The organism is Micromonospora sp. NPDC049101 (assembly GCF_040648675.1).
Classification (GTDB): domain Bacteria; phylum Actinomycetota; class Actinomycetes; order Mycobacteriales; family Micromonosporaceae; genus Micromonospora.
The window spans coordinates 342087-398601 of record NZ_JBEZED010000004.1 but is presented as its reverse complement, the minus strand read 5'-3'; the positions used below and the strand labels follow the sequence as shown (position 1 = coordinate 398601).

The 56515-nt window shown below is 71.6% G+C and carries 55 protein-coding genes and 2 pseudogenes (1 of these 57 running past the window's edge); 23 read left to right on the top strand and 34 right to left on the bottom strand.

The genetic code is table 11. The annotated features are described in order from the left end of the window. The first annotated feature begins 13 nt into the window (after window positions 1–13). A complete protein-coding gene (locus AB0B57_RS07935; RefSeq protein WP_357066521.1) occupies window positions 14–1072 on the top strand; it encodes a diacylglycerol kinase family protein in 1059 nt (352 codons plus the stop codon). Between the two features lie 375 nt (window positions 1073–1447). On the opposite strand, the gene AB0B57_RS07930 is transcribed toward AB0B57_RS07935, so the two are convergent. Then, window positions 1448–1738: a hypothetical protein gene (locus AB0B57_RS07930; RefSeq protein WP_357066519.1), complete on the bottom strand. Its 291-nt coding sequence runs from the start codon at window positions 1736–1738 to the stop codon at window positions 1448–1450. A gap of 973 nt (window positions 1739–2711) precedes the next feature. Here AB0B57_RS07930 and AB0B57_RS07925 point away from each other — a divergent pair. Beyond that, window positions 2712–3800, top strand: a pseudogene (locus tag AB0B57_RS07925) (ParA family protein); the annotation flags it as partial. A gap of 43 nt (window positions 3801–3843) precedes the next feature. On the opposite strand, the gene AB0B57_RS07920 reads toward AB0B57_RS07925, so the two are convergent. After that, a complete protein-coding gene (locus AB0B57_RS07920; RefSeq protein WP_357066517.1) occupies window positions 3844–4272 on the bottom strand; it encodes a DUF3151 domain-containing protein in 429 nt (142 codons plus the stop codon). Window positions 4273–4521: 249 nt separating this feature from the next. Here AB0B57_RS07920 and AB0B57_RS07915 point away from each other — a divergent pair, with 249 nt between their 5' ends. Then, complete coding sequence (locus AB0B57_RS07915; RefSeq protein WP_357066515.1) at window positions 4522–5715, top strand: hypothetical protein; 1194 nt, start codon at window positions 4522–4524, stop codon at window positions 5713–5715. 52 nt (window positions 5716–5767) lie between these two features. Here AB0B57_RS07915 and fbaA read toward each other — a convergent pair whose 3' ends face one another. Beyond that, window positions 5768–6793 (bottom strand): class II fructose-bisphosphate aldolase, encoded by a 1026-nt coding sequence (gene fbaA, locus AB0B57_RS07910; RefSeq protein WP_357066513.1) that lies wholly within the window; start codon window positions 6791–6793, stop codon window positions 5768–5770. A 136-nt stretch (window positions 6794–6929) separates the two neighbouring features. Further along, window positions 6930–7313 carry a phage holin family protein gene (locus AB0B57_RS07905; protein WP_357066511.1) on the bottom strand — a complete coding sequence of 128 codons (384 nt, stop codon included), beginning with the start codon at window positions 7311–7313 and terminating at the stop codon, window positions 6930–6932. A gap of 124 nt (window positions 7314–7437) precedes the next feature. On the opposite strand from AB0B57_RS07905, the gene AB0B57_RS07900 reads away from it, so the two are divergent. The 3 genes from AB0B57_RS07900 to AB0B57_RS07890 all read left to right on the top strand — a co-directional run bounded on the left by AB0B57_RS07900 (window position 7438) and on the right by AB0B57_RS07890 (window position 10304). Then, complete coding sequence (locus AB0B57_RS07900; RefSeq protein ID WP_357066509.1) at window positions 7438–7650, top strand: hypothetical protein; 213 nt, start codon at window positions 7438–7440, stop codon at window positions 7648–7650. Between the two features lie 145 nt (window positions 7651–7795). Then, window positions 7796–9352 carry an LPXTG cell wall anchor domain-containing protein gene (locus AB0B57_RS07895; RefSeq protein ID WP_357066507.1) on the top strand — a complete coding sequence of 519 codons (1557 nt, stop codon included), beginning with the start codon at window positions 7796–7798 and terminating at the stop codon, window positions 9350–9352. 130 nt (window positions 9353–9482) lie between these two features. Further along, window positions 9483–10304, top strand: coding sequence for a DedA family protein (locus AB0B57_RS07890; protein ID WP_357066505.1), 822 nt, complete (start codon window positions 9483–9485; stop codon window positions 10302–10304). A gap of 242 nt (window positions 10305–10546) precedes the next feature. Here the strand turns inward: AB0B57_RS07890 and AB0B57_RS07885 are convergent, their stop codons facing one another. From AB0B57_RS07885 to AB0B57_RS07845, 9 genes are all read right to left on the bottom strand, one after another. Continuing rightward, the gene (locus tag AB0B57_RS07885; protein WP_030332125.1) at window positions 10547–10924 is read right to left on the bottom strand and encodes a metalloregulator ArsR/SmtB family transcription factor; all 378 of its coding nucleotides are present in this window, start codon (window positions 10922–10924) and stop codon (window positions 10547–10549) included. A 57-nt stretch (window positions 10925–10981) separates the two neighbouring features. Continuing rightward, window positions 10982–11521, bottom strand: coding sequence for an orotate phosphoribosyltransferase (locus tag AB0B57_RS07880; protein WP_355029652.1), 540 nt, complete (start codon window positions 11519–11521; stop codon window positions 10982–10984). A 169-nt stretch (window positions 11522–11690) separates the two neighbouring features. After that, entirely contained in the window at window positions 11691–12500 is an 810-nt protein-coding gene (locus AB0B57_RS07875; protein ID WP_357066502.1) for an SDR family oxidoreductase, read from the bottom strand. Window positions 12501–12510: 10 nt separating this feature from the next. Next, complete coding sequence (locus tag AB0B57_RS07870; RefSeq protein ID WP_357066500.1) at window positions 12511–13164, bottom strand: hypothetical protein; 654 nt, start codon at window positions 13162–13164, stop codon at window positions 12511–12513. Between the two features lie 72 nt (window positions 13165–13236). Next, window positions 13237–14022 carry a hypothetical protein gene (locus tag AB0B57_RS07865; RefSeq protein ID WP_357066498.1) on the bottom strand — a complete coding sequence of 262 codons (786 nt, stop codon included), beginning with the start codon at window positions 14020–14022 and terminating at the stop codon, window positions 13237–13239. A 90-nt stretch (window positions 14023–14112) separates the two neighbouring features. Further along, window positions 14113–14718, bottom strand: coding sequence for a DUF4178 domain-containing protein (locus AB0B57_RS07860; protein WP_357066496.1), 606 nt, complete (start codon window positions 14716–14718; stop codon window positions 14113–14115). 172 nt (window positions 14719–14890) lie between these two features. Next, complete coding sequence (locus AB0B57_RS07855; protein ID WP_357066494.1) at window positions 14891–15271, bottom strand: hypothetical protein; 381 nt, start codon at window positions 15269–15271, stop codon at window positions 14891–14893. A 211-nt stretch (window positions 15272–15482) separates the two neighbouring features. Further along, the gene (gene clpB / locus AB0B57_RS07850; protein WP_357066492.1) at window positions 15483–18074 is read right to left on the bottom strand and encodes an ATP-dependent chaperone ClpB; all 2592 of its coding nucleotides are present in this window, start codon (window positions 18072–18074) and stop codon (window positions 15483–15485) included. Window positions 18075–18160: 86 nt separating this feature from the next. Next, window positions 18161–18802 carry a helix-turn-helix domain-containing protein gene (locus AB0B57_RS07845; RefSeq protein ID WP_357066490.1) on the bottom strand — a complete coding sequence of 214 codons (642 nt, stop codon included), beginning with the start codon at window positions 18800–18802 and terminating at the stop codon, window positions 18161–18163. Window positions 18803–18887: 85 nt separating this feature from the next. Between AB0B57_RS07845 and AB0B57_RS07840 the strand changes: the two genes are divergently transcribed. From AB0B57_RS07840 to AB0B57_RS07825, 4 genes are all read left to right on the top strand, one after another. After that, a complete protein-coding gene (locus AB0B57_RS07840; protein ID WP_357066488.1) occupies window positions 18888–20024 on the top strand; it encodes an epoxide hydrolase in 1137 nt (378 codons plus the stop codon). A 244-nt stretch (window positions 20025–20268) separates the two neighbouring features. Next, entirely contained in the window at window positions 20269–20769 is a 501-nt protein-coding gene (locus AB0B57_RS07835) for a TrkA C-terminal domain-containing protein (RefSeq protein WP_357066486.1), read from the top strand. Between the two features lie 5 nt (window positions 20770–20774). Next, the gene (locus tag AB0B57_RS07830) at window positions 20775–21989 is read left to right on the top strand and encodes a cation:proton antiporter (RefSeq protein ID WP_357066484.1); all 1215 of its coding nucleotides are present in this window, start codon (window positions 20775–20777) and stop codon (window positions 21987–21989) included. Window positions 21990–22130: 141 nt separating this feature from the next. Next, window positions 22131–22562 carry a hypothetical protein gene (locus AB0B57_RS07825; RefSeq protein WP_357066482.1) on the top strand — a complete coding sequence of 144 codons (432 nt, stop codon included), beginning with the start codon at window positions 22131–22133 and terminating at the stop codon, window positions 22560–22562. A gap of 228 nt (window positions 22563–22790) precedes the next feature. Here the strand turns inward: AB0B57_RS07825 and AB0B57_RS07820 are convergent, their stop codons facing one another. The 5 genes from AB0B57_RS07820 to dnaK form a co-directional block, all read right to left on the bottom strand. Beyond that, window positions 22791–22985 carry a hypothetical protein gene (locus AB0B57_RS07820; protein ID WP_357066480.1) on the bottom strand — a complete coding sequence of 65 codons (195 nt, stop codon included), beginning with the start codon at window positions 22983–22985 and terminating at the stop codon, window positions 22791–22793. Window positions 22986–23121: 136 nt separating this feature from the next. Beyond that, window positions 23122–23562, bottom strand: a complete 441-nt coding sequence (locus tag AB0B57_RS07815) for a helix-turn-helix transcriptional regulator (RefSeq protein ID WP_030332087.1) — start codon at window positions 23560–23562, stop codon at window positions 23122–23124. A 30-nt stretch (window positions 23563–23592) separates the two neighbouring features. After that, complete coding sequence (gene dnaJ / locus AB0B57_RS07810) at window positions 23593–24771, bottom strand: molecular chaperone DnaJ (RefSeq protein WP_357066478.1); 1179 nt, start codon at window positions 24769–24771, stop codon at window positions 23593–23595. An 85-nt stretch (window positions 24772–24856) separates the two neighbouring features. Continuing rightward, window positions 24857–25615 carry a nucleotide exchange factor GrpE gene (gene grpE, locus AB0B57_RS07805; RefSeq protein WP_357066475.1) on the bottom strand — a complete coding sequence of 253 codons (759 nt, stop codon included), beginning with the start codon at window positions 25613–25615 and terminating at the stop codon, window positions 24857–24859. A 48-nt stretch (window positions 25616–25663) separates the two neighbouring features. Continuing rightward, window positions 25664–27532: a molecular chaperone DnaK gene (dnaK, locus tag AB0B57_RS07800; RefSeq protein WP_357066473.1), complete on the bottom strand. Its 1869-nt coding sequence runs from the start codon at window positions 27530–27532 to the stop codon at window positions 25664–25666. Window positions 27533–27752: 220 nt separating this feature from the next. Between dnaK and AB0B57_RS07795 the strand changes: the two genes are divergently transcribed. The 3 genes from AB0B57_RS07795 to AB0B57_RS07785 are packed head-to-tail and all read left to right on the top strand — an operon-like array spanning window position 27753 to window position 32539. Next, entirely contained in the window at window positions 27753–29576 is a 1824-nt protein-coding gene (locus tag AB0B57_RS07795; protein ID WP_357066471.1) for an ABC transporter, read from the top strand. Next, complete coding sequence (locus AB0B57_RS07790) at window positions 29573–31258, top strand: GTPase (protein WP_357066469.1); 1686 nt, start codon at window positions 29573–29575, stop codon at window positions 31256–31258. The genes AB0B57_RS07795 and AB0B57_RS07790 overlap by 4 nt, the downstream gene beginning before the upstream one ends. Before the next feature lie 57 nt (window positions 31259–31315). Further along, window positions 31316–32539 (top strand): hypothetical protein, encoded by a 1224-nt coding sequence (locus AB0B57_RS07785; protein ID WP_357066467.1) that lies wholly within the window; start codon window positions 31316–31318, stop codon window positions 32537–32539. A gap of 117 nt (window positions 32540–32656) precedes the next feature. Here AB0B57_RS07785 and AB0B57_RS07780 read toward each other — a convergent pair whose 3' ends face one another. Both AB0B57_RS07780 and AB0B57_RS07775 read right to left on the bottom strand, forming a co-directional pair. After that, the gene (locus tag AB0B57_RS07780; RefSeq protein ID WP_357066464.1) at window positions 32657–33280 is read right to left on the bottom strand and encodes a phosphoesterase PA-phosphatase; all 624 of its coding nucleotides are present in this window, start codon (window positions 33278–33280) and stop codon (window positions 32657–32659) included. 153 nt (window positions 33281–33433) lie between these two features. Then, complete coding sequence (locus AB0B57_RS07775) at window positions 33434–34321, bottom strand: hypothetical protein (protein WP_357066462.1); 888 nt, start codon at window positions 34319–34321, stop codon at window positions 33434–33436. A 521-nt stretch (window positions 34322–34842) separates the two neighbouring features. Here AB0B57_RS07775 and pdhA point away from each other — a divergent pair. The 5 genes from pdhA to AB0B57_RS07750 all read left to right on the top strand — a co-directional run bounded on the left by pdhA (window position 34843) and on the right by AB0B57_RS07750 (window position 41962). After that, a complete protein-coding gene (gene pdhA / locus AB0B57_RS07770) occupies window positions 34843–36018 on the top strand; it encodes a pyruvate dehydrogenase (acetyl-transferring) E1 component subunit alpha (RefSeq protein WP_357066460.1) in 1176 nt (391 codons plus the stop codon). Continuing rightward, on the top strand, window positions 36018–37007 hold the full coding sequence (locus AB0B57_RS07765) for an alpha-ketoacid dehydrogenase subunit beta (protein ID WP_357066458.1): 990 nt from the start codon (window positions 36018–36020) through the stop codon (window positions 37005–37007). The genes pdhA and AB0B57_RS07765 overlap by 1 nt, the downstream gene beginning before the upstream one ends. Before the next feature lie 5 nt (window positions 37008–37012). Continuing rightward, a complete protein-coding gene (locus AB0B57_RS07760; protein ID WP_357066568.1) occupies window positions 37013–38485 on the top strand; it encodes a dihydrolipoamide acetyltransferase family protein in 1473 nt (490 codons plus the stop codon). A gap of 218 nt (window positions 38486–38703) precedes the next feature. After that, window positions 38704–38841, top strand: a complete 138-nt coding sequence (locus tag AB0B57_RS07755; protein ID WP_165435866.1) for a hypothetical protein — start codon at window positions 38704–38706, stop codon at window positions 38839–38841. Window positions 38842–39184: 343 nt separating this feature from the next. Further along, window positions 39185–41962, top strand: a complete 2778-nt coding sequence (locus AB0B57_RS07750) for a hypothetical protein (protein WP_357066456.1) — start codon at window positions 39185–39187, stop codon at window positions 41960–41962. Window positions 41963–42070: 108 nt separating this feature from the next. Here AB0B57_RS07750 and AB0B57_RS07745 read toward each other — a convergent pair whose 3' ends face one another. The 7 genes and pseudogenes from AB0B57_RS07745 to AB0B57_RS07715 all read right to left on the bottom strand — a co-directional run bounded on the left by AB0B57_RS07745 (window position 42071) and on the right by AB0B57_RS07715 (window position 45670). Then, entirely contained in the window at window positions 42071–42553 is a 483-nt protein-coding gene (locus AB0B57_RS07745; RefSeq protein ID WP_357066454.1) for a GNAT family N-acetyltransferase, read from the bottom strand. A gap of 727 nt (window positions 42554–43280) precedes the next feature. Further along, on the bottom strand, window positions 43281–43589 hold the full coding sequence (locus tag AB0B57_RS07740; protein ID WP_357066452.1) for a matrixin family metalloprotease: 309 nt from the start codon (window positions 43587–43589) through the stop codon (window positions 43281–43283). 92 nt (window positions 43590–43681) lie between these two features. Further along, a complete protein-coding gene (locus AB0B57_RS07735; RefSeq protein WP_357066565.1) occupies window positions 43682–43876 on the bottom strand; it encodes a DUF397 domain-containing protein in 195 nt (64 codons plus the stop codon). Between the two features lie 394 nt (window positions 43877–44270). Continuing rightward, window positions 44271–44468 (bottom strand): DUF397 domain-containing protein, encoded by a 198-nt coding sequence (locus tag AB0B57_RS07730; protein WP_357066563.1) that lies wholly within the window; start codon window positions 44466–44468, stop codon window positions 44271–44273. Continuing rightward, a pseudogene (locus AB0B57_RS07725) lies at window positions 44465–44627 on the bottom strand (XRE family transcriptional regulator); the annotation flags it as partial. The gene AB0B57_RS07730 and the pseudogene AB0B57_RS07725, both read right to left, overlap by 4 nt. 90 nt (window positions 44628–44717) lie before the next feature. After that, a complete protein-coding gene (locus AB0B57_RS07720) occupies window positions 44718–44909 on the bottom strand; it encodes a DUF397 domain-containing protein (RefSeq protein ID WP_357066450.1) in 192 nt (63 codons plus the stop codon). After that, window positions 44900–45670, bottom strand: a complete 771-nt coding sequence (locus AB0B57_RS07715; RefSeq protein ID WP_357066561.1) for a helix-turn-helix transcriptional regulator — start codon at window positions 45668–45670, stop codon at window positions 44900–44902. Before AB0B57_RS07715 ends, AB0B57_RS07720 begins: the two co-directional genes overlap by 10 nt. A gap of 359 nt (window positions 45671–46029) precedes the next feature. On the opposite strand from AB0B57_RS07715, the gene AB0B57_RS07710 reads away from it, so the two are divergent. The 3 genes from AB0B57_RS07710 (at window position 46030) to AB0B57_RS07700 (ending at window position 48507) form a co-directional block, all read left to right on the top strand. Then, the gene (locus AB0B57_RS07710) at window positions 46030–46302 is read left to right on the top strand and encodes a hypothetical protein (protein WP_357066448.1); all 273 of its coding nucleotides are present in this window, start codon (window positions 46030–46032) and stop codon (window positions 46300–46302) included. Continuing rightward, entirely contained in the window at window positions 46302–46547 is a 246-nt protein-coding gene (locus tag AB0B57_RS07705) for a flavin reductase (RefSeq protein ID WP_357066446.1), read from the top strand. Before AB0B57_RS07710 ends, AB0B57_RS07705 begins: the two co-directional genes overlap by 1 nt. A 121-nt stretch (window positions 46548–46668) precedes the next feature. Beyond that, entirely contained in the window at window positions 46669–48507 is a 1839-nt protein-coding gene (locus AB0B57_RS07700) for an NHL domain-containing thioredoxin family protein (RefSeq protein ID WP_357066444.1), read from the top strand. Window positions 48508–48542: 35 nt separating this feature from the next. On the opposite strand, the gene AB0B57_RS07695 is transcribed toward AB0B57_RS07700, so the two are convergent. From AB0B57_RS07695 to AB0B57_RS07685, 3 genes are read right to left on the bottom strand one after another with little or no spacing between them, the layout of a single operon-like run. Next, the gene (locus AB0B57_RS07695; RefSeq protein WP_357066442.1) at window positions 48543–49292 is read right to left on the bottom strand and encodes a 5-oxoprolinase subunit PxpA; all 750 of its coding nucleotides are present in this window, start codon (window positions 49290–49292) and stop codon (window positions 48543–48545) included. After that, on the bottom strand, window positions 49276–50139 hold the full coding sequence (locus AB0B57_RS07690; RefSeq protein WP_357066440.1) for a biotin-dependent carboxyltransferase family protein: 864 nt from the start codon (window positions 50137–50139) through the stop codon (window positions 49276–49278). Before AB0B57_RS07690 ends, AB0B57_RS07695 begins: the two co-directional genes overlap by 17 nt. Then, entirely contained in the window at window positions 50136–50861 is a 726-nt protein-coding gene (locus AB0B57_RS07685) for an allophanate hydrolase subunit 1 (protein ID WP_357066438.1), read from the bottom strand. Before AB0B57_RS07685 ends, AB0B57_RS07690 begins: the two co-directional genes overlap by 4 nt. A 107-nt stretch (window positions 50862–50968) precedes the next feature. Here AB0B57_RS07685 and AB0B57_RS07680 point away from each other — a divergent pair, with 107 nt between their 5' ends. Then, on the top strand, window positions 50969–51646 hold the full coding sequence (locus tag AB0B57_RS07680; protein WP_357066436.1) for a hemolysin III family protein: 678 nt from the start codon (window positions 50969–50971) through the stop codon (window positions 51644–51646). An 80-nt stretch (window positions 51647–51726) separates the two neighbouring features. Here the strand turns inward: AB0B57_RS07680 and AB0B57_RS07675 are convergent, their stop codons facing one another. Next, window positions 51727–52014 carry a DUF6458 family protein gene (locus AB0B57_RS07675; RefSeq protein ID WP_357066433.1) on the bottom strand — a complete coding sequence of 96 codons (288 nt, stop codon included), beginning with the start codon at window positions 52012–52014 and terminating at the stop codon, window positions 51727–51729. Window positions 52015–52126: 112 nt separating this feature from the next. On the opposite strand from AB0B57_RS07675, the gene AB0B57_RS07670 reads away from it, so the two are divergent. Continuing rightward, window positions 52127–52666, top strand: a complete 540-nt coding sequence (locus tag AB0B57_RS07670; protein WP_357066431.1) for a histidine phosphatase family protein — start codon at window positions 52127–52129, stop codon at window positions 52664–52666. 44 nt (window positions 52667–52710) lie between these two features. Here AB0B57_RS07670 and AB0B57_RS07665 read toward each other — a convergent pair whose 3' ends face one another. The 3 genes from AB0B57_RS07665 to AB0B57_RS07655 all read right to left on the bottom strand — a co-directional run. Next, a complete protein-coding gene (locus tag AB0B57_RS07665) occupies window positions 52711–52980 on the bottom strand; it encodes a DUF6458 family protein (RefSeq protein ID WP_030487564.1) in 270 nt (89 codons plus the stop codon). Window positions 52981–53416: 436 nt separating this feature from the next. Continuing rightward, window positions 53417–55273, bottom strand: coding sequence for an acyl-CoA dehydrogenase (locus AB0B57_RS07660; RefSeq protein WP_357066559.1), 1857 nt, complete (start codon window positions 55271–55273; stop codon window positions 53417–53419). Window positions 55274–55401: 128 nt separating this feature from the next. Further along, window positions 55402–56515 carry the 3' portion of a PP2C family protein-serine/threonine phosphatase gene (locus tag AB0B57_RS07655; protein ID WP_357066557.1) on the bottom strand. 11 nt of this gene lie beyond the right edge of the window, so 1114 of the gene's 1125 nt are visible here — the last part of the coding sequence; the start codon falls outside the window, past its right edge; the stop codon is at window positions 55402–55404.

Sequence of the window (56515 nt, the reverse complement as noted above, 5' to 3'; positions counted from 1 at the left end):
GGAGGCTCCTTCCGTGTACGACGTGGTGCTGCTCACCCTCGGTTCGGAGCGGGACGCTCCCGGGGGCTGTGGCAGCGGAGGGGCCTGCTGCGGCGGTGCGACCGAGGCCGCCACCGACCCGAAGAGCCAGCCCGACACCGGCCAGCCCGACACCGGCCAGGGGGCACCGGCCGGCGGGGACACCGAGCGGTGCGCCACCGAGCGGCCACGGGTGCCGGTGCTGGCCTGCTCCGACGCGCTGATCGCCCGGGGCGCGCGGGTGGAGATGGTCACCGCCCGCTCCGACGCGGAGATCGACGCGGTGTTGGCGCGGCTCGACGGTCCGGCCCGCCCGGATGGCCTCACCTGGCCCGACCTGGACGGCAAGACCCGGCTGGTCGTCGCCACCGCCAGCGACGGGCAGTTGCGCGCCGTGCTGCGCCGGCTGGTCCGGCGGTACGCGCCAGCGCCGAGCAAGCGTCCGGCGGATCTGCCCGGCAACCGGACCCTGCCCGACCTGCCGCCGGTGGCCGTACTCCCGCTCGATCCGGCCCGTGGCGGCACCCACCGGGACCTGGCCGCGCAGCTCGGGCTGCCGCGTGACCCGGCGGCGGTGGCCGCCGCGGTGGTGGATGGCACGGTGCGCCGACTCGACCTGCTGCGCAACGACGGTGGATCGGTGACCCTGGACGGCGCGCTGCTCGGCGCCGCCGACGACGCGGGCCGGCCGCTGCACTGGCGGGCCCGGGTGGAGGTGGACGACACCGTCCTCACCAACGGGGACGAACCGCTGCTGGCGTGCGTGGTCGGCAACGCCGGCGGGTACGCGACGCTCGACGACGTGACGCTGCTGACCGCACCGGACCCGGCCGACGGCCAGATCGAGGTCGCGGTTGCCGTGCCGGTGGTCGTCCGTTCGGCGCTGGGCCGCAAGCGGGTACGCCTCGAGGTGCGGCGGGCCCGTGGGCGGGCCGTTTCGGTGCTGCCCCGGGAGGGGAAGGTCCCCTACCTCGACGATGGTGTCGAGGGTGAGCTGACCCGGAAGCGTTCCTGGTGGATCGAGCCGGGCGCCTGGGCGGTCTGGTCGAGCTGACCCTGCCCGCACCGAAGGGCCGGCCCGGCTGAGCGGCCGGCCCGGCTGCGCCGACGGCCCCTTCTCGGCGGATGGGCCTATCCTCGCAGGAGGACTGGGAGGGGCCGTAATGGACGAGAACGCCGACCGCGCGCAGGTGCACGGCCAGCAGCCGGTGCCAGAGCGGGACATCGAACCACTCTGGCCACCGGATCCCGCCGACCGCGACGCGGGTAGCGCGGCGCCGCCGTGGGCGGCGGTCGCCCAACAGCGGGGTACGCCGTCGTCGGTCGCACCCGGGCCGGTGACTCCGCCGGTGGCCGCACCGCCGACCGGACGGCCGCCGGTTCCCGGGCAACCCGGGGCCCCGGCCCAGCCACCGCCTTCGCCGGCCGACTATCCGTCGCTCACCGGTGCCGTCCCGGTGCCGGGCGGCTGGGGCGGCAGCGGCTCGTCCGCCGCCGCGTCCGGCTGGGCGCCAGCGCAGCCGAGTTGGCCGCCGGCCGACCCGCCGGCACCAACCGCCGCGTCGACACCGACCGCAACCCCGGCGACCGGCACGCCGCCGACCCCAGGCACGCCCCCGACCGGCACGCCGCCCACAACAAGCACACCCCCGTCCGGCACGCCACTCACACCGGGCACGACAGCGACCAGCACGCCAGCGGCACCAGGCACGCCACTCACACCGGGCACGCCACCGGTACCAGGCACGCCTCCGACCGGCACGCCACTCATACCAGGCACGACAGCGACCAGCACGCCAGCGGCACCAGGCACGCCACTCACACCGGGCACGCCAGCGACCGGCACGCGAGCGACTGGCACGCCGACGACCGGCAGGCCAGCCACACCAGGCACACCCCGGACAGCCGGCGCTCCCGCGAGCACCGCCACCGGGGCGAGCAACGGCGCACGCAACGCGACCAGCAGCGCAGCCAGCGTGGCGCAGGCGCAGGCCGGCGACCGGGGTCCGACCGGCGTCGCCGCCGCTCCGATCCCCCCGGGTGGTGTCGACCTGGACCTGCCGTTCACCCTGGATCGCCCCGCCGCCGCGACGCCCACCGACCAACCCACCGCAGCCCCCACACCCACCGGCCGCCCGAACGGCGCGGGCCCGACCTCCGCGAGCCCGACCAGCACAGGCCCGACCAGCACAGGCCCGACCAGCGCAGGCCCGACCAGCGCAGGCCCGACCAGCGCAGGCCCGACCAGCGCAGGCCCGACCTCCGCAGGCCCGACCTCCGCAGGCCCGACCTCCGCAGGCCCGAGCAGCGCAGGCCCGACCGGCACAGGCCCGACCGGCACAGGCTCGGCGGCAGCCGGGCCCGCAGCGGCCGGGCTGGCATCGCAGGCCGACGGGACCGGGAATGACGGGCCTGCCGTCGGGACGGCGCGGCCGGTCACCGAGTCGCCGTGGGCGTATCCGCCGCAACGCCCCACCGGAGCGTCCGCACCGGCCAACGACCAGGCCGCCACGGTGACGCCCCCGCTTCCCGACCCGCAGCCGGCGCACCCAGATCAGTCGTTCACCCCGGTGACCCCCGGGCAGGTCGGCCCCGGGCACATCCCGCCGCCGCCCGACCTGACGCAGTTCAGCAACCTGCCGCAGCAGGCTCCCCAGCAGGCCGGGCCGGCGACCCCACCGCCCGGGCCGTTCCCGCCGTCTCCGGGTTGGTACCCGCCGCCGTGGCAGCAGGGCGCGCCCGGCGTCCAGGCTGGGCAGCCCTACCAGGAGGCCGAGGGGGTGACCCGGGTGCCCACCGCCGGGTACCCGGATGCCGCCGCGTATCCGGACGCGAGCTGGACCCCGGAGGAGACGGCGGTACCGACCGCCGAGGACTTCAGCCGGCGCCGGCAGGTTCGGCCCGTCGACCCGGTGGCGACCATGGGCGTACGCGCGATGGTCAACCGGACGGGGCTGCTCCGGCTCTCTCCGGGGCGGCACGAGCAGGAGCTCAAGCGGGACATCGAGATGGTGCGCCGCAACTTCGGCGGTCTGCGGCAGGTGACGGTGGTCAACCCGAAGGGTGGCGCCGGTAAGACGGTGGCCATCCTGCTGCTCGCGATGACGTTCGGCCAGAAGCGCGGTGGCTACGTGCTGGCCTGGGACAACAACGAGACCCAGGGCACCCTCGGGATGCGCGCCCAGCAGGATTTCCACTCCCGCACGGTGCGGGACATGCTGCGGGATCTCGGGCAGTTCCAGGGTGCGCACGGGCGGGTCGGTGACCTGTCGCAGTACGTCCGCTCGCAGGGCGAGGGCATGTTCGACGTGCTGGCCTCGGACGAGTCGGCCACCGGCGGCGAGATGCTGACCGCCGCCGCGTTCGCCGAGATCCGTGAGGTGGTCAGCCGGTTCTACAAGTTGATCTTCGTGGACACCGGGAACAACGTCCGGGCGCAGAACTGGCAGGCGTCGATGGACGCCACCGACCAGTTGGTGGTGACCATGTCGGCTCGTAACGACTCTGCCGAGACCGCCGCCCGGATGCTCGACCACCTGGAGCAGAGTGGCCGGCAGCGGCTGGTCCGCCAGGCTGTGACCGTGGTGTCGATGCCGCCGTCCCGCAAGGAGATCGACCTGCCGGCCATCCAGGAGCACTTCGCGGCCCGTACCCGGGCGGTGTTGCTGGCCCCGTACGAGCGGCTCATCGACACGGGTGAGCCGATCCGGTACGGAGGGCTCTCCACGGCCACCCGGGACGCCTGGCTGAAGATCGCCGCCGCGGTCGCCGAAGGGTTGTGACCGCCGGCGGCCGGCCCGGAGTCGGGCCGGCCGTCGGAGCGGGTCAGTTGCTCGCCAGCGCGTCCGCCGCTTCCGGGTCGCAGTCGCGCAGGAACTGGGCGCAGCGGGCCGCCTCGTCGGCCTCGCCGATCTCGTCCGCCGCTCGGGACAGCACGTAGAGGCAGCGGAGGAAGCCCCGGTTGGGCTCGTGTGACCACGGCACCGGGCCGTGCCCCTTCCAACCGCTGCGGCGCAGCTGGTCGAGGCCACGGTGGTAGCCGGTGCGGGCGTAGGCGTACGCGGTCACCACCTGGCCCTGCGCGAACGACCGGGCGGCAAGCTCCGCCCAGGCCGCACTGAAGGTCGGGAAGCCGGCCGCCACGCTGGCGAACGCCTCCTCGGTGCCGGCCTGCTCGGCGGCGGCCAGGGCGGCGTCGGCCTCGTCGTTCGCGGGCAGGCGGGTGGCCGGTGGCTCTGGCAAAAGGTTCTGCATCGCCCCATTCAACCCGCTGGACAGGGCGACACGCGAGCGGGCCGGCCGGCGCGTTCCACTGAACGGCTGAGGAGTTGGTCACGCCTGCGGCCTATGCCGCCGCCGGACCTTTTGCACTACAACTAATGGTCCGGAGCCTCCCCAGGAACCGGTAACGCAGGAGCCCGGTGGCCTCGGTCACCGGGCTCCTGTCGGTTACACCCCAGGCCCGAGGTTTGGCCGGCCCCGGCGCAGGGGCAGGATGGCCGGGTGCCGACCCCACCTCCCGCGGACGTCATCGAGCCGCACCTGCACACCGACGAGATCCAGACCCGCGACGAGTTCGATCGGCAGTTGGCCACCGGCCGACTGACCGGGCTGACCGTGCAGGGCCTACGCCTCGACCTGGCGCCGGTGCCCGACCTCACCGGCATCGAGGTCGCCGGCACACTCTTCGTGGGCTGCCGGTTCGCCTCCCGGGACGTCGGGGCCGACCTGGTCCGGCGCGGCGCGAACGTGGTGCCGCCATTCTCGGGGCTGCCGTACCCGACCCAGCCGGCGCACCTCTACACCCCGGAAGACCTGGCCGCCGGGTTCGCCGAGGGCGGGTTCACCGGGATGTACGACACCCGGGTGTACGACCACTTCCGGGCGCACGGTGGCGCGCTGCCGGATGTCCGGGAGGCGCTGGGTCAGCGGCTGCACGACCACGGCGTGGACAATGCGCTGGCCGACGCCACCCGGATCTGGCTGTCCCGACACGGGCCGCAGTCGGTGGTGGGCATCATGGGTGGGCACGCGGTCAGGCGCGGCAGTCCCGCGTACCGGATGGCTGCCGTGCTGGGGTGGGAGCTGGCGCGGGCCGACCGCCTGGTGGTGACCGGCGGCGGTCCGGGGGTGATGGAGGCCGCGAACCTCGGCGCCTACCTGGCGGACCGGCCGGCGGCCGAGTTGACCGAGGCGATCGACCTGCTGGCCGGTGCGCCCGACTTCACCGACCACCACCGGTACACGGCCACCGCGTTGGCGGTGCGGCAGCGGTACGCGGGCGTGCCCCGACAGCGGGGTGACGACCTCGCCTGGGCGCGGGCCGGTGGGCTGGCCATCCCAACCTGGTTGTACGGGCACGAGCCGGCGAACCTGTTCGCCGGTCGGATCGCGAAGTACTTCTCGAACGCGATCCGGGAGGACACCATCCTGCGCCTCGCCCGGGGCGGCATCGTCTTCGCGCCGGGGCGGGCGGGCACGGTGCAGGAGGTGTTCCAGGCGGCCACGAAGACCTACTACGGCACTGACGGCGCCAGCGGGGCGTACATCTTCCTGGACCGCGGCTACTGGACCGCGGAGCTGCCGGTGGAGGCGTTGTTGCGTCCGTTGCTGGCCGCGTCCCCGTTCGGTGACCTGTCGTCGACGATCCATCTCACCGACGACGTGCACGAGGCGGTCCGTCTGCTCACCGTCTGAGCGACGACGGCCGGCTCCCCGGGAGGGAGAGCCGGCCGTCGTCGGTGCGTCGTTACTTGGTCATCGTGGTACCGGTGGAGCGCAGGTGCTCGCACGCCTCGACGACCCGGGCGGCCAGGCCGGCCTCGGCGGCCTTGCCCCAGGCGCGCGGGTCGTACTGCTTCTTGTTGCCGACCTCGCCGTCGATCTTCAGCACGCCGTCGTAGTTGCGCAGCATGTGGTCCGCGACGGGCCGGGTGAAGGCGTACTGGGTGTCGGTGTCGATGTTCATCTTCACCACGCCGTAGTCCAGGGCCTCGCGGATCTCGCTCAGCAGGGAGCCGGAGCCGCCGTGGAAGACCAGGCTGAGCGGCTTGTCCTTGCCGTACTTGGCGCCGACGGCCTCCTGGATCTGGTTGAGGATCTCCGGACGGAGCTTGACGTTGCCCGGCTTGTAGACGCCGTGCACGTTGCCGAAGGTCAGCGCCGCCATGTAGCGGCCCTTCTCGCCGAGGCCGAGCGCCTCGACCATGGCCAGGCCGTCATCGGTGGTGGTGTAGAGCTTGTCGTTGATGGCGTTCTCGACGCCGTCCTCCTCGCCACCGACGACGCCGACCTCGATCTCGAGGACGATCTTGGCCTTGGCGGCCTCGTCGAGGAGCTGGGCGGCGATCTGGAGGTTCTCCGCGACCGGCACGGCCGAGCCGTCCCACATGTGCGACTGGTACAGCGGCTGCTCGCCGCGCTGCACCCGCTCCTGCGAGATGGCCATCAGCGGCCGGACGAACTTGTCCAGCTTGTCCTTCGGGCAGTGGTCGGTGTGCAGGGCGACGTTGACCGAGTACTTCTTGGCGACCTCGTGCGCGTACGCGGCGAACGCCACGGCGCCGGTGACCATGTCCTTGATCGAGGGGCCGGACAGGTACTCGGCGCCACCGGTGGAGACCTGGATGATGCCGTCGCTCTCCGCGTCGGCGAAGCCCTTGAGCGCCGCGTTCAGCGTCTGCGAGGAGGTCACGTTGATCGCGGGGTACGCGTACCGGCCAGCCTTGGCGCGGTCCAGCATCTCCGCATAGGCCTCGGGGGAAGCGATGGGCATGTGATGCGCTCCTTACTTACCACTCTCGGCCGTGCTGGCCGCTGTTGTTCACGTGTGCGCCGGACCGCGCTGTCCTCCGCCCGGCAGTATCCCGTAGGTGGGGTGTGCCGGAACAACCGACCCGGGTCCTAGCCGTTCACCGGCGGTCCAGGTTGTCCGGCACGATGACGCTGATCAGCCAGGTGACCACGGTCATCACGATGGCTCCCCAGAACGCCGCCCAGAAACCGTCCACCTGGAACGGCAGGTCGAGCCCTCGGGCGATCCGGTCGGTGAGCAGGAACAGCAACGCGTTGACCACCAGCGCGAACAGGCCCAGGGTCAGCAGGTAGAACACGCAGCCGACCACCCGGATGATCGGTTTGAGCACCGCGTTGATCACGCCGAAGATCAGCGCCACCACGATCAGGGTGAGCACCGTGTTGCCGCCGGAGCGGCCGTGCACGTCGACCCCGGGCACGATGAGCGTGGTTATCCACAACGCGATCGCGGTGATCGCCAATCGGATGAGGAAGCCCACGGCACCATCTTGGCACCGGGTCACGTTCGCGAGGGCTGATTCCGCCACTCCGCTTCCGGGCACGGTGCCGGTCCAGCCCGTACGGTGGGTGGGAACCGTGCCCCGAGACCCCCCGGGAGAGACAATGGGTCAGCCCGACGAGGACTTCACCCCCGGCGACCACCTCGCCCCCGACGAACGCGACCTCGAGGCGGAGCCGGCGGACGTCGTCGAGCAGGCGACAGTGGCCGGTCCCGTCGACGTCGACGGTGCGCCGCAGCGCGGGCTGGAGGTCGACGACTGGGACGCGATGGAGCAGGCACGCGTGGTGACCGGCGACGAGGACGACTACCGCTGACCCCGTCGGAGGGCCGGCCGTCCGTTGCGACAGAGCTGGTCAGCCGTTCGGTTCGTTAGACAGTCATCAATCTGACAGGGCTGTCGGAGGAGCCGGGGTCTGCCTAGGTTGGACGGGCGCCACCTGCATTCCACGGGAGGACCCCATGCTCAAGCATTCGCTCCGCTGGCTGGCAGGGCTCGGCGTCGCAGGCGCGTTGGTCGCGGCCTCCGCAACCCCGGCCGTCGCCGCTGCCGAGATCGAGCCCTACTTCCAGGACACCACCCTGGCCGTCGGCTCGACGAAAACCACCCGCCTGCTCCTGTACGCCAGCGAGCCGACGACCCTCGACAACCTCTCCGTGCGGTACGACTACCGCTCCCTCGCCAGCAAGATCACCATCACCCCCGCCGACGGGCAGGAGTGTGCCGCACCGGAGCCCGGCGTGCTCGTCTGCGAAGAGCGCTTCGGCGTCCCCCTCAGCGAGCTGCCGCCTCTTGGCAGCGGGATCTACCGCGGCGTGACCGGGCGGGTGAACCTGGCCGCCACCCAGGACGCGCAGGTCGGTGACTCTGGCGACATCGTGGTCAGCTTCCAGGCGGCTGGCGGGCAACGGGGCAGCTACACCTCGCGGGTCCGCGTCGGCGAGGGTGTGGACCTGGCCGGCGGGCCGTTCACCACCCATTCCTCCAGGCCGGGCGGAAAGGTCAGCGTGCCGCTGGCCGTCACCAACGCCGGCGAGAAGACCATCACGGGCTTCGTCGCCGTCTTCGACCTCTCTTACTCGATTCGGACCAGGGACCGGTTCAGCAACTGTCTCTACTCCGGCGACCACCTGCTCTCCTGCGAGTTCGACGAGGAGATCCCGGTGGGCGGGGGAGTGTCCACGACGCTGAACCTCGAACTCGCGAAGGACACCTACGCCCCCACCAACCAGGGCGGCTCCGCCGAGTTCATGACCAAGGCCGACTTCGAGGACCTGACCCGCGTACGGGAAGCCGTCGGCGGCCGAGCTGCCACGGGCGGCAACGGTCCGAAGCTGACCCTCACCGAGGCGCCCAACCGGGCTCGGCAGGCCGACCAGACCGACGTCGGTCCGGGCTACGACTACACGGGTTGGACAATCAAGGTCGCCGGCAGGAACGGCACCGACCTCGCGGCGATCGGCGACACGCTCAGGGGCAGGGCCGGTGCCGTCGTCACGGCGACCGTCGGATTCCGGAACAACGGCCCGGCGACGCTCGACAAGGTGAACGCGGACGGGGAGGCCGCCACCCACACGGTCGTCGAGCTGCCGCCCGGCATCACTGCCGTCGGGGTTCCCGCCAACTGCCAGCTCCGGCCGGGCACTCGGACGTACCAGTGCGCCTCCGAGATGCTCCTGGTGGCCGGAAAGACCTACACCATGGATTTCCGGCTGCGCATCGACAAGGTCATCCCCAACGCCCGGGGCACGGTCCTGGTCAACGCGCCCTGCGAATGCCCCGGCGGCGGCACCTTCGAAGACGACATCAAACCGGCCAACGACAGGGCCACGATCGTGGTCAACGCGGCTCAGAGCGGTGGCGGTGGTCAAGGCGGTGGCGACGGTGGCGGTGGCGGCTCACTGCCCATCACTGGCCCCCGCACCGGCCTGGTCGCCAGCATCGGCGGTCTGCTGCTCGTCGCCGGCGTGGGCGTCTGTCTGCTCGCCCAGCGGCGCACCTCCCGCTTCGTCGCCTGACCCCACCCCGCACCACCGGTGCCCCGCCGACCACCCGGTCGGCGGGCACCGTCGTTGGGGCGTCGCACGACGCGGGCGGGTGGTGCGGGCCGGTCCGGCGCGGCACCAGACCTGGACTTCGGTACCCTTTGTGGCCGTGGACACAGCTGAGACGACTCGCGCTCTCGTGGAGAGCGTCGCCCTGAACCCGCTCGATCCCAAGGATCTGCTGCAAACCTTCGGGCTGATCGGCGTGTGGGTGATCCTCTTCGCCGAGACCGGCCTGCTGGTGGGCTTCTTCTTCCCGGGCGACTCGCTGCTGTTCCTCGCCGGCGTCGCCGCGTCACCGGTGGCGGACGCGATCTTCGGCGACGGCACCCGCCTCAACCTGGCTGGCCTGCTGATCGGCGGGCCGATCTGCGCGATCGTCGGCGCCCAGCTGGGGCACTGGCTCGGCGCCCGGTATGGCCGGCCGATGTTCGAACGGCCCAACTCCCGGCTCTTCAAGAAGGAGTACGTGGAGAAGGCCGAGTACTACTTCGACAAGTTCGGCCCGGCGAAGGCCGTGGTGCTGGCGCGTTTCATTCCGATCGTCCGCACGTTCCTCAACCCGGTCGCGGGTGCGCTCGGCATGCCGGCCCGGACGTTCCTGCTCTGGAACATCGTCGGCGCGGTGCTCTGGGTGGACGGCATCCTGCTGATCGGCTACCTGCTCGCGGAGCAGATCTACGACGCCATCGGCGAGAAGATCGACCGCTACATCCTGCCGGTGGTCGCCCTGATCATCCTGATCTCGGTGTTGCCGATCTTCTTCGAGTTCCTTCGCGACCGGCGCGCCCGCAAGCGCGGCGAGGCGGTCGCGGTGGTCGCGGCGGCCAGCGCCGCCGGTGCGGTGGAGGCGGCTCGCGAGGCGTTCGACCACGACCGGCACCAGCACGACCGGCAGCGCCCGGAGCACGGCCAGGACCGCTGAACCCCCGTACGACGACGACGGCCGGCCCCCTGGTGAGGGGGTCGGCCGTCGGCATGTCGGACCCGGCCTCCGGCGGTGCGGCCGGGGACGAGCAGGTGTTATCCACCGGTGGCGCCACCCCTGGCTCGCCACCGGACGCCGTCCCGGCATGGGACGGCGTGCAGTGCCTACCGCCGTCCCGGCATGGGACGGCGTGCAGTGCCTACCGCCGTCCCGGCGCGGGACGGCGTGCAGTGCCTACGTCAGCGGGCCTTCTTGGTGGCCCGCTTACGCGGCGGGGTCAGCAGGTCGGCGATCGTCGCGATCGCACTCGGGACCAGGCTGTAGTACGCCCAGACACCGCGCTTCTCCCGCTGCAGCAAGCCCGCCTCGGTGAGGATACGCAGGTGATGACTGACCGTCGGCTGAGAGAGGCCGAGCGGCGCCGTCAGGTCACAGACGCACGCCTCGCCCTCTGGGGCCGACTGGATCAGGCTGAGCAGCCGCAGCCGAGCAGGATCCGCAAGGGCCTTGAGGACCCCGGCGAGACGCTCGGCATCGGCACGTTCGATCGGCTCGCCGTTAAGCGGCGAGATCTGAGGCATAGTCATTTCGGCCAACGCAGTTCCCACGTATTCCATCCTTCCACCAGCAGCATCGATCCGCCTGCATATCAGCAGATCCGAATCGGCAAACTTTTACGCCACAAGGCCGAGGTCAGCCAACGTATAGGCCGCCCGGTAAGGCAATCCGGCGGCTCGCACCGCGTCGCCGGCGCCTCGATCAACAATAACCGCCACGCCCACGACTTCCGCCCCGGCCTCGCGAAGCGCTTCGACAGCTGTCAACACACTTCCGCCCGTCGTGGACGTGTCTTCCACCGCCAACACCCGGCGGCCGGCCACCTCCGGTCCCTCGATCCGTCGCTGCAGACCGTGTGCCTTGCCCGCCTTGCGCACCACAAAGGCGTCCAGGGCCCGGCCGGTCGGAGCGGCGGCGTGCAGCATCGAGAGCGCGACGGGGTCCGCGCCCAGGGTGAGGCCACCGACCGCGGCGTAATCCCAGTCGGCGGTGAGGTCGAGCAACACCCGGCCGACCAGAGGAGCGGCCTGGTGATGGAGCGTGACGCGCCGCAGATCCACGTACCAGTCTGCCTCCCGCCCCGAGGAGAGCACGACCCGCCCGTGGACCACGGCCAGGTCGGTAATGAATTTACGCAGGTCGTCGTGGTCCCCCATGGCGATAGAGGTTACTGCGCAAGTCTGGACGGCGTGTGTGGGGTCCACCCTGATCAGCCCGGCGAGGGACCGATGGTTGGCGATGTTCGACTACGCTCAGCGACTGGCCTGACAGCGGCGCGCCAACGCCTCGGCAACGACCACCGGGGGCCGGTGGGCCGGTCGAGGCTCAGTGCTCGTCGCGGCCGATCCGGCCGCGAGTGTCCCGGGCGACCAACTGGACCAGCCGACGGGGCGCATGCCGCATGCCGGCGACGGCCACCTTGTACTTCCAGGCCGGGACACTGACCATCTTGCCTTTGCCCAGGTCACGCAGGGCTTCGTCGACCACGTCCTCGGCCCGCAGCCACATCCATTCGGGCGTCTTGGACATGTTGATGCCGGCCCGCTGGTGGAACTCGGTGCGGGTGTAGCCGGGGCAGAGGGCCATCACCCGGACACCGAACGGCCGCGCCGACAGGCCAACCGACTCACTGAAGTTGGTGACCCAGGCCTTGCTGGCCGAGTACGTCGAACCCGGCATCGTCGTGCCGAACCCGGCGACCGAAGAGACATTTATCACTGCCCCATTTCGGCGTTCGGTCATCTGTCGCAACGCCGCCAGGGTCAACCGCATGACCGCGTGCACGTTGAGCCGCAACAGGCGCGCCTCGTCCTCCGCGGTGGAGCGCAGGAACGGTTTGTTGAGGCTGATCCCGGCATTGTTGACCAGCAGGTGCACCGGGCTGCCGTCGGTGAGCCGTCGCTCCACGATGGCGCACCCGTCGTCGGTGGACAGATCCGCCGCGATCGTCTCCGCCGCGCGACCGTGGGTGGCACTCACCGCACCGGCCATCTCCGCCAACCGGGCCCCGTCGCGGGCGACAAGCACCAGGCGCCAACCGTCGGCGGCCAGCCTCCGGGCGAACGCCGCCCCGATGCCGGCGGTGGCCCCGGTGATCAGTGCTCGACGCTCGGCAGTCGTGGGGTCGAGCGACACGGGGCGGTCCTCATCTGGGCGGGTACGGGGGCGCGGGCGGCGCCGGCGGGGCGGACGTGAACGCGGGCGGTGCGGAAGGTGGAGTGGGCGCGGTCGAGCGGCGGTGACCGAACCAGGCGTTCGCCGCCGGCAGGGCCAGCAGCACGGCTACTACAAGGTAACCGAGCACCTGCCCGACGGAAAGCCCGGCGTTGAGCGGGATCCACCAGGACGGGTACGCGTCGCCGACCAGGCCCAGCAACTCGGCAAGAGCCTGGTCGTCGGCACCCAGTTGCAGTGGCGCGGCCCGTTCACCGATGAGCACCGCCACGCTGCAACAACCGCCGAGCACGCCGAGCCCACTGATCACCCAGGTGGCCACGCGGGCGCCGTTGCGGGCCGCCACCAGCCCGAGGGCCAGACCGGCGAGCACCGGCACGGACAGCGCCGCCAGCACCGCCGACAGCACGCCGGACGCGCGAAGCAGGGTCACCACGTCGTCGATCTGCTCCGGGCTCGCCGTGGTGTCGCGGGCGGCGGAGCGGAACGCGTCGACAGTGCCGCCCAGCACCAGCAGGTCGACCACGGCGTACGCGAGCGAGGCCACCGCCATCACCCACAGCACGGACGCGGCGATCAGGACGACGGCGGGCCGGCGGGCCGGTGCCGATTCGGGGTACGACACGACGAATCCCTCCGGTAGGCGTCGGGTTGCAACCTACTCGGAGGGATCGTCGGCGTCGCGCCTATCCGGCGGTCAACTCGTCGATGGCGGGGTTGACCCGGGCCGGTCCGTGGGCGGCGTGTCGCCCGGCCGGTCCGTCGGCGGCGGGTAGCTCGGCTCCCCACTCGACGGATAGCCCGGCTCACCGGACGACTGCGGATAGCCCGGCTCACCGGACGACTGCGGGTAGCCGGGCTGACCCGGGACCTGCGGGTTACCCGGGTAGCTGGCACCCGGTGCCGGCGGCTCCCAGGCCGTGGTGGCCTTGCGGAAGAACGGGTTGGCCTTGGGCAGCGCCAGCAGGACCAGCGCCGTGACCAGCGTGATCAGGCTGAGCACATAGATCAGCAGGCTGACCGGGGTCACCCAGGAGGGCAGGGCCTCCTCCAGGCGGCGCTGGATCTCGTCGGGGCTGGGCCCGTCGCCGGTGCCGCCACCGGTGTTGAAACCGCCGCCCACGTTGCTGAGCAGGCCACCGCCCACGCAGCAGACCATGATGCCGCCGACGATCCAGGTGGTGATCCGGGCACCGTTGCGGCCCTGGTTGTTGAACATGGCAAGCACAGCCAGCGCGACCGCGAGCAGCAACATCAGGATGCCGCCGCCGAGGCCGATGGCGACGAAGACGTCTGCCACCTGGTCGCCGTCGGTGCTGCTGCCCTCGTACGCGGCGCGGAGCGCGTCCCGCGTCTTGCCGAAGGTGGTGAGCGAGATGATCAGCGTGATCACCTGGAGCGCCACGAACAGGTAGAGCAGGTAACTGGAAATCGACACAACAGATGGCCGCTGACGGGCCGGCGTGCTCTGGGAATCGACCATGATTCTCCTTCCCTCAGATCGCCCACACCGTATCGGCAACCGGCCGTTTCGGCATGCCGTGGCGAGCCGGCGCGCCCACCCGGCCCGGGCTCAGCGCTCCCCGGATCTGGGAAGGATCGTCAGGTCAGCGGGGTCGAGCAGGTCACCGCGGGCCACCCGCCAACCCTCCTCGCCGTACGCCTCGAAGGAGAGCCGCGCGGTGCCGCCGGACTGGTAGTCGTGGTAGCGCATCGTGCCCGCCGCCGGCAGTCCGGTCTCCTCGGTGGCGGTGTAGCGCGCCTGCCCCGTCTCGGCCCAGGTGTAGCGGCGCCGACCGAGGTCGATGGTCGGGGCTCCCGGGGTCACGCTCGCGCCCGGCTCGGCCGTCCAGAGCACCAACTCCAGTTCGGGGCCGTCCTCCACGGAGAGCCGGTAGCGGGTGCCGGACCCGTCGTCGAGCAGGTGCTGCACCCAACTCCAGTCCCCCTCGACCAGGCGAATGGTGCCGCTCACCGCGTACTCCCGCTCGCGGATCCGCACGCGGTGGCCCAGGCCCAGACGGAGCGGATCGCCACGCGGTGGCTCCGCCGGCCGGGCGTCCGACGATCGCCCGCCGGACCGGGCCGTCGCCGGCCGCCGGGTCCGCACGACGAGCACGATGACGACCACCGCGAGTACGGCAAGCGCCACCACCAGGTACGTCACTGACCTGCCCACCCGACCATCTCCCCAGGTACCTCGGCGCAGACGGTAACAATCCTCGGCTCCGGTGGGACCCGTACCGTGACCGACAGCTCAGCTACCGATGGCAGCCGTGGCGTCGCCTGTTGTGCACGATCGCACTGTGGACGGCCGGGTGGGCGCTGGTTCGTCCATGTCCGCAGATGGATCAAAGTGTGGCGAGCCGCTGGCTGGCGTAGTTACCAAGCGTCTCGCGGCCCAGCACGCAGCCGACGAAGGTGGTGAACTCGCTCGGGTCGTCCCGCAGTGCCGTCCAGGCCGCCCGAGCCGCCGTCGGGTCGACCCGTTCCAGCAGCGTGGCCGCGTACGCCCGCCCGGCGGGTGTGCCGTCGGCCAGCACCCGGTCGAGCTGCCGACGGACCTCGTCGGGGTGGTCGTCGAGGGCAGCCTCGACACTGTGGAACGCCTCCGTCACCGGCAGCAAAGCCCCGGCGATGCCCACCCCACCAAAGGCAAGCGTGTCAGCCGCGATCAACTCGTCGACAGCCGCACCAAGTTCCCGCTCCCATTTCTTCCCAATCCCAAACATGCCCCACTCCTTTCCCCACCAACCCCCCTCCCACCCCCCTCACCCCCTCTTCCCCCACCCCACCCACCCCCACCAACCCCCTCCCACCCCGGTGATCATGGAGTTATTGCCCCGACACGGCGAGCAGCCGGGCAATAACTCCATGATCAACGCGGGCAGGCGCGGGGGAGGCGCGGGGAGGCCTCCGGGGGTGGGGGTGGGGTGGGGGTTGTTAGGCGGGGGTTACGGAGAGGGTGTTGGTTTGGGGGTTTTGGTCTACCTTTACTGTTTGGCCGTCTCGGATCTGGCCGGACAGTAGGGCCTTTGCCAACTGGTCTCCGATTGCGGTCTGGACCAGACGACGGAGTGGGCGGGCGCCGTAGATCGGGTCGTAGCCGTGCTCGGCCAGCCAGGTCCGGGCGGACTCGGTGATGTCCAGGCCGAGCCTGCGGTCGGCCAGACGCCGCCTCATCCGGTCCAACTGGATGTCGACGATGGCCCGCAGATCGTCCCCGCGCAGCGAGGCGAAGACCACGATGTCGTCCAGCCGGTTGAGGAACTCCGGCTTGAAGTGCGACCGGACCACGGCGAGCACACCCTCGCGGCGCTGCTCGTCGGCGAGCGTCAGGTCACCGATCACCGACGACCCGAGGTTGGACGTGAGGATCAGGATCGCGTTGCGGAAGTCGACCGTACGGCCCTGACCGTCGGTGAGCCGGCCGTCGTCGAGCACCTGGAGCAGCACGTCGAAGACGTCCGGGTGGGCCTTCTCCACCTCGTCGAGCAGGATCACCGAGTACGGCCGACGACGCACCGCCTCGGTGAGCTGGCCACCCTCGTTGTAGCCCACGTAGCCGGGCGGGGCGCCCACCAGGCGGGCGACCGAGTGCTTCTCGCCGTACTCGCTCATGTCGATGCGGACCATCGCCCGCTCGTCGTCGAAGAGGAACTCGGCGAGGGCCTTGGCCAGCTCCGTCTTGCCGACGCCGGTGGGGCCGAGGAAGAGGAAGCTGCCGGTCGGGCGGTCCGGGTCGGCGATGCCGGCACGGGCGCGGCGGACCGCGTCGGAGACCGCGCCGACCGCCTCGGGCTGGCCGACCACCCGGCCGCCCAGCGACTCCTCCATCCGCAGCAGCTTGGCCGTCTCGCCCTCCAGCAGCCGGCCGGCGGGAATGCCGGTCCAGGAGGCGACCACCGCGGCGATGTCGTCCGCGCCGACCTCCTCCTTGAGCATCGCGCCGTCGGCCTGGAGCTGGGCCAGCTCCTCCTCGGCCTGCGTCAGCTCGACCTTGAGGGCGGGGATCCGGCCGTAGCGCAGCTCGGCGGCGCGCTCCAACTCACCGTCGCGCTCGGCCCGCTCAGCCTCGCCGCCGAGACGCTCCAACTCCTCCTTGGCGGTGGAGAGCTTGGTGATGTGGCTCTTCTCCGTCTGCCAGCGCTCGGAGAGCACGGTGAGCTGCTCGCGCTTGTCGGCCAGCTCCTTGCGCAGCCGCTCCAACCGCTCGGCGGAGGCGGCGTCCGGCTCCTTCGCCAGCGCCATCTCCTCGATCTCCAGCCGGCGCACCGCCCGCTCGATCTCGTCCACCTCGACCGGACGGGAGTCGATCTCCATCCGGAGCCGGGACGCGGACTCGTCGACCAGGTCGATCGCCTTGTCCGGCAGGAACCGGTCGGTGATGTAGCGATCCGACAGGGTCGCGGCGGCGACGAGCGCGGCGTCGGTGATCCGTACGCCGTGGTGCACCTCGTAGCGCTCCTTGAGGCCGCGCAGGATGCCGATGGTGTCCTCGATCGTCGGCTCGCCGACAAGCACCGGCTGGAAGCGACGCTCCAACGCCGGGTCCTTCTCGATGTGCTCGCGGTACTCGTCGAGCGTGGTCGCGCCCACCATCCGCAGCTCGCCACGGGCCAGCATCGGCTTGAGCATGTTGCCGGCGTCCATCGAGCCTTCGCCCTTGCCAGCGCCGACGACCGTGTGCAGCTCGTCGAGGAACGTGATGACCTGCCCGTTGGAGTTCTTGATCTCCTCCAGGACGGACTTCAGCCGCTCCTCGAACTGGCCCCGGTACTGTGCGCCGGCGACCATCGCGCCGAGGTCCAGCGAGATCAGCTTCTTGTCGCGCAGGGACTCGGGCACGTCACCGGTGACGATCCGCTGGGCGAGCCCCTCGACGATCGCGGTCTTGCCGACGCCGGGCTCGCCGATCAGCACCGGGTTGTTCTTCGTACGCCGGGAGAGCACCTGGATGACCCGACGGATCTCGGAGTCCCGGCCGATGACCGGGTCGATCTTTCCGTCCCGGGCGCTGGCGGTGAGGTCGACGCCGTACTTGGTCAGGGCCTGGTAGGTCTGCTCCGGGTCGGCGGTGGTGACCCGGCGGTCCCCGCCGCGGACGGTCGGGAAGGCCGCGACCAGGGCTTCCTCGGTGGCACCTGCCGTCTTCAGCGCGCCGGACACCGCCCCGCCGACCCGGGCGAGGCCGGCGAGCAGGTGCTCGGTGGAGGTGTACTCGTCGCCCAACGGCCGGGCGATCTGCTCGGCGGCGCCGATGGCGTTGACGAACTCGCGAGCCAACGTCGGCTCGGCGATGCTCGAACCGCGGGCGGCCGGCAGGGCGTCGACCGCGCGCTGGGCGGCCCGGCGCAGCTCGGCGGGGTCGGCCCCGACGGCGCGCAACAGACCGGTGGCGGTCGAGCCATCGGTGTCCAGGAGTGACAGCAGCAGGTGCCAGGGCTCCACGGTGGCGTGGCCACGCTGGTTGGCCAGCGCGACAGCCCCCGTGATGGTTTCGCGGCTCTTGGTAGTGAGTTTTTCGGTGTTCATGGGCTCCCCCGGATCGGCGTTGTCCACTGAGAAGGACACAACCAGAGTTGAGCGTATTCCACTCAACCTTAGCGCTGTGATGCCCATCACTCCCGAAGGCGCCACCGCCAGTCGAACTCCCCGGCCGCCGGAGGCGGGCCGGGCAGCGGGTCCGCGCCCGGCACCGCCGAGAGGCCCGCCAGCAGCACCGCGAGCTGGCGGCGGCGCAACTGCCCGGTCCGCTCCGCGTCCGGCACGCGCACCGCCGCACACGACTCCAACAGCAACCCCAGATCGTGTACGACCGCGTCGGGGCGCAACCGCCCGCTGGCGCGGGCCCGTTCGAACAGGGCGGTGGCCAGCTCGCCGGCGCGCATGGCGTCCCGCCCCATCTCCTCGGTCGGTGTGAAGGTGCCGGCCAGGTGGACGGTCAGCGAGTGCACGTCGGCGTCGACCACCCGGGCCAGGAAACCCGTGAAAGCGGCCCAGTCGTCCGGCTCGGCGAGGGCCGACTCGGCCTCGGCCACGTACCGGCGCAACCCGTCGTGGCAGAGCTGACGCAACAGGTCCTCCTTGCCCGCGTACCGCCGATAGAGGGCGCTGATGCCGACGCCGGCGCGTTCGGCGACGGCGGCGATCGGCGCCTTCGGGTCGTCGAGGAAGACCGCGCGGGCGGCTTCGAGGATGACCTCGTCGTTGCGGGCGGCCTGGGCGCGGCGGCCGCCCAGCGTCTTGCCGGAAGTTGCCATGCGGTCAGCCTAACAGTGGAACGGATCGTTCCGGTCTGCTACTGTGATTGCAGAACGAAACATTCCGTTCCGAAGGAGTTCCGAGATGACCGGCACCGCGCTCCGCCCGTTCCGCGTCGAGATCCCGCAGACCGCCCTCGACGACCTGGCCGCCCGCCTGGCCCGCACGAACTGGCCCGCCGAGGTGCCCGGTGCCGGCGACACCTACGGGATTGGCACCGATCGGGTGCGAGCACTCGCCGACCGGTGGCGCGACGGGTTCAACTGGCGGGCCGTCGAGGCCCAGCTGAACGGCCACCCCCAGTTCGTCACCGAGATCGACGGCGAGCAGATCCACTTCCTGCACATCCGGTCCTCCCGCCCAGACGCCACCGCCCTGGTGCTCACCCACGGCTGGCCCGGCTCCGTCCTGGAATACCTGGACGTGATCGCCCCGCTCACCGAGCCCAGCGACCCCGCCGCGCCGGCCTTCCACCTGGTCATCCCGTCGCTGCCCGGCTTCGGGTTCTCCGGCCCCACCCGCGGCGCCGGCTGGAACCGCTTCCGCACCGCCCGCGCCTGGGCCGAGCTGATGAACCGCCTGGGGTACGCCAGCTACGGCGCCGTCGGCAACGACGCCGGCTCGATGGTCGCGCCGGAACTGGGCCGGGTCGATCCGGAGCACGTCGTCGGAGTGCACGTCACCCAGCTCTTCTCGTTCCCCTCCGGCGACCCGGCCGAGTTCGCCGACCTGTCCGAGGCGGACCAGGCGGCGCTCGCGCACCTCCAGTGGTTCTACGAGAACAAGTTCTCCTTCAACCAGGTGCACAGCCAGCAGCCGCAGACCCTGGCGTACGCGCTGGCCGACTCCCCGGTCGGGCTGCTCGCCTGGAACGCCCAACTGTTCGACGAGAGCCTGGACGCGGACTTCATCCTGGCCAACGTGGCCCTCTACTGGTTCACCGGCACGGCCGCCTCGGCGATCCGGCTCTACTGGGAAGATGCCCACGCCGACCAGCAGCCGACCGCGCCGACCACCGCGCCGACCGCACTGGCCATGTTCCCCGGCGACTTCCAGTCCATCCGCCGCTTCGCCGAGCGGGACCACGCGAACATCGTCCGGTGGACGGCCTACCAGACGGACGTCGAGGGCCGCGGTGACGTCGGCGGTCACTACGCCGCCCACCAGGCCACCGACGTGCTGGTCACCGACATCCGCGAGTTCTTCGCCAGCCTCCGCTGACCATCGCGTCGCCCTGGTGCCCGCCCCGCTCCACCGGGGGCGGGCACCAACGCGTCCGGCCCCGGCCCTCGCCCTCGCCCCGGCCCCGGCGCTCGGTGTGTTCGTCGCAGAGAAGCAGTAGATCTTGGAAAGAAACTGCCCCTGGAGGGGCGCATTTCTTCCAAGATCTCTCGCGGCGAGCTCCAGGGCGGAGCACTGCCCTTCCAAGATCTGCGGTTTGTTCACCAGGCGGTAGCCTTGGTGTGTGCGAGTACGTGTCGAGCAGACCGCCCTACCCGGGATCGGGGTACGTCACGATCTGGTGACGGAGTCCGGACGCCGCCTGGGCGTTGTCTCCCACCGCAATGGCCGCCGTGATCTCGTCCTGTACGACCCGGACGATCCCGACTCCTGCCAGGCGGACATCCCGCTGACCGACGACGAGGCTGAGGCTCTGGCCGACATCCTCGGCGCGTCGCTGATGCTCGGCCAGCTCTCCGGGCTGCGCGAGCAGGCCGCCGGTCTGCTCACCGAGCAGATCGCCATCACGGCCGGCTCGCCGTACGTCAACCGGAAGCTCGCCGACACCAAGGCGCGTACCCGCACCAGCGCCTCCATCGTGGCGGTGCTGCGCGAAGGCGAAGTGATCGTCTCGCCACTCCCCTCCTTCCGCTTCGCAGCCGGCGATGTGGTGGTCGTTGTCGGGACCCGCAGGGGTCTCGACGGCGTATCCGCCATCCTCGCCGACAGTGACCCGGACGGCTGAGGCGGATGCACGATTTCAAGACGCTGCTCATCGAAGTCGGTGCGCTGCTGCTGCTGCTCGGGCTCCTCGGCCGGCTCAGCCGGCGGGTAGGCCTCTCACCGATCCCTCTCTACCTGCTGGCCGGGCTCGCGTTCGGGCACGGCGGATTGCTTCCGCTCGCCGCCAGCGAGGAATTCTTCGCCGTCGGCGCCGAGATCGGCGTCATCCTGCTGCTGGTGATGCTCGGCCTGGAATACTCGGCCAACGAGCTGGTCGGCAACCTGCGCTCGGCGGCGCCGGCCGGCCTGATCGACGGCGTGCTCAACGCGCTACCCGGCGCGGGGTTCGCCCTGCTGCTCGGCTGGGACTGGGTCGCCGCCCTGGTGCTCGGCGGCATCACCTGGGTCTCCTCCTCCGGAGTGATCGCCAAGGTTCTCGCCGACCTGGGACGACTCGGTAACCGGGAAACTCCGGTAATCCTCTCGGTGCTGGTCATCGAGGACCTGGCGATGGCGCTCTACCTGCCGTTGGTCACGGCCGTGCTGCTCGGCAGCGGCCTGCTCGGCGGTGGCATCGCGCTCGCCATCGCGGTGGGTACGGTGCTGGTCGTGCTTGTGGTCGCCATCCGGTACGGCCACCTGATCTCCTCCGCGCTGTCGGCGAAGGACCCGGAGGCGCTGCTGCTCGGCGTGCTCGGTCTGACGGTGCTGGTCGCGGGTATCGCGGCGAAACTCCAGGTGTCGGCGGCGGTCGGCGCGTTCCTGGTCGGCATCGCGCTCTCCGGTCCGGTGGCGCACCACGCGACCGAGTTGCTCTCCCCCCTGCGGGACCTGTTCGCCGCCGTGTTCTTCGTCTTCTTCGGCCTGGTCACCGACCCACGGGACATCCCGCCGGTGCTGCTGCCGGCGCTCGCGTTGGCCGTGGTCACGATGGCGACGAAGACGCTCACCGGTTACCTCGCGGCCCGCCGGGTCGGCATCGCCGAACCCGGTCGGTGGCGGGCCGGCCTGGCACTCGTACCCCGGGGTGAGTTCTCCATCGTCATCGCCGGGCTCGCGGTGGCCGCCGGGAGCGTCGAGCCGCGGTTGGCGGCGCTGGCCGCGACGTACGTCCTGATCACCGTGGTGACCGGGCCGATCCTCGCGCGGCTGCCAGACTTCCCGTGGTTCAAGCGGTGGCTGCGTAACCGCGCGGCGGCCCAGCGGCGGGAGCGGACCCCGGTCGTCGACTCGGTGCAGTAAACCCGCCCATGCCAACGGTTGCGGAATTGCTCCTCACGGGTACTACCGGCAGCACCCGACGGCGGGTTACCGTTTCGCCCCAGCAGCCAAGGTCCGTAGGCAGCGTTGCCAAACGCGGGCGAGAGCGTGGAAGGTTGGCCGGTGAGCGTGCAGGAGTCGACGTTCCGCGGCTTCGCCAACCCCGTCGATCCGAGTCCGGCGGAGTTGCGAGCTTGGGCGTACAAGCCTGATTCGGTGCCGTTGGCTTCGATGCCACCGGACTGGGACCTGTTGGTCTCCGGCGACCGACTGGTGCTGACACTCTTCGAGTTGGCGATGGACCCGACCTGCCCGGCTCGGCGTTTCGCCCTGCACTGCCTCTACATCTACGCGGCCGACGGCATCCGGACGAACTTTCGCGCCCACCCCAAGCGCCGCTTCCGCAAGCTCGTCGAGCAGGCCGAGCGGGACGGCGACGAGCTGATGAGGATCTGGGCGCACAACGGGCGGGTGCTGTTGGCCCGACCGGATCTCTTCGTCTACCGGGACTGGTGCGAGGGCGGCCTGGTCCGCGAGAACCGCCGCCTCGGCTGAACCGAGGCCCGCACTCACTAACCGCGCACGGGCCGCGACCCCCACCGCACTCAGTAACCGCGAACGGGCCGGGACCCCCGCCTTGGCGTCACCCGCGTCCCGGCCCGCACTCAGTACTACGAACGGGCCGGGACCCCCGCCTTGGCGTCACCCGCGTCCCGGCCCGCACTCAGTACTACGAACGGGCCGGGACCCCCCGTGGGTCCCGGCCCGCACGTCGGTCGCCGGTCAGTCCTGCTTGTGTTCGGTTTCGGGTCGACCCTTGTCGACGCCGTGGTCGCCCCGCCCGGCGAACCGGCCCCCGACGACCCGGTCCCGATAGGTCCCCTCGGTCACCTTGTCGAACTTCTTGCGGACGGTTTCGGCCAGGCTTTCCAGCCGGTCCTCCGTCTGCTCGGCCACCTTCTTCGCCGGTTCCGCCATCGCTCCCCCTCGCCATGTCGGCAGGCCCGAAATAGCCGATTGGACCCGTATTCCCAGGCTAACCGAAACGGCCCGGACCGCGCCGGGGAATCCGGTGTGGTCCGGGCCGATGAGTCGGATCCGGGTGCGCGTCAGGTCAACGATCGGGAGTACGGCGGGGTCGCCACACCACAAGCGCGGTGGACGTGCGATTGGTCGGCACCAGGTCCCGTCCCGGGAAGCGGGCGAGTGATTCCAGCTCGGCCACTCGCCGGTACGCGGCATCCAACTCCGCCTCCAGTCGGGCCACCCGCTGCTGCGCCTGCTCCAACAGTCGCTCCAGCCCGATGATCCGCTTGACGCCGGCGAGGTTGATCCCGTCGTCCTGACTGAGCCGCTGCACCTCGCGCAGCAGCACCACGTCGCGGACGCTGTACCGGCGCCCGCCGCCAGCGGCCCGGCCGGGCTGCACCAGCCCCAGTCGGTCGTACTGGCGCAGGGTCTGTGGATGCATCCCCGCCATCCGCGCCGCAACCGAGATCATCAGCACCTTGGCCTCGTAGGCAGGGTCACCCGAACCGAGGAACTCGCCCGACATGCCGCTCACCTCCGCGTCCCTTCCACCGGACTAGCTGACCCGACGCAACCGCGCGTCGAGATGTTCCCGGGCCGCCGGCGGGCTCTGCTCGGCGAACGCCTCCAGCGCCGCGCGCGCCTCGTCGGACAACCCGGCCGGCACCACCACGTCCAACGTGACAAGCAGGTCACCGGCCTGTCCGTCGCGGCGGACCACACCCTTGCCGCGGGCACGCAGGACCCGCCCGCTCGGCGTCCCCGGCGGAACCCGCAGGGTCACCGCGCCGTCGAGCGTGGGCACCCGCAGGTCCGTGCCGAGCACGGCTTCCGCGAAGGTGACCGGCACGCTGAGTGTCAGGTCGTCGCCGGTACGCCCAAACAGCTCGTCCGGTCGAACCTTGACGTGCACGAACAGGTCGCCGGCCGGGCCGCCGCGCTCGCCCGGCTCACCGCGCCCGGTCAGCCGGATGCGCTGGCCGTCGGCAACGCCGGCCGGGAAGCGCACGTTCATGGTGCGGGTCTTGGTGACACCGCCGCTGCCGTGGCACTCGGGGCACTTCTCCTCGACCACGGTGCCGACGCCCTGGCAGTTGCGGCACGGCTCGGAGAAGCTGAACGAGCCCTGGTTGCGGGTGGTCACGCCGGCACCGTGGCAGACCGGGCAGGTACGCGGCTGGGTGCCCGGCTTGGCCCCGTTGCCGTGGCAGGTGTCGCAGACCCCGGGCGCGCGCAGCGTCAGGGGCAGCGTCACCCCGCGCACCGCGTCGCCGAAGTCCAGTGCCACCTCGGTCTCCACGTCCCGGCCGCGGGCCGGACCGCGCGGCGCCGCCTGCCCACCGCCCTGACCACCGGTGAAGATCGAACTGAACAGGTCCTGGAAGCCGGCGCCTCCGAAGCGGCGGTCGCCGCCTCCGCCGCCGAACATGTCGGAGACGTCGAACGGCATGCCGCCCGGCTGACCCTCGCCCCGGGCGTTACGCCGGAACGCGCCCGAGCCGAACAGCGAGCGCATCTCGTCGTACTCGCGGCGGCGGCCGGAGTCCGACAGCACGTTGTACGCCTCGGACGCGGCCTTGAACCGCTCCTCCGCCTTGGCGTCGCCCGGGTTGTGGTCCGGGTGCGACTCGCGGGCCACCTTGCGGTACGCCTTCTTGATGTCGTCCGCGGAGGCGGCCTTGTCCACGCCGAGCACGGCGTAGAAGTCCTTCTCGATCCAGTCCTTGGAACTCACCGGTCCACCCCCTTCCGACATTCGCGGCCCGGCCGTCCCGCCCACCGTTGCGCGGTGGGCGGGACGGCCCGGTCACTGTCTCGCACTATTCCGGGTCCGCGACCGCGACCAGCGCGGGACGCAGCAGCCGCTCACCGAGCTGGTAGCCGCGCCGCATCACCTGGACGCAGGTCGGCTCGCTGACCTCGGCCGAGGTCTGGTGCGCGACCGCCTCGTGGCGGGTCGGGTCGAAGGCGTCGCCCTGCTCGCCGAAGGCGTTCAGGCCGAACTTGCCCAGTGCGGTGGTGAGCTGTTCCGCCACCGTGCCGAACGGTCCGACCAGGTCGCCGTGTTCCCGAGCCCGGTCCAGGTCGTCGAGGATCGGCAGCAGCGCGGCCAGCACCGAGCCGGTCGCCTGCTCCTGCACCAGGTTGCGGTCGCGGTCGACCCGCTTGCGGTAGTTGGCGTACTCCGCCGACACCCGCTGTAGGTCCCTGGTGCGCTCGTCCAACTCGGCCCGGAGTGCCTCCAGCTCGGCGCCGAGCGACGTGCCCGTGCCGGCGCCGTCGACCGGCTGCGCCGGGGCGTCCACCACCGCTGGACCGGTTGGCTCCGGTCCGTCGGTGGAGTTGACCTCGACCTCGATCTCGTCGACCACGACCTCGGCGTCCTCGACCAGGCCCTCGGCCGGCACACCGGTCTCCGCGTCGGCGGCCGTGCCCTCCGGCTCCGCCGTGTCGACGAGCTTGCGCTTGTTGCGGATGACGACCCGCTCCCCGTCGCCGGTGGTCGGCTCCGTGGGCGCGGAGCCACCCGGCGTCGACCCGGTGTCGCCCGGGTCGGCGGCTCGTGGCTTCTGCGTCATGCGGCTACCTCATCCCCTTCGCCGTGGATACGTGTCGGAGCCCGACGGTCACTTCTTGCCGTCCTCGTCCACGATCTCCGCGTCGACCACGTCGTCGGCTCCACCGGCCTGCGCGCCGGTCGCACCGGTCGCGCCGGCCGCACCCGGGCCGGGCTCGCCACCGGGCTGCTGACCCTGCTCGGCCTGCTGCGAGTAGAGCAGCGAACCGGCCTCCTGGGAGACCTTCGCCAGCTTCTCGTGGGCGGACTTGATCTTCTCGATGTCCTGACCGCCGAGGGCACCCCGCAGCTCACCGAGCGCCTCGTTGAGCTGCTCCCGGTTTTCACCGGGCAGCTTGTCGCCGCTCTCGGCGAGGAACTTCTCGGTCTGCCACTGCAGCGCCTCGGCCACGTTGCGGGCCTCGGCGTCGTCGCGACGGCGCTTGTCCTCCTCCGCGTGCTCCTCGGCGTCCCGGCGCATCCGCTCGATGTCGTCCTTCGGCAGCGAGGAGCCGCCGGTGATCGTCATCTTCTGTTCCTTGCCGGTGCCCAGGTCCTTGGCGTGCACGTTGACGATGCCGTTGGCGTCGATGTCGAAGGCGACCTCGATCTGCGGCACACCGCGCGGCGCCGGCGGGAGGCCGGTCAGCTCGAAGGTGCCGAGCTTCTTGTTGTAGGCCGCGATCTCCCGCTCACCCTGGAACACCTGGATCAGCACCGACGGCTGGTTGTCGTCCGCCGTGGTGAAGACCTCGGAGCGCTTGGTCGGGATGGTGGTGTTGCGCTCGATCAGCTTGGTGAAGATGCCGCCCTTGGTCTCGATGCCCAGGCTCAGCGGGGTCACGTCGAGCAGCAGGACGTCCTTGACCTCACCCTTGAGCACACCGGCCTGCAGGGCGGCGCCGACGGCGACGACCTCGTCCGGGTTGACGCCCTTGTTGGGGTCGCGACCGGTGAGCTGCTTGACCAGGTCGGTCACGGCGGGCATCCGGGTCGAACCGCCGACCAGGATGACGTGCTCGACGTCGGAGATCTTGATCCCGGCGTCCTTCACGGCCTGCTCGAACGGGCCCTTGCAGCGGTCCAGCAGGTCCTGCGTCATCCGCTGGAACTCGGCGCGGCTCAGCGTCACGTCGAGGTGCAGCGGGCCGGCCGCGCCGGCGGTGATGTACGGCAGGTTGATGTTGGTGGTGGTGGCGGCGGACAGCTCGATCTTGGCCTTCTCGGCGGCCTCGCGGAGGCGCTGGAGGGCCATCTTGTCCTGACCGAGGTCGATGCCGTGCTCACCACGGAACGTCTTGACCAGGTGGTCGATGATCCGCTGGTCCCAGTCGTCGCCACCGAGGTGGTTGTCACCACTCGTCGACTTGACCTCGATGACGCCCTCGGCCAGCTCCAGCAGCGACACGTCGAAGGTGCCGCCGCCGAGGTCGAAGACCAGGACGGTCTGCTCCTTGGAGCCCTTGTCCAGCCCGTACGCCAGGGCGGCCGCGGTCGGCTCGTTGACGATCCGCAGCACGTTGAAGCCGGCGATCTCACCGGCCTCCTTGGTGGCCTGGCGCTGGCTGTCGTTGAAGTAGGCCGGGACAGTGATCACCGCGTCGGTGATCTGCTCGCCCAGGTACGCCTCCGCGTCCCGCTTGAGCTTCATCAGCGTCCGGGCCGAGATCTCCTGCGGGGTGTACTTCTTGCCGTCGATGTCGACGGACCAGTTCGTGCCGACCTCGCGCTTGACCGACCGGATCGTCCGGTCGGGGTTGGTCACTGCCTGGCGCTTGGCCACCTCGCCGACGAGCACCTCGCCGTTGCGGGCGAACGCGACGATCGACGGAGTCGTCCGCGACCCCTCAGCGTTGGCGATGACGGTGGGCTCACCGCCCTCGAGAACGCTGACGCAGGAGTTCGTCGTGCCGAGGTCGATACCGACCGCACGTGCCATCTTCGCTTCCTCGCTTCGTAAGGTTGTGCAGGTGACGGGCATCGCCCGCGGCTGCCTGGCGAGCACCGCCCGCAGCGGGCCCCACCACAAGTTGAGTGAACTTGACTCAATAGTGCCACGCGTTGGCGAATCGTCAAGTCGGGTTGAGTCAACCCGACGCAACTCAGCCATTACTACCGTCCGGTTGTCTTCCCTTGCATCGGTCGGGCACGCTTTAGCGGTGACGACGCACGGCGATTCCGCCACCCGTTCCGGCGCGCCCGCCGTCGCAGCCCGCACCGGCCCGCCGGACGCCGCGGAGGAGCCGCCCGCCACCACCGGGGACGACAGCCTCCCCGGCGCCCTGTCGGGTCTCCGGGAGGCGATAGGTGCGACCCGGTTTCCTCTCGCACTGCCCTCCGCCGGCTCCGCCCGGCACACCGCCGCCGCCCTCACCGACCAGCTCGACGACTACCTGCTGCCCCGGCTCGCCCGGCTGGATGCCCCGCTGCTCGTGGTGGTCGGCGGCTCCACCGGCGCGGGCAAGTCGACACTGGTCAACAGCCTGGTCAAGGCCCGGGTCAGCGCCGCCGGTGTGCTCCGGCCGACCACCCGCTCCCCGGTGCTGGTGTGCAACCCGTCCGACGCGGCGTGGTTTCGGCAGGGCGACCTGCTGCCCGGGCTGACCCGCACCACCGAGCCGAGCGACGATCCGCGCGCCCTGCACCTCGTCACCGCGCCCGCCCTGCCCGCCGGGCTGGCCTTCCTCGACGCACCCGACATCGACTCGGTGGTCGACGCCAACCGGGCGCTCGCCACCCAACTGCTCGCCGCCGCCGACCTCTGGCTCTTCGTCACCACCGCCGCCCGGTACGCCGACGCGGTGCCGTGGGAGCTGCTGCGCAGCGCCCGGGCGCGCGGCGCGGTGATCGCCATGGTGCTGGACCGGGTACCCGCCGAGGCCACCGACGAGATCGCCGCGCACCTGGCCGAGATGCTCGCCGAACAGGATCTCGGCCGGGCGCCGCTGTTCGTGCTGCCGGAGACGTGGGTCGACGGTCAGGGGCTGCTGCCCGAGGGCGTGACCGCGGCGCTGGCCGACTGGTTCGCCCGACTGGCCGGCGACGCGGAAGCCCGCTCGGCCGTGGTCCGCCAGACCCTGGACGGTGCGCTGGCCGCCCTCCACCCCGCCGTCGAGGAGCTGGCCGACGCCGCCGACCAGCAGGTCACCGCCGCCGCCGAGCTGGACGAACGGGTCCGGGCCGCGTACCGGGGTGCCGAGCGCACCGTCGAGCAGGGGCTTCAGGACGGCCGACTGCTCCGGGGCGAGGTGCTCGCCCGCTGGCAGGAGTTCGTCGGCACCGGAGAGTTCTTCCGCACTCTGGAGGCCCGGATCGGTCGCCTCCGAGACCGGGTCGTCGCCGCTGTCACCGGTCGCCCGGCGCCCGCCGTCGAGCTGCGCAACGCCATCGAGTCGCAGCTGGTCACGCTGCTGCGCGGGGTGTCCTCGGAGGCCGCCGAATCCGCGTACACGGCGTGGAAGGCGCACCCGGCGGGCTCCGGGCTGCTCGATCCGGCGCTCGCCCACCCGAGCGACGACCTCCCGGAGCGCGCCGAACGCATGGTCCGGGACTGGCAGCGCGGGGTGCTGGAGCTGGTCCGGGTCGAGGGCGGCGACAAGCGGTTCGTGGCCCGCACCGCCGCGTACGCGGTCAACGCCACCGGGTTGGCCGTCATGATCGCTGTCTTCGCCTCCACCGCGTTCATCCCGACCGGGCTGGAGCTGGCCACCGGGGCGGGCACCACCGTCGCCGCGCAGGCGGTGCTCCAGGCGATCTTCGGCGACCAGGCGGTGCGTACCCTCGCTGCCAAGGCCCGCACCGACCTGCTGGCCCGGGTGCGGACGCTGCTCGGCGCGGAGGCCGACCGGTTCCTCAGCCGCACCGCCGACGCCCGCCCCGCCGCGGACGCCGGCGACGGGCTGCGCCGGGCCGCCGGTCGGGTCGAGCTGGCCCGGCACCGCAGCGGCCTGTCCGCGGGCGGCGACGAGGGGAGCGCCCGGTGACCAACATCACCGGTCGGGTACGCGAGGCGTTCCGCGGTGACCAGCGGGTCGACGCCGACGCGCTGGTCACCCGGCTGGACGCGGTACGCCGCTTCCTGACCGCGGTGGACGGCCTGCTGCCCGACGCCGAGCTGGTGCCCGCGCACACCCTGGTCGAGCGGGCCGGCACCCGGCTGGCGCTGTCCCGGGACCACACGGTGGTCGCGCTCGCCGGCGCCACCGGCAGTGGCAAGTCCAGCCTCTTCAACGCGTTGGCCCAGTTGGAGCTCTCGCCGGTCGGGGTGCGCCGGCCGACCACCGGGGTCACCCACGCCTGCGTGTGGGGGCCGTTGGAGGGCGCCACCCGTCTGCTCGACTGGATCGGCGTGCTGCCCCGGCACCGCTTCGTGCGGGAGAGCGCCCTGGACGGGGACGACGAGACGGCACTGCACGGGCTGATCCTGCTCGACCTGCCCGACTTCGACTCGGTGCAGCGCTCCCACCGCCTGGAGGTGGACCGGCTCCTCGGCCTGGTCGACCAGGTGGTCTGGGTCGTCGACCCACAGAAGTACGCCGACCGGGTCATCCACGACAGCTATCTGCGCGAGTTCCACAGGCATCGGGACGTCACGCTTGTCGTGCTCAACCAGGCTGACCGACTGCCCCCGGCCGAGGTGCCCCGGGTCCTGGACGATCTGCGCCGACTGCTCGACACGGACGGGCTGACCGGTGTGCCGCTGCTGGCGACCACCGCCATCGACCCGCCCGGGATGGTGGGGCTGCGCGGCGCGCTGGAACGTACGGTCGCCGAGCGGCAGGCCGCGCTGCGCCGGCTCGCGGGTGACGTCGACACGGTCGTCGCCGGGTTGGACGAGCTGGTCGGCTCGGCCCGACCGGCGGGTGGCCCGGACGGCTCGGCGCTCGACGGGCTCAACCGGGCGTTGGCCGGGGCGGCCGGCGTGCCGGCGGTCACCGAGGCGGTGGAGCAGGCGTACCGGCATCGGGCCGGCGCGGCCACCGGCTGGCCCGTGGTCCGGGGCTGGCGGCGGTTGCGACCCGACCCGCTGCGTCGGCTGCACCTACCCGGCCCCAGCGGCGACCGGGTCGACCCGGCGGAGAGTCTGGTCGCGGCCACCTCCGTCCCGGAGCCATCGGCCGCGCAACGCTCGGCCCTGGGTCTCGCGATCCGCGCGGTGGCCGACCGGGCCGCCGCCGACCTGCCCGCCGCCTGGCCCGGCGCGGTGACCTCGGCCGCCCGGTCCCGCCTGGGCGACCTGCCGGACGCACTGGACCGCACGATCGCCGGCACCGACCTCGGCCTGGGCCGTCGGCCGCTGTGGTGGCGGGCCGTCGGCGGTGTGCAGTGGCTGGTCACCCTCGCCGCGGTGGTCGGGCTCGGCTGGTTGCTCCTCGGGTACGCGCTGCGCGCACTCGGCCTGCCGGCGCTGGACAACCCGATGGTCGGTCAGGTGCCGCTGCCCACCCTGCTACTGCTCGGCGGCCTGCTGGCCGGGCTGCTGGTGGCGGCGCTGACCCGGCCGGTGGTGCGCTGGGCGGCCCGACGCGCTCGGGCCCGCGCCGAACAGCGGCTGACCGCGAAGGTGGCCCTTGTCGGCGAGGAGTACGTGCTGGCACCGGTACGCACCGTGCTCGACTCGTACGCGCAGGCACGCGACGCGCTGCGGGACGCCGCCCGCCGCTGACGCCTCACGCGGCTCGCTACCGCTCTGCATCGGCTCCGGGCGGCGTAGGGTCGGAGCATGGCCACGCCTGAGACCCCCTACGACGCGGTGCTGCACGCCGCACGCGACGTGACCAAGCTGGAGTCCGCCCTCGACGCCGAGATGCTCGGCAGCGCGCTGCTGGGCAGTGTCTACGCCATCGCGGAAACCGACCGCGACACCGCCGTACGGGAGTTCGTCACCGGGTTCCTCGCCGCCACCGCGCGTCGCCGGATCGCGGCGGCCACCACCATCCGACAGGTCTTCGCCGCGCTCGTCCCGGACGCCGAGGGCACCGAGCGGGTCCGTCCGGGCACCCAGGCGCCCACCTGGTCCGGGCAGCTCGGCCGGGTGCACCTCACCGGCACCTGGGCGTACGGCGACGTGTACGGCGACCAGACCTCCTACCTCGCCACCTTCGCGTACGACGACGCCTCCGGTGGCGGCGAGCACGCGTTGGTGGCCCTGGTGGACCACAACATCGGGATCACCAAGGACATCTTCGTCGGTGGGCCGGCGGAACGGATCCTGGACCAGGTCCGACAGATGTGCGCCGACGACGAGTTGACCTGGTTCCGTACCGAGAATCCGGCCCGGCTCCGGGGCGAGGTGGCCCGCCACCTCGCGGTGACCGACGACCTCAGCGAGCTGCCCGGCGAGGGTTCCCTGGCGACCGACCGGGCGCTTGTCGGTGCCCGGCTGGCGTTGCTGCCCACCGCCGCCGACCCGACCGGCCCGGCGGAGGTCGAGCCGCTCTCCGCGGCCGAGCGCACCGACCTGGTCCGGCGGTTCCTCGCCGCGCCGGAGGCCGCCCGCTTCGGGCTGGACACGGTCGACGGCGCGGAGTTGGCCTCCCTGCACTTCTGCCTGAGCCTGGTGCTGGACCATTCGGCGAGCTTCCCGGACGGCGACCCGATGCGCTGGAGCCCCGCGGTGTCCGGGCTGTTCCTGCTCGACTGGGTGCACCGCCGCGCCGTGCTGGACATGGACGACGCGGCGATGCTGCCCCGGGTGCTGCGCGCCTGGGCCCGGTACGCGTCCCGCCAGCGCGGGCTGCCCGAGGCGGCGGCGACGCGCACCGACGAGGCGATCGAGGAGATGGTGCCGGAGTTCGCCCGCCTCTACTCGACGGGTGAGCGGCGCAGCCCGGCGACCGCCGCGGTGGCGCAGCTGATGGCCGACGGGGTGGACCCGGACGACCCGGCCGCTCTGGACGCCTGGATCGAGGCCAACCGGCACCGTCTCGCCGACGACGGCGCCTGACGGTCCACCCGGGGCGGGCGACACGTCGCCTGCCCCGGCCCTCGTCCGGCGCCGACTCTCGTCCGGCGCCGACTCTCGCCCGCTCGGCGGCGGGGCCCGGTCGGGAGCAGATCGCCCTCAGCGCAGCGCGCCGAAGACCACCGCGGCGATCAGCGCACCGAGCACACCACCGGCGAGCACCTGCGACACCGTGTGATCCCGTAGCCGCACCCGGGACCAGCCGACCAACACCAGCAGCGGTGCGGCGACGACCAGCCGGGTCCCGAAGGTCAGCATCAGGATGACAAGTGCGCCGGCGGCCACCGCCGAGTGGATCGACATCTTCCACCAGTGGCTCACCGACACGGCGACCACGAGCCCGACCAGCCCGGCCACGGCCAGCGCCAGCACCGCGCGAGGCGCACCGAGCACGACGAGCAGGGCGAGCCCCGCGGTCACCGAGGCGAGGCCGACCAGCAGCGGCGCCCGGCGCTGCTCCCGACGGCCGACGTGGTGGTCGGTGAGCCGGCCACGGCGTACCCCGCCGACGACGTAGGCGAACGGAATGCCGATGACGAAGAGCGTGGCGAGCAGACCCCAGACCAGGCCCTGGCCCGGACGGCGCGCGCTGTGCCAGCTCACGGTGACGATCAGCAGCGACACCAGCACGGCCGGCGCGCTCACCTCGGTGACCAGCCGGGCGACCCGCAGCCCCGGGCCGGGCCGGGCGATGACCGGGCGGAGTTTCGCACCGCCGCCCACGCCACCCCCTCCGGTACGTGCCCACCGTCGGAACCGGGTCAGCCACGCCTGATCGTCACCGTACCGTCGCGCGCACCGTGGGGTGCGCCGGTCAGACCAGCGCGGACCGGCCGTCGGCGAGCATGGCGGAACGGGCACCGTGGGGTGCGCTGGTCAGGCCAGTGCGGGCTGGCCGTCGGCGGGCATCGAGGGAACGGCCGGAGGCGACGGGACCGCTGGGCCGGGCTGGCTGGTCGGTGCGGCCGGGGTGGCGGGTGGCCCGGGGGTGCTGACCGGCGCGGACGGCGCCCTGATCGGCACGGCGGTCGCCGTCGGGGTGTCCGTCAGCGTGGGCGCGGGTGTCGGCGCGGGCGTGGGCGTGGGGTCCAACGTGGGCGTCGGCTCCAAGGTCGGGTCCGGGTCGGTCGGGTCCTGATCGGGGTCGGTGGGGTCCGGGTTCGGGTCGGTCGGGTCCGGATCGGGGTCGGTCGGATCCGGATCGGGGTCGGTCGGGCCTGGGTCCGTGGGGTCCGGGTCGGTCGGATCGGGATCCGTCGGGCCAGGGTCGGGCGGGTCCGGGGCCGGGGGGCCGGGTGGGGGCATGGCGGGCCAGGTGCCGCGGGTGGGCTTCGGCGGTGGCGGTGGGTAGGTCGCCACCCGGCCGGGGCCGGTCGGCTCCGCTGGACGCCCTTCCGAGGTACGCCCCGGAGAGGCGGGCAGCCAGCCGCTGGTCGGCCCGACGCTTGGTGTGCCGGGTGGCGGGAGCGCCGGCTGACTGGTCATCGGCAGCGGGATCACCACCGGCCCGACCGACGGGGTCGTGATGAACGGGGTGCTGTTGTCCGGCAGCGCGGTGCTGCCCGGGGTGGCCGAGCCCGCGCTGATCGCGGCGAGGATGGGCATTGACGCGGTGCCGGCCAGCAGGGCGACGGTGAGCAGGTAACCCCGGGTAGCGCCGCCCGCGCCGGGAGCACGGTGGACACCGACCACCCGTCGGTAGCCACCGGCCGACCGATGCCGGCCGAGTGCTGGTGTGCCGGGACCATCACCTGGCTCGTGCACCGCACACCCCTTGTCGTCGGCCGTCGGAGGACATGGATGGACGCCGCCAGCCCCAAAGCCGGCATATGACCTGATAGGCGCGATCCTGTGGGAATCAGCCTGGCCCAGTTACCCTCCGTTAGCCAGTCTCGACCGCGTGTCGACACGCGATGCTGTCCGAACGGTGACGAATCATCGCCGGGTCGCCTGGGCAACGCAGGCCGGCATGATGGCGACAAACGACGTCAAAGGGTGGGCTGTCGGAATCCGGGGCGGGCGTACTGTGGGCGCGCTCACCTGCTCTGCGAATATGGAGCACGACGGCAACGCAGCCGTGACCTCCGCGCACCCTCGCGGCAGGCGCGGCCCGGCGCCGGCGCTCCCGATCCGGGTTCGGCCAGAACCCGGCTCACGCCGTGCGGCAACCCCCACCGGGGCTAGGCGCGGCCGCCAGGAACCGGTCCGGCAGAAGCCGGACAGGCGCACGAGTTGCGTAGCCGGGTTACCCCCGGTGCCGACGCAGACACGACAGGGAGAGACCGATGGCAAAGGGCGACCCCGGGGGCACCACCCGCGGCAGGCGGGCGGCACCCCGCTCCAAGAAGGGCACGGCCGGCGATCCCGAGCTGGTGCAGCTGCTCACCCCCGACGGCGAGCGGATCGACAGCGTCACCGGGCCGGACGGCACCGAATACCGCGTCGACTTCACCGACGAGGAGTACCGCGGCCTCTACCGCGATCTGGTGCTGGTCCGCAAGCTGGACGCCGAGGCGACCGCGCTCCAGCGCCAGGGCGAGCTGGGCCTCTGGGCCAGCCTGCTCGGCCAGGAGGCCGCGCAGGTCGGATCGGGGCGGGCGCTGCGGACGCAGGACATGGCCTTCCCGACCTACCGGGAGCACGGCGTCCTCTACTGCCGGGGCATCGACCCGATCATGCCGCTCGGTCTGTTCCGCGGTGTCGACCAGGGCGGGTGGGACCCGAACGAGTTCAAGTTCAACATGTACACGATCGTCATCGGCGCGCAGACCCTGCACGCGACCGGCTACGCCATGGGCATCACCATGGACGGCAAGACCGGTACCGACGACGGCGAGGCCGCGATCGCCTACTTCGGCGACGGGGCCACCAGCCAGGGCGACGTGAACGAGGCGTTCGTCTGGGCGAGCGTGTTCAACGCTCCGCTTGTCTTCTTCTGCCAGAACAACCAGTACGCGATCTCCGAGCCCCTGGAGCGGCAGACCCGCGTGCCGCTCTACCAGCGGGCCGCCGGCTTCGGCTTCCCCGGCGTACGGGTGGACGGCAACGACGTGCTGGCCTCGTACGCGGTCACCCGCACGGCGCTGGACAACGCCCGCCACGGGCAGGGCCCCAGCCTGATCGAGGCGTACACCTACCGGATGGGCGCGCACACCACCTCCGACGACCCGACCCGCTACCGCATCGCCAGCGAGGTCGAGGCGTGGCAGGCCAAGGACCCCATCACCCGGGTCAAGGCGTTCCTGGAGAAGCAGCAGATCGCCGACGCGGCCTTCTTCGCCGACGTCGACGAGCAGGCCCGCCGCGAGTCGGTGCACCTGCGCGAGCGGGTGCTCGACATGCCCAACCCGGAGCCGGTGACGATGTTCGACCACGTCTACCCGAACGGTTCCCCGCTGCTCGACGAGCAACGCGCGCAGTTCAGCCGCTACATGGAGTCCTTCGAGGGGAGCGCCCACTGATGGCCACGGAGACGCTCACCATCGGCAAGGCCCTCAACACCGGCCTGCGCCGCGCCCTGGAGAACGATTCCAAGGTCATCATCATGGGCGAGGACGTCGGCAAGCTCGGCGGCGTCTTCCGGATCACCGACGGGCTCCAGAAGGACTTCGGCGACCAGCGGGTGATCGACACCCCGCTGGCCGAGTCCGGCATCATCGGCACCGCTGTCGGTCTCGCCATCCGTGGCTACCGGCCGATCTGCGAGATCCAGTTCGACGGCTTCGTCTACCCCGCGTACGACCAGATCGTGTCGCAGGTGGCGAAGATGCACTACCGCTCCGGCGGCAAGCTCAACATCCCGATGGTGATCCGCATCCCGTACGGCGGCGGCATCGGCGCGGTCGAGCACCACTCCGAGTCGCCCGAGGCGTACTTCGCGCACACGGCCGGCCTGAAGGTGGTGACCTGCTCCAACCCGCAGGACGCGTACGTGATGATCCAGCAGGCCGTCGCCTCGGACGACCCGATCGTCTTCCTGGAGCCCAAGCGGCGCTACTGGGAGAAGGGGCAGGTCGACCTGGACGCGCCGCTGTCCGAGGCGTACCCCCTGCACTCGGCCCGCGTGGTGCGGCCCGGCACGGACGTGACGGTTTTGGCCTACGGGCCGATGGTGCGGACGTGCCTGGACGCGGCGACCGCCGCCGCGGAGGACGGCCGGGAGCTGGAGGTCATCGACCTGCGTTCGCTCTCCCCGCTGGACCTGGCGGCGGCGTACGAGTCGGTGAGGCGCACCGGCCGTGCGATCGTGGTGCACGAGGCGCCGTCGAACCTCGGCCTCGGCGCCGAGTTGGCCGCCCGGATCACCGAGGAGTGCTTCTACTCCCTGGAGTCGCCGGTGCTGCGGGTGACCGGCTTCGACACCCCCTACCCGGCCGCCCGCGTGGAAGAGGAATACCTGCCCGATCTCGACCGGGTGCTCGACGCCGTCGACCGCACCTTCGGCTGGTGAGCGCCATGTCCCGGATCAAGACGTTCAACCTGCCCGACCTGGGCGAAGGGCTGACCGAGGGCGAGATCCTGGCCTGGCTGGTCAAGGTCGGCGACACGATCGAACTGAACCAACCGATCGTCGAGGTCGAGACGGCCAAGGCGGCGGTGGAGATCCCGGCGAAGTGGGCCGGGCAGGTGCAGGCGATCCATCACCCGGAGGGCACGACTGTCGAGGTCGGTACGCCGATCATCGCGATCGACACCGACCCGGGTGCCGGTCCGCTGGAGGCGCCGTCGACCACTGCCACGCCGAGCGGCGACCTGCCCACCCCGTCGGCGGCCTCGCTGGCGGCGGTGGAGCTGGCCCCGGCCGAGGGCATGGTGGAGCCGGGCCTGATCGGCGGCGTCGCCCCGGGCGGTCGGACGGCGGTGCTCGTCGGCTACGGCCCGCGAACCACGGCCGCAAAGCGCCGCCCCCGCAAGAACGCCCCCGTCCCCGCCCAGCCCGCCGCCCCCGCTGGGGTCGATCATGGAGTTGTGGGGGGTGACAAACCAGCCGCGACCTCCACGATTCCGGCACCACAGGTCCATGATCGACGCGGCGGGGTGAACGGCGGGGCGGTGTTGGCTAAGCCGCCGGTGCGGAAGCTTGCCAAGGATCTTGGGGTCGATCTCGGCACGGTTACCGGGTCGGGGCCGCTGGGCTCGATCACCCGGGAGGACGTACACCGGGCGGTGAACGGCGCCGTCGCGGTGGCGGAGCCACTCGCGGTGACGACGGCCGCCAGCTTCGGCGCGGACCGGGAGCAGCGCATCCCGGTCAAGGGGGTCCGCAAGCTCACCGCCGAGAACATGTCCCGCTCGGCGTTCACCGCCCCGCACGTGACGGAGTTCCTGACCGTCGACGTGACCCGGGCGATGAAGGCACTGGACCGGCTGCGCGGCCGGCGGGAGTGGCGCGACGTACGGGTCTCGCCGCTGCTGCTGGTGGCGAAGGCGGTGCTGCTGGCGGTGCGGCGTCACCCGATGGTCAACTCGACGTGGGCCGGCGACGAGATCGTGGTGAAGGAGTACGTCAACCTCGGCATCGCGGCGGCCACCGAGCGGGGCCTGATCGTGCCGAACATCAAGGACGCCGGCCGACTCTCGTTGCGGGAGTTGGCGGACTCGCTGACCGACCTGGTGCAGACGGCGAAGTCCGGGCGCACCTCGCCGGCGGCCATGTCCGGCGGCACCCTGACCATCACCAACGTCGGCGTGTTCGGGGTGGACACGGGCACTCCGATCCTGCCGCCGGGTGAGTCCGCGATCCTGGCCTTCGGCGCGGTACGGGAGATGCCCTGGGTGCACAAGGGCAAGGTCAAGGTCCGCCAGGTCACCACCCTGGGGCTGAGCTTCGACCACCGGATCATCGACGGTGAGCTGGGTTCGAAGTTCCTGCGCGACATCGGCGACTTCCTCGCGGACCCGGAGGCGGCGCTGCTCGCCTGGACCTGATCGTTCGAGACGCCAGCCACGGCCGGTGTGCCACGGGTTAACACCCGGCACACCGGCCGTGTCGTTTCGGCAACGGAAGCGTCGGCCAGACGGCCTGTTGACCTTCGATTGTTAGGCGGGTGTCCCAGCTCACCTAATAATCGATGGAAGTTCCCGGGGTTCTGCGGTTGAATAGACACATCAGGGGCTGACAACCGAATAGCTAGGGGGACCCACCAATGAGCATGATCGAGCGAATCCGCAACCACCGCGACGCCACCCGCCGCGCCCGTGCCATCGAGCACGCGCTGCGCTCGGCGAACTCGCCGGCAGTTCGCGAGGAAATCCTCGTCATCGCCCAGCGTCACATGAGCTGACGCTCCACGACTTTCCTCACCTCCTCCAGATCGATGGCCCACCCGGCCCGCCGGGTGGGCCATCGGCGTTCCCGGCCACCCGCCACCGGGATTCCGCCCTGCCGCAGCGCCCGGTACGGTGGGCTTCGGTCGCCGCCCGCCGACCCGACAGAGGCCGAGCCAACCGAAACTGCTCGACACCGACCGGATACGGGGAGTGACGACCGGTGCTCCTTGGACGTGCCGTGCCACCACCCGATACCGTGCGGGGAGCCGGCACAGCGGTACGCCGGTGACGCCGGCAGCCATGCCGAGGAGACCGATCGGCACCGGCGAGCCGACATGTGATGGAGGAGGCGCACCCATGACGTCCGAGGGCCCGCACCGCACCGGCCAAGAGCCGGACGAGGTGTCACCGGGCGCCGGCGGACCGGCGCCGTACGGCGACCGCCCGGCGCAGCCGGACAACGGCCACAACGCCACCGGCCCAGACCTGGGCTGGGCGCCCCCGCCACCGGCGCGGTCCGACGCGTCGACGCCGGCATGGGCCACCCAGTCCGAGCAACCACCGGCCCCCGCCTGGGGTGCCGCCGCTGCTCCGCAGCACAACGACCCGGCGCAGCCCGCCTGGGGCACCGCCGCCCCGCAGTCCAACGAGCCGGCGCAGCCCGCCTGGGGTGCCGCTGCTCCGCAGTCCAACGAGCCGGCGCAGCCGGCGTGGGCGGCCGGCGGTGGCGCGAGTGAGCCGCCGCAGCAGCAGCCCGGCACCTGGCCTGGCGGCGACAGCACACCGGCTCCGGCGCAGCCAGCCTGGGCCGCGCAGCCACAGCAGGGCTGGACGCCGGCTGAGCAGAGTGCGCCCGCACCCACCTGGACCCCGAACGCCACCGACCAGCCCGACTGGGCCCAGCCGTCCGCCCGGGGCGCCGCACAGGTGCCTCCGGCCACCGCTGCCTGGCCCGCCCAGCAGGACCCGGCCAACGCCGGCGGCTGGGGTGGCGCGGCGCAGGCCAACCCGCCTACCGCTGAGTGGCGCGGAGCCGAGTCGCAGCAGCCCGAGTCGCCGCAGGCCGCCAACTGGTCCGGCGGCGCCCAGCAGGACGAGGCGTCCGGCAGCGACGGCTGGCCCGCCAGCGCGGCGGGACGCGACGACCAGCCCGGGTGGACGCCTGCCGAGCAGTCGCCGCCGGCCTGGGGCCAGCCCGCCGAGCCGGCCAAGCAGTCCGCCCCCGCGTGGGGGCAGGCGGCCCAACCCAACGCGGCCCGTGGCGCGGCCCAGGTGCCGGCCCCGGCGACGAACTGGCCCGGGTCGGACGACCCGGCCCGCTCCGGTGGCTGGGCCGCCCAGCAGCAGGCGCAGCCCGCCGAGTGGGATAACGGCGACGCACGGCAGGACCAGCCCGCGCAGCCGGCCGCCTGGGGCGAGGCCGAGAGCCGTCCGCAGCAGCCCGACTGGGTGCTGTCGCCACAGGATCAGCCCGCGCCGGCGCAGCAGAGCGGCCTTCCCTCCCGTGCCAGTGCGCCCGGCAGGGATGGTGCGGCCGAGGTCGAGCCGTGGGCACCCGGCGAGGTGTGGGGTCGCGCCGAAGCGGAAGCCTCCGCCCAGGCCCGTGGTGGCTGGGAGGCGGACCGGGGCGACGAGGCACCGGCCTACCAACCCGGTCCCGCGCCGGGCATCTCACCGGCGAACGCGGTGCCGCTGCCTCCTCAGGAGCAGCGCGTGCCCGGCGCCAGCCTGGCGGCTGCACCGCCGGCCGACTACGTGCCCCAGGCCCAGTTCGCACCGATCCCCGAGCAGCCCGCGTACCCCGAGCGGGAGACACCGGACGTCGCCGCGCAGTACGAGGCGGACCCGGCCGGTTGGGGCCGCGCCGGGGACGCTCACGCGAGTGGCGCGGTGGTGCCCGCACCGCGTACCTCGCCGGAGGCCGGAGCGGGCCGCGCGGTGGGGCCGGTGGCGGACGCCGAGTCGGCAGCCGGCGCGGCGGCCAAGGCCACGGCAAGCGCTTCGGTGCCGCTGGCCAGCCGAGTGATGCCCCCGACCGACCAGGCCATCCGTCCGACCGGCACGGCCACACCCCAACCCCGGGTGTACGGCCGGCCGGCGCGACCCGAGCCCGACAACGAGCCGGAGCCGGAGGCGTTCCAGGCCGACCCGGGTGCCGATCGCCAGGGTGCACCGGATTGGCAGAACGACTCCCAACGCCAGGGCCCACCGGACTGGCAGAACGACCCGCAGCGGCAGAGCGCACCGGACTGGCAGAGCGACTCCCCGCGGCAGGCCGCCCCAGATTGGCAGAACGACCCGCCGCGGCAGGGCGCACCGGACTGGCAGAACGAGCCGCCGCGGCAGCTCGGCCCCGGCTGGGGCGGAGAGCCCCCCGCCGAGCCGCGCTTCGACGACCGGCAGCCCGCACCGAACGCCTTCGGTGCGGCCCCGCCGCCGCCTCCGGCGTTCCCTCCGGGTGTGCCGTCCTTCGTCGACACACCGGGCAACAACCGGCCGGTGAACGGCACCCGGCCGCACGGCGGTGCCGAGCGGCCAGCCGACCAGTTCGGCGGGCCACCAGCCGCCGGCAGCGCCACGGTCGGCGGCCCGTCGACCTACGGCGCGCCGAACTTCGGCGGGCCGGGCTCCGACGGGCCAGGCTTCGGCGGGCCGGCGACCGAGTCGGTGCCGGGCGGCAGTTTCCCGCCGGCCTTCCCGCCACCGCAGCAGCCCCTGCCGGCCTGGGGCCAGGAGCCTGGCCAGTCGGATCAGGGCCGGTTCGACTCGTTCAAGCCGGACGCCACCGACAGCCCGAAGGCGGAGCTACCGACACCGAAGGTACGCAACGGCCGGGTGCTGGCCGCGGTACTGATCGCCGCCGTGCTCATCCTGGCGGTGCCGCTCGGCCTGCTGCTGCTCCTCGGCAAGGTCGGCAAGGACGACCCAGCGCCGTTCGACCCGGCGGTCGGCAGCTGCGTGAAGCAGTCCGGTCAGGGTGGTGCCTCGGCGGCAACCTGTGGCGAGGCGGGCTCCTTCTCCATCGTCTCCAGGGTGGACGCGAAGGAGAAGTGCACCGACACGACGCAGCCGCACGTGGTGCTGCCGGGTAGCGGCGCCAACCGGGTGCTCTGCCTCAAGCCCGCCGGGAAGTAACTCGACCGACGGCGGGGTCACGGGCAACCGTGGCCCCGCCGTCGTCGTATCCGCCGCGACGGCGACTACCGAACGCGCAGCTCCGGGCACGAGTAGCGCGTCACTGGATCAGAGTTCCCGGTAGTAGACGGTGACCGGCAGGGGCGTGCAACCCAGCGTTTCGTAAAGGGCTCGGGCGGGCGCATGGAAACCGTCGCCGCCCGTGCCGATCGTCACGACCTCGGCGCCGAGGTCCCGCATCGCGGCGAACGCGTGCTCGCACAGCACGGTGCCCGCGCCGAGCCGGCGGTGCTGCGCGGACACGGCGACGATCGTGACGCTGCCATTTTGGCGCTCAGGCTCTACCGCCCAGGCCACGTAGCCGGCGATGACGCCGTCGATCTCAGCGACCGCGACGTACCGGTGCTCGGCGGGGTCGTGGAGCCCGGCGACCTGCTTGACGTAGTCGTCGCGCCACCTGCCGTGCTGGTTGGTGAAAACGACGTCGCCCACGAGCGGGCGGAAGGAGTCTTCGTAGAACGGCCCGAACGCCTCGATGGTCAGTTCGGTGAGCCGGGCCAGGTCATGCTGAAGAAACGAACGGATACGCATCTGAGTGTGCCTCTCAAGCTGAGGTTCTGAAAGCCAACAAACCGGGCATCAGATGGCCAGCAAGCAGCCGGAACGGCGGCGAGCCGACCCTCAGCGGCGGGTACGCCAAGCGGCGAAGCAACTCATGAGCGGAATCCTACGGGGCGGTGCGGTGGCGTCAGGCACGCGCGGCGTGCCCACTTCGGAAACGAGGGTCAGCGCCCTGGATCGCTGGGCGCCCGGGACAGCGTAGGGCGCTGGCGGCCCGTCTCCACGTCGGACGTGCTGGAAAGGGGCCGGGAAACCGGAATGGCGCCCACCGAAGTCGGTAAGCGCCATCCAAAGTTAGGAGCCAGAACTCTGGTGGCCCGAGGGCGCCCAGAGCGTTCGTGGTGATTCTACTACGTTAGCGCCGGGGGTCTAAACCCCGGCAGCGTGCCCTCGCCATAGCGTCCAGCGAAATGGCAACTTCAGCGCTGGTCAGGACGGTCGGGTGTAACGCTTTGAGCCCGGAACGGCATCCTATTTGGCTAGTGCTCGAGTTGCTATTGGTCCAGAAGCCACCGGCACCTCAGGGTTGATCGACGACAGCGGTCGGCATGTCATGGCATGGCGGCGGCGAAACTCCTGGGCTGGGCGATACACAGACCTCGCTGCTGTTGCCGCTTGACGGACAGGCGGTCAGAGCGATGGACAACAGCGCTATCGCAAAGGTCGAGCGAAGAGCTTTGATTACCATCTGACCACCCTATCTCCAGGGCCCGTAGACGCTCCGCAGGCCATTGTAATCACCGAGTCCGAGAGAACTGTCATGGTAGAAACAGATCGTTGCGTTGGTGCTCATAGTCATGGCCGGGTACGAGCTTTCCGAGACGTGACCAAGCCCGAACACGTGACCAAACTCGTGAGTTGCCACCCCTTGCAACTCATACTGCTGAGCGCAGCCTGAGGGCGCAAGGTAGAAGAACTGGTTGTTGCGATTGGCGAAAAGAATGTCGCCTTCCTGGATTGGGTCGTCGCCCGGCCACGAGTAGGACCAGACGCAAGCGACGGCCAAAATGCTTGTGTTGTTGATCGGGCCGTTCCGCGCTTAGCGAGACGCAGAAAGGCCCCCGACGCGAATCGTCGGAGGCCTCTCTGTCGATGCTGTCAGGCGACGGGGCCGTGTGCCTTCGCGAAGCCGACGAAGCCCTGCCACGCGGCGGGGTCGAAGGTCAACGTTCCGCCGTCGCGGTCTTTGGTGTCGCGCACGAGGACTACGCCCGCCAGGTTGTCGGCGACCTCTACGCACGAGCCCCCGTTAGACGACGAGTAAGACGACTTGCGCCACTGTGTGTCGGTCAGCTCCATGTTTCCGCCACTTCCCTTATGAGTGTGATCGACTGCCCATGAGATAGTGCCGCACCGCGAACGTTCTCCCATGCTGCCATGAGAAAGACCAGATCCGCCGGTTCGGACGCCACCTGGCCGTGAAGTTGGGTGTCGAGATAGCCCGGGGTTTGGTTTTCGGGCCCACCCACCTGGGCCGATGGATCGCCCTTGCCCCCTGCCGAGACGCCGCCCAGCGGCACTCACGCGCAGGTCACCGCTAACCCGGCGCTCACCGCCGCTGAGGCCGCTCAGGCGACCAGCCGCTCGCTCACCTACTTACAGGAGCCGCTTCAAACGCGTGAGGCGACTCCTACGCGAGACGCAAAGAGGCCCCGACGCGAATGTCAGGGCCCTCTTTGCGATGCTGTCAGGCGATGGGGCTGTGGGCCTTCGCGAAGCTGACGAAGCCCTGCCACGCCGCGGGGCCGAAGGTCAACGTTCCGCCGTCGCGGTCCTTGGTGTCGCGAACGAGCACGACGCCGGGGAGGTTGTCGGCGACCTCCACGCACGCTCCACCGTTCGAGCTGCTGCGGGTGCTCGTGCGCCACTGCGGGGCGCTGGTCAGGTCATCCATGCTCGCGCTCTCATCACTTCGATGGTCCGGTCTCGCGAGAGCGAAACTGACCTCACGGTATCCCACACTGCCCACAACGGAGCAGCGTCATTCTTAGTGATGTGCCCTGCGGCCCCGGTCGTCTAGATATCCGACCCGCCGCGACGGCGACTACCGAACGCGCAGTTCCGCGCGTCGCCCACACACGATGAAGCGCCGCCCCGGCATCCGGGACGGGCGCTCTCGTGCGCCTGGAGTCGGTTACGACCGCTCGGCGACCTGGCCGACGAACGCGACCCACGCGGCCGGGGGGAAGGTCAGCGCCGGACCAGACGGGTCCTTCGAGTCGCGCACCGCGACGACACCTGGAAGATTGTCGGCAACCTCAACACAGTCGCCGCCGTTGGCGCTGCTGCGGGTGCTCTTGCGCCACCGCGCGTCGGTCAGGTCCATGTTTCCGCCACTTCCCTTATGAGTGTGATCGACTGCCCATGAGATAGTGCCGCACCGCGAACGTTCTCGCATGCTGCCATGAGGAGGACCAGATCCGCCGGCTCGGACGCCACCTGGCCGTGAAGTTGGGTGTCGAGGTAGCCCGCGGTTCGGTTATCGGCGCTGCTAGCGATGACAAACGGTCCCGACAGCCCAGCGTACGCCCCTGCGGAAGAGGGCACCACGTGCACGCGGACGTGAGGCAAGTGCTCGGTTTCGGCAAGCGACTCCAACTGCTCTCGCATCACCTCGGGTCCACCTACCGAGCGCCGCAGCACCCCCTCGTCTATGACTGCCGTTAGCCATGGCGGGCCGTTCCCCGCGAGCACCGATTGACGGGCCATCCGAGCGGCCACCAGCCGCTCCACGTCGTCCGGGGTGTGCTGTCCAGCGGAGCTGAACAGTGCCCGCGCGTATCGCTCCGTCTGGAGCAGGCCGGGCAGGACGAGCGGTTGGTAGGAGCGCAACGAGTGCGCCTCGCGTTCGAGCGCTTCCCACGGCCGAAACCATACGAGGTCACGGTATCGGCGCTTTGTGTCCGGCCATATGTCTGACACTGCACACCCGAGTGCCCCGGCGGCAGCGGTCCGATGTGCCTGGTGCGGGATACGCCCCTCGCGCAGCCAGCGGTCGGTGGTCTTGGGGTCCACGCCGATGCGTTCAGCCAGCGATTCTGTTGTGAGACCAGACTTCTGTAACGCCACTCTCAGCGCGCCATTCACCACGACACCTCCCGGCACAGTAGACATCTGGACACCATAGTGACACGCGGTGATGTTGTCGTCGCAATGATGGCACGTTGGGCATAGATGGCGCGGCCGGTGGATAGCGAACTCGGCGGTCGTGTTCGCAAGCGGGGTCGCTCCCGGTGGGCGAGCACTCACGGGAGCGGCCCCTTCCAGCGGCAGTAGGAGGAGACTGTGCCGGACGACCCGAGACCCCAGCCGAATCCCAGGCTGGGAAAGCCGCTGATGGCCTGGCCGCCACGAACCATCGTTCCGGTCGGGCTGGTCCCGGTCCCGCCGGTGGAGCGGCGCAACCGCGTCCCGGCCAGTCGGTGGGTGTCGAGATGATGGGGGAGATGAAGGCCGGCGACTTGGTCCGACTGACCACCGCGGCGAGCGTGCAGTTCCTTCGCCCGATCAATGTGCGGGTGATCCGCGAGTTCCCCGAGCGATACACCTACGAAGGGTGGGTCTGGATCGAGGCCTACGAGCTGGACGCCGCCGGTGACGCGGTGGCCCGGCGAGAGCTGTTCGTGATGCGCGGTGGGGTGCAGGTCCTAGCGCAGGCCGCACGCACCGCCAGCGAGCCCCGTCGTCCGATTCGACGCGCCCCAGTGAGGGTCGGCTGATGGTGAGACTTGAGGACCACCTCCCGATCAGGCCCTCCTGGCGCTGCCCTGCCTGCGGCATCCTCTGGCCCTGCTCGGCCGCGAAGTTGCGCCTCCTCGGCGAGTACCGCAACGATCGGCCAGGGCTGTTGGTGCACCTGACGAAGGTCCAGGAGGAGGCGGCTGCCGACCTGGCCAGACTCAACCCGGGCACCGTGCTTCCCGACCTGACGCCCCGCTTCGTCGGGTGGGCCGAGGCCCGTTAGCCCCGTCGACCGCCTGAGGTTCGCACGCGACGGCTCCCCGCAACCGGTCCGGAAAGCGTCTCGGCGGCCTGTCGTCCGGGTCACGGCGGCGGGGGGCAGGACGCGTGGCAGGCTGAGAGGCATGGGAACGACAGCGCGCGTACGTGCGCCCGAACTGCGGGGCCGCCAGTGGCTCAACACGGGCGGACGGAATCTGACCTTGCAGGACCTTCGCGGCAAGATCGTGATCGCGGATTTTTGGACGTTCTGCTGTATCAACTGTCTGCACGTGCTCGACGAGTTGCGCCCGCTGGAGGAGAAGTACGGCGACGTGCTCGTCGTGATCGGCGTGCACTCGCCGAAGTTCGAGCACGAGAAGGACGCTGACGCGCTCGTCGCCGCCGTCGAGCGGTACGGGGTGCACCACCCCGTACTCGACGATCCCGAGATGGACATGTGGCAGCAGTACGCGGCCCGGGCCTGGCCGACCCTGTCGGTGATCGACCCGGAGGGTTACGTGGTGGCCACCATGGCGGGCGAGGGTCATGCCGAAGGGCTGGCCCGCCTGGTCGACGAGCTGATCGCCACCCACGAGGCCAAGGGCACCCTGCACCGGGGTGACGGCCCGTACGTTCCGCCGCCGGCACCGGAGACGGCGCTGCGCTTCCCCGGCAAGGCGGTGCTGCTGCCGACCGGAAACCTGCTGGTCTCGGACTCGGCCCGGCACTCCCTGGTCGAGGTGGCCCCGGACGGCGAGACGCCGGTACGCCGGATCGGCTCGGGCGAGCGGGGCCGGGCCGACGGGTCGGGTGCCGAGGCGACGTTCTCCGAGCCGCAGGGGGTGTGCCTGCTGCCCACGCACGTCGCCGAGGTGGCCGGCTACGACCTGGTGGTGGCCGACACGGTCAACCACCTGCTGCGCGGCGTACGGCTGGAGTCCGGCGAGGTGGTCACCGTGGCCGGCAGCGGCCGGCAGTGGCGCGCCGAGGTCGACGACCACGCCCACGACGCGCTCGCCGTGGATCTCTCCTCCCCGTGGGACCTGGCCTGGTACGACGACAAGCTGATCATCGCGATGGCCGGCATCCACCAGCTCTGGTGGTTCGACCCGATCAAGCGGACCGCCGGCATGTACGCCGGCACCACAGTCGAGGCGCTGCGGGACGGCCCGCTGGCCGAGGCGTGGATGGCGCAGCCGTCGGGGCTGTCCGTCTCCACCGACGGCGCCCGGCTCTGGATCGCCGACAGCGAGACCAGCTCCCTCCGGTACGTCGAGAACGGTGTGCTGGGCACCGCCGTCGGGCAGGGCCTGTTCGACTTCGGGCACGTGGACGGTCCGGCGGAGTCGGCACTCCTGCAACACCCGTTGGGTGTGTGCGCGCTACCGGACGGTTCGGTGCTGATCGCGGACACGTACAACGGTGCGGTTCGCCGCTTCGACCCGGCCACCAACCAGGTCTCCACGGTCGCCGACGGGTTGGCGGAGCCGAGCGACCTGGTGCTCACCCCGGCCGGTGAGGTGCTGGTGGTGGAGTCCGCCGCGCACCGGCTGACCCGGCTCGCCCCGGGTGCCCTGTCGGCGGCGGGTGCCAGCACTGTCGACGGGCCCCGGCACCGCACCGAGCGCAAGCCCACCGATGTGGCGGCCGGTGAGGTCACCCTGGACATCGTCTTCACCCCTGCGCCGGGGCAGAAGCTGGACGAGACGTTCGGGCCGTCGACCCGGCTGGTGGTCTCCGCGTCTCCGCCGGAGCTGCTGGTCGACGGTGCCGGCACGGGCACCGAGCTGTCCCGTCGGCTGGTGCTCAACGCCGAGGTCACCGCCGGGGTGTTGCAGGTGACCGCCCAGGCGGCGACCTGCGACGCGGACGTCGAACACGCGGCCTGCCACCTGACCCGGCAGGACTGGGGCGTACCGGTGCGGGTCGTCGACGGCGCCGTGACCCGACTGCCGCTGGTGCTGCGCGGCCTGGACGCCTGAGGTGATCGGAGGGGCCCCGGTGGGCCCCTCCGATCTCAGGCGAACGGGGCCAGGGTGATGTCGGCGTCGATCAGGCTGGCGCGGACCAGCTCGGCGGCGGAGACCGCGCCCGGGGTGTCGCCGTGGACGCAGATCGAGTCGACCGAGCAGGGGATGACGGTGCCGTCGACAGCCACCACGCTGCGTTCGGTGGCCATCCGCGCGGCCCGTTCGGCCACCTGCTCCGGGTCGGTGATCACCGCGCCGGGGGTGCCGCGCGGCACCAGTGCCCCGTTGGGCAGGTAGGCACGGTCGGCGAAGGCCTCCGCGACCACCGGCAGACCCGCGCCGACGGCGAGTTGGGCGAGCGTCGAGCCGGGTAGGCAGAGGATGGGCAGCTCGGGGTCGTAGCCACTGACCGCGGCGACCACCGCTGCCGCCTGGGATTCGTCGGTGCTGGCCGCGTGGTAGAGCGCGCCGTGGGGCTTGAGGTAGCGCACCCGGGTGCCAAACAACCGGCAGAACGCGTCCAGTGCCCCCAACTGGTAGGTCACCTCGTCGCGTAGCTCGGCGAAGTCGTACGCGATGTGCCGCCGGCCGAAGCCGGCCAGGTCCCGGTAGCCGACCTGCGCGCCCACGGCGACCCCGCGCCGCGCGGCGCCCTCGCAGACCCGTCGCATGGTGGACGGGTCACCGCCGTGGAAACCGCAGGCGACGTTGGCGGAGGTGACGAGGCTCAGCAGCGCCTCGTCGTCGCCGAGTCGCCAGATGCCGAATCCCTCGCCCAGGTCAGCGTTGAGGTCCATGGAATCTGACGGTAGTCCCTGGCCGGGCCTGCGCGAGCGGGGTCACGTCGGTGACCACCCCGATGACGGGGTATCCGCCAGTGGTCGGATGATCGGCGAGGAAGATCAGGGGTTGTCCGTCCGCCGGCACCTGCACCGCGCCGAGCACGATGCCCTCGCTGGGCAGTTCGCCGGCCACCGCGCGGGGCAGCGGCGCGCCGGCGAGCCGCGCGCCGACCCGGTTGCTCACCGGGCTGACGGTGTACGCGGTGCCGAACAGCCGGTCGAACGCGGCCGGCGTGAACCAGTCCTCGCGCGGGCCAAGGCGCAGCACTAGGTGCAACTCCGGCGGGGGCGAGGGGCAGACGGTCAGGTCCACCGGAGCGGGTGCACCGCACGGCTCACCGAGCGGCAGCAGATCGCCGTCGCGCAGCGCAGGCGGGCCGAGCCCGGACAGCGTGTCGGTGGCCCGACTGCCGAGCACCGGCGACACGTCGACGCCGCCCGCCACCGCCAACCAACTCCGTACGCCCCGTCGGGCGGGACCGATCCGCAACACCGTCCCCGCCGGCACGCTGAGTGGACGCCCAACGTCACCGGGCCGGTCGCCCACCTGGACCGGCACCTCGGCGCCGGTGACCGCCACCGTGGTGGCCCGGGTCAGCCGCAGTGTGCAGCCGGACAGGGTGATCTCCAGGCCGGCGGCGTGCTCCGGATTGCCGACCAGCCGGTTGGCCAAGCGCAGAGCCGCCGGGTCGAGGGCACCGGACCGGGGTACGCCCAGGTGCGCCCAGCCGGGCCGCCCCAGATCCTGCACGGTCGTCAACGCGCCGGCGCGGAGCACCTCGACAGCGGCCGAGCGGGTCACGCCGCCGCCATCCGGACCAGGGTGCCCGGGCCGAGCCGGGCCGGCGGATCGGCGGACACGTCGAACAGGACCAACTCGGTCCGGCCGACCAGCAACCAGCCGCCGGGAGATGCGCTCGGGTAGATGCCGGCGTACGGTCCGGCCAGCGCGACCGACCCGGCCGGCACCCGGGGGCGAGGAGTGGCCAGCCGGGGCAGCGCCAACTCGGCGGGCAGCCCGGTCAGGTAGGGAAACCCGGGGGCGAAACCGCAGAACGCGACCCGGAACCGGGTGCCTGTCAACCGACGCAGCACGGCTGGCACGGTCACGCCCCAGTGCTCGGCCACCGCCGGCAGGTCCGGCCCGTCGAACTCGACCAGAACGACCACCTCCGCGTTGTCGCCGTGGTCGTCTACGCCGTGGTCGTCTAGGGCGCGTTCGTCTACGGCGGCGGGGCGGTCGGCGGCACGGTCGGCGGCGGCGGCGCTGGGACGGGCGGGGGTGGCGTTCGCGACCTCGGGCGCCCACTGGGTGAGCTGCTTGGTCGTGACGGCCGGGTCGGGCAGGCCGTCGAGCAGGACGGTGCTGGCCGCTGGCACGATCTCGACGGCGAGCAGTTCGCCCTGCTCGCGACGCCGCCACAACTCGGCCCGCCAGGCTTCGACAAGCGCGGCTTCGGGCACGTCGGCGGGGGCGGTGCAGTCGAGGAGCAGGGCGTGCGCCCCGACGGGTCGGATCCGCATCCGTTCATCCTCGCCGATGTCGTGCCGATACGGAGTTCACGATGACGGTGCCAGGTGTCACCAACGCCACTACTTACAAGTAACCTACGGTGCCGTAGCCTGACTGCGTGAGCACCTCCGCCCCGCTGCGCCTGAAGCCGGTCGACATCGGTAAGCCCCGAATGCGCGGCTGGCTCCACACGTACGCCTTCTTCGTCGCCCTGGTCTGCGGCGTCGTGCTCTGCTCGATCGCCGCCACCCGTCCGGGATGGGCGCCCCTGGTCGGCTGCCTGATCTACAGCCTCACGGTGTGCGGGCTCTTCGGCACGAGCGCGCTCTACCACCGTCGCGTGTGGTCAGAGCGCGGCTACCAGGTGATGCGCCGGATGGACCACTCGATGATCTTCGTGTTCATCGCCGGGACGTACACACCGCTCTGCCTGCTGCTGCTCGCGGCTCGGCCGGCCACCGTGATGCTGGCCCTGGTCTGGGGTGGCGCACTGGCCGGCGTGGCCCTCAAGGTGGTCTGGCCGCACGTGCCGCGCTGGGTGTCCGCGCCGCTCTACCTGGCGCTGGGCTGGGTGGCGGTGGCCATGCTGCCGGAGATCCTGCACGGCGGCGGCGTCGCGGCGCTGGTGCTGCTGATCGCCGGTGGCGCCATCTACAGCGCGGGAGCGGTCTTCTACGCGCTGCGCCGGCCCAATCCGTGGCCGACAGTCTTCGGTCACCACGAGTTCTTCCACGCCTGCACGCTGCTGGCGGCGCTCTGCCACCACATCGCGATCTACTTCGCGCTGCTCGCCTGAGCTTGGGCGGGTCGCCGCCGGGCCAGCACGCGAGCCGGGGCCCCGCCACGCTGCGGGGCCCCGGAGTTCGCGGGCGAGGGTCAGACCGGACGGCCTGGTCGACGCACCTCGCGGTACTCCTGCACAACCTGGTCGTCCTGGACCGGCACGACCCGGTCCGCCACCACGCGCTGCTCGCGGACCGGCGCGGCGACCACCGGGCGGCGGCGGCTGTTCCAGAAGTAGAGGGTCGTGATCAGGCCGGCCACACCGGCCAACATCAGCACCCAGCCGACCACGGACAGGTCCAGCCAGCCCAGGTCGGCTTCCACGGCGAATGCGAGGATCGCGCCCAACGCGATCAAGAAGATGCTGCCACCAATGCCCATGTCTCGCTCCTCGGCTCTAACCTGGCGTACGACGCGCCGCGGCCGTCGGTGGGGGTGCGGCATCCATTGACTTACCCCGGCACGGAGATCGCCAATCGGGCAAGCTGAGGGCATGACGGACACCGACCCCGAGATGCGGACACTGGTGTTGCTGCGGCACGCGAAGGCCGAGCAGGGCGACGACGCGGCAGACGATGCCCAGCGCCCACTCAGCGCCCGCGGGGAGGCGGATTCGGCAGCGGCTGGCGCCTGGCTGGCGCACCACGGGTTGCTGCCCGACGTGGTGATCTGCTCGACGGCCAGACGCACCCGGCAGACCTGGCACGGGGTGGCGATGGGGATGACCGGTACGCCGCCGGAGGGCGGCCCGACCGGTCCTCGCCCGACGGTTCGTTACGAGCCCGGCGCGTACGACGCGCATCCCGAGGAGTTGTTGGCGCTGGTCCGCACGGTCGACCCGGCGGCCCGCACGGCGCTGGTGATCGCCCACAATCCGGGCATCTCGCTGCTCTCGGCCCTCCTCGACCCGGAGGGTGCGCCAGATGACGGTCTGCGGACCGCCGAGGTGGCGGTGCACCGTGGCCGGTTCGCCTGGGCGGAGTTGGCTCGGGCGGGTGCGCCGATCACGGCACGGCACACCGCACGCGACTGAGCCACCCGTCGATCACGACGGGTGGCCCAGGGGCACGTGCCGGCTCAGGACGGCGGCGCGGTTGGTGGCGGTGGGTCTGGCGGCGGCGGCATCATCGCCGTCGGATGGGAGAGCCGGTTCTCCTCCACGATGAGGGTCCGGGCCCGCTTGCGGCGGTCCTGCCAGAACCAGACAGTGGTCAGCAGTACGGCCAGCCCGGCCAGGATGAACACCCAGCCGACCGCCCGCACGTCGATCCACCAGACGTTGGCCCTCAGTGCGAAGGTCAGGATCGCGCCGATCGCGATGAGAAAAATGCCGCTTCCTACACCCATGTGCGCTGCACTCCCCCGTGCGGTGGCTCTGGGCGTTCCCTTTCGAGGTCACGCGACGGTTACCCGCCACGCCGCCGGCATACCCGGCCAGCCTTGCCGAATACCTGCCCGCCCTCGGCGCCGTGCGGGGCTGGCCCACCTGTCCGCCATCCTTTGCTCTGCACCCGCGGAGGCGACACTCACGGTCCGTAGCTGGTGCCTCCGCGGGTGCAGAGCAAAGGAGTCGCAAGCGGGTGTCATGGGCGGGAACCGGCGGTCCGGGGAGGGGAAGCGTGGCCGGCGTGGCCGGCACCACGTTGCGGGTGGCCGGCAGCCCGGGGAGGGGGCCACCCACCCACTCCCGGACGCGGCGACGGCCGGCGGGGCAGATGCCCCACCGGCCGTCGATGTCGGTGCCGCGTGCTGCGACGCGACCCGGGATCGTCAGGCGTGCCGGCTAGAAGGCCTCCTCCGGGAGGTCCATGATGTCGAGGTCGGCGCCCTCGATGATCCGCCGGTCGGCGCCGATGCGGGGCAGCACCTCGCGGGCGAAGAAGCGGGCGGCGGCCACCTTGCCGGTGTAGAACGCCTTGTCGCTGGCGGAGACCTCGCCGGCCAGCGCCTTCAACGCCACGTCGGCCTGCCTCTGGAGCAGCCAGCCGACGATCAGGTCGCCGGTCGCGAGCAGGAACCGGCGGCTGCTCAGCCCGACCTTGTAGAGCGCCTGGGTGTCACCGCCCTGCGCCTCGCCCAGCCAGCCGGTCAGCACACCGAGGATGTTCTGGATCTCGGTCAGCGCCTTGCCGAGCGCCTGCCGCTCCTCCTTGAGCTGACCGTTGCCGGCCTCGGAGGAGATGAACTCCTGGATCTCACCGGCGACCGCCATCAGCGCCTTGCCGTTGTCCCGGACGATCTTGCGGAAGATCAGGTCCAGGCTCTGGATGGCGGTGGTGCCCTCGTACAGGGTGTCGATCTTCGCGTCCCGGACGTACTGCTCCAGCGGGTAGTCCTGAAGGAACCCGGAGCCGCCGAAGGTCTGCAGGGCCTCGTGGCCGAGCATCTCGTACGCCCGCTCCGAACCGACGCCCTTGACCAGCGGCAACAGCAGGTCGTTGACCCGCTTGGCCAGCTTGGTGGCCTTCTCGTCGCCGGCAGCCTCGGCGATCGCGACCTTGTCCTGCCAGGTGGCGGTGTAGAGAACAAGGGCACGAAGACCCTCGGCGTACGACTTCTGCAGCAGCAGCGAGCGGCGCACGTCCGGGTGGTGGGTGATGGTGACCCGCGGGGCGGTCTTGTCCGCCTGCTGGATCAGGTCGGCGCCCTGCACCCGGCTCTTCGCGTACTCCAGGGCGTTGAGGTAGCCGGTGGAGAGGGTGGCGATGGCCTTGGTGCCGACCAGCATCCGGGCGTACTCGATGATCATGAACATCTGCCGGATGCCGTCGTGCTTGTCGCCGAGCAGCCAGCCCTTGGCCGGTACGCCGTGCTCGCCGAAGGTCAGCTCGCAGGTGTTGGAGACCTTCAGGCCCATCTTGTGCTCGACGTTGGTGGTGTAGACGCCGTTGCGCTCGCCCAGCTCACCGGTGGTCTCGTCGAAGTGGAACTTCGGCACCACGAAGAGCGACAAACCCTTGGTGCCCGGGCCGCCGACGCCCTCCACACCCACCGGGCGGGCCAGCACGTAGTGCACGATGTTGTCGCTCAGGTCGTGCTCGCCCGAGGTGATGAAGCGCTTCACGCCCTCGATGTGCCACGAGCCGTCCGGCTGCTGGGTGGCACGGGCGCGGCCGGCGCCGACATCCGAGCCGGCGTCCGGCTCGGTGAGCACCATGGTGGAGCCCCACTGCTTGTCGATGAAGAGCTTGGCCCACGTCTTCTGCCGCTCGGTGCCCTCGACGTGCAGCACGTGCGCGAAGGACGGGCCGGAGGCGTACATCCAGATGGGGGCGTTCGAGCCGAGCACCAGCTCGGCGAGGGCCCACCAGAGGGCGCGCGGCGCGTTGGTGCCGCCCAGCGCCGGTGGGAGGTCGAGCCGCCAGAACTCGGAGTCCATGAATGCCTGGTAGGACTTCTTGAACGACGCCGGCAGCGGCGCGGTGTGCGTGGCCGGGTCGAACACCGGCGGGTTGCGGTCACTGTCGGTGTAGCTGGCGGCCAGGTCCTCGCGCGCGAGGCGGTCCAGCTCGGCGAGGAAGCTGCGGGCGGTGTCGGCGTCGAGGTCCGAGTATGGCTCCTGGCCGAACGACCGGTCGGCACCGAAGACCTCGAACAGGTTGAACTCGAGGTCCCGCAGGTTGCTCTTGTAGTGGGTCATGCTCACTGGCCCCGCTTCCGGACAGGTGTTACCGATCAGTAACCCCGACTGTATTACTCGCGGGTAGGCAGCGACAAGCGGATCACCCAAGTGACGGCGATTACACACAAGCCCGTAACAGAGCCCGATCAGCTCTCGGTGGCACCGACCTCCCAGCTCGGGACGGCCGCCGCCGCGCCGGTCCGGGCACCGACGTACTCCATCAGGACCAGGGCGATGTCGTCGTCGAGCCGGCCGTGGACCCACTCGATCAGGGCGGTCTCCAGCGAGGCCAGCCCGTCGGCGACCGTGCCGTGGCCGAGCAGTCGCCAGGCGCGGTCGGCGGTGGGGAAGAACTCGCCGTCGCGCCGCGCCTCGCCGAGGCCGTCGGTGAACAGCAGCAGCCGGTCGCCCGGCTCCAGGCGCTCGACCCGGGGGCGGACCACCGGCATGAAGCCGAGCGGCGGCGCCGGCGCCGGCGGCTCCAGCGGGATCACCGCGCCCCGGCGCAGCAGCAGCGGCGACGGGTGGCCACAGTTGACGATGGTGAGCGTGCCGCCGCGCTCCTCGACAAGTGCCGCGGTCACGAAGTCCTCGTCGCCGACGTTGCGGGCCACCGCGCGGTCCAGGTCGGCGACGACGGCACGCAGGTCGGCCCGCTCGTACGCCACGTGTCGGTAGGAGCCGAGAACGATGCTGGCCAGCCGAACGGCGTCCAGGCCCTTGCCGCGCACGTCACCAATGATCATGCGTACGCCGTAGGGCGTGTCGATCGCCTCGTACAGGTCGCCACCGATCTCGGCCGTGGCGGTGGAGGAGATGTAGCGGCCCGCGACCGAGAGCGTGCCGACCTGCGGCCCGAGCGGACGCAGCACCGCCTGCTGGGCCACCGAGGCGAGCTTGGTCAGCTCGACGATCTGCTCCGTCTGCCGTTGCCGAAGCGACGCCATCACCACCGCCAGTCCGGTGGCGACCGCGACCGTGACAACGTTGACCGGAGTGATCAGCGACGCCTCCGGCTCGGCCAGGGCGAAGCCGGCCCCGGTCAGGGTCGCCACGACCCCCACCCCCAGCACCACCGGCCAGGACGCCAGGGCTGCGGCCAGCAACGGTACGGCCGACAACAGCGCGACGTAGTGCGCGAAACGGCCGTCCGCCGCCTCCGCTGCCGACACGATCGCGAGCAGGACAAGGGCCGCGCCGAGGCCGGCGCGGGATCCGGGGCTCAGCGGGCGACGGCCCGACTGGAGGAGTCGCGTGGGT

Excerpts from the sequence above, each read along its gene's own strand:
- AB0B57_RS07920 (WP_357066517.1), bottom strand. The coding sequence starts at position 4,272 with ATGCAGAACCTTTTGCCAGAGCCACCGGCCACCCGCCTGCCCGCGAAC.
- fbaA (WP_357066513.1), bottom strand. The coding sequence starts at position 6,793 with ATGCCCATCGCTTCCCCCGAGGCCTATGCGGAGATGCTGGACCGCGCC.
- AB0B57_RS07900 (WP_357066509.1), top strand. The coding sequence starts at position 7,438 with ATGGGTCAGCCCGACGAGGACTTCACCCCCGGCGACCACCTCGCCCCC.
- AB0B57_RS07895 (WP_357066507.1), top strand. The coding sequence starts at position 7,796 with ATGCTCAAGCATTCGCTCCGCTGGCTGGCAGGGCTCGGCGTCGCAGGC.
- AB0B57_RS07885 (WP_030332125.1), bottom strand. The coding sequence starts at position 10,924 with ATGGAATACGTGGGAACTGCGTTGGCCGAAATGACTATGCCTCAGATC.
- AB0B57_RS07880 (WP_355029652.1), bottom strand. The coding sequence starts at position 11,521 with ATGGGGGACCACGACGACCTGCGTAAATTCATTACCGACCTGGCCGTG.
- AB0B57_RS07865 (WP_357066498.1), bottom strand. The coding sequence starts at position 14,022 with ATGGTCGATTCCCAGAGCACGCCGGCCCGTCAGCGGCCATCTGTTGTG.
- AB0B57_RS07855 (WP_357066494.1), bottom strand. The coding sequence starts at position 15,271 with ATGTTTGGGATTGGGAAGAAATGGGAGCGGGAACTTGGTGCGGCTGTC.
- clpB (WP_357066492.1), bottom strand. The coding sequence starts at position 18,074 with ATGAACACCGAAAAACTCACTACCAAGAGCCGCGAAACCATCACGGGG.
- AB0B57_RS07845 (WP_357066490.1), bottom strand. The coding sequence starts at position 18,802 with ATGGCAACTTCCGGCAAGACGCTGGGCGGCCGCCGCGCCCAGGCCGCC.
- AB0B57_RS07840 (WP_357066488.1), top strand. The coding sequence starts at position 18,888 with ATGACCGGCACCGCGCTCCGCCCGTTCCGCGTCGAGATCCCGCAGACC.
- AB0B57_RS07830 (WP_357066484.1), top strand. The coding sequence starts at position 20,775 with ATGCACGATTTCAAGACGCTGCTCATCGAAGTCGGTGCGCTGCTGCTG.
- AB0B57_RS07820 (WP_357066480.1), bottom strand. The coding sequence starts at position 22,985 with ATGGCGGAACCGGCGAAGAAGGTGGCCGAGCAGACGGAGGACCGGCTG.
- AB0B57_RS07815 (WP_030332087.1), bottom strand. The coding sequence starts at position 23,562 with ATGTCGGGCGAGTTCCTCGGTTCGGGTGACCCTGCCTACGAGGCCAAG.
- grpE (WP_357066475.1), bottom strand. The coding sequence starts at position 25,615 with ATGACGCAGAAGCCACGAGCCGCCGACCCGGGCGACACCGGGTCGACG.
- dnaK (WP_357066473.1), bottom strand. The coding sequence starts at position 27,532 with ATGGCACGTGCGGTCGGTATCGACCTCGGCACGACGAACTCCTGCGTC.
- AB0B57_RS07785 (WP_357066467.1), top strand. The coding sequence starts at position 31,316 with ATGGCCACGCCTGAGACCCCCTACGACGCGGTGCTGCACGCCGCACGC.
- pdhA (WP_357066460.1), top strand. The coding sequence starts at position 34,843 with ATGGCAAAGGGCGACCCCGGGGGCACCACCCGCGGCAGGCGGGCGGCA.
- AB0B57_RS07765 (WP_357066458.1), top strand. The coding sequence starts at position 36,018 with ATGGCCACGGAGACGCTCACCATCGGCAAGGCCCTCAACACCGGCCTG.
- AB0B57_RS07760 (WP_357066568.1), top strand. The coding sequence starts at position 37,013 with ATGTCCCGGATCAAGACGTTCAACCTGCCCGACCTGGGCGAAGGGCTG.
- AB0B57_RS07755 (WP_165435866.1), top strand. The coding sequence starts at position 38,704 with ATGAGCATGATCGAGCGAATCCGCAACCACCGCGACGCCACCCGCCGC.
- AB0B57_RS07750 (WP_357066456.1), top strand. The coding sequence starts at position 39,185 with ATGACGTCCGAGGGCCCGCACCGCACCGGCCAAGAGCCGGACGAGGTG.
- AB0B57_RS07745 (WP_357066454.1), bottom strand. The coding sequence starts at position 42,553 with ATGCGTATCCGTTCGTTTCTTCAGCATGACCTGGCCCGGCTCACCGAA.
- AB0B57_RS07720 (WP_357066450.1), bottom strand. The coding sequence starts at position 44,909 with ATGGACCTGACCGACGCGCGGTGGCGCAAGAGCACCCGCAGCAGCGCC.
- AB0B57_RS07710 (WP_357066448.1), top strand. The coding sequence starts at position 46,030 with ATGAAGGCCGGCGACTTGGTCCGACTGACCACCGCGGCGAGCGTGCAG.
- AB0B57_RS07705 (WP_357066446.1), top strand. The coding sequence starts at position 46,302 with ATGGTGAGACTTGAGGACCACCTCCCGATCAGGCCCTCCTGGCGCTGC.
- AB0B57_RS07700 (WP_357066444.1), top strand. The coding sequence starts at position 46,669 with ATGGGAACGACAGCGCGCGTACGTGCGCCCGAACTGCGGGGCCGCCAG.
- AB0B57_RS07695 (WP_357066442.1), bottom strand. The coding sequence starts at position 49,292 with ATGGACCTCAACGCTGACCTGGGCGAGGGATTCGGCATCTGGCGACTC.
- AB0B57_RS07685 (WP_357066438.1), bottom strand. The coding sequence starts at position 50,861 with ATGCGGATCCGACCCGTCGGGGCGCACGCCCTGCTCCTCGACTGCACC.
- AB0B57_RS07675 (WP_357066433.1), bottom strand. The coding sequence starts at position 52,014 with ATGGGCATTGGTGGCAGCATCTTCTTGATCGCGTTGGGCGCGATCCTC.
- AB0B57_RS07670 (WP_357066431.1), top strand. The coding sequence starts at position 52,127 with ATGACGGACACCGACCCCGAGATGCGGACACTGGTGTTGCTGCGGCAC.
- AB0B57_RS07665 (WP_030487564.1), bottom strand. The coding sequence starts at position 52,980 with ATGGGTGTAGGAAGCGGCATTTTTCTCATCGCGATCGGCGCGATCCTG.
- AB0B57_RS07660 (WP_357066559.1), bottom strand. The coding sequence starts at position 55,273 with ATGACCCACTACAAGAGCAACCTGCGGGACCTCGAGTTCAACCTGTTC.